The 57,671-nt window shown below is 70.7% G+C and carries 46 protein-coding genes; 17 read left to right on the forward strand and 29 right to left on the reverse strand.

Features of this window, described 5'->3' with window-relative positions:
- Positions 1 to 141: 141 nt before the first annotated feature.
- From ACIQI8_RS10550 to ACIQI8_RS10570, 5 genes are all read right to left on the reverse strand, one after another.
- Positions 142 to 981, reverse strand: coding sequence for a carbohydrate ABC transporter permease (locus tag ACIQI8_RS10550; protein WP_402347099.1), 840 nt, complete (start codon positions 979 to 981; stop codon positions 142 to 144).
- The gene (locus tag ACIQI8_RS10555; protein ID WP_402347101.1) at positions 978 to 2,339 is read right to left on the reverse strand and encodes an ABC transporter permease subunit; all 1,362 of its coding nucleotides are present in this window, start codon (positions 2,337 to 2,339) and stop codon (positions 978 to 980) included. The genes ACIQI8_RS10550 and ACIQI8_RS10555 overlap by 4 nt, the downstream gene beginning before the upstream one ends.
- A 5-nt stretch (positions 2,340 to 2,344) precedes the next feature.
- Positions 2,345 to 3,673 carry an ABC transporter substrate-binding protein gene (locus ACIQI8_RS10560; protein WP_402347103.1) on the reverse strand — a complete coding sequence of 443 codons (1,329 nt, stop codon included), beginning with the start codon at positions 3,671 to 3,673 and terminating at the stop codon, positions 2,345 to 2,347.
- Positions 3,674 to 3,719: 46 nt separating this feature from the next.
- Complete coding sequence (locus ACIQI8_RS10565; protein ID WP_402347105.1) at positions 3,720 to 5,345, reverse strand: alpha-amylase family glycosyl hydrolase; 1,626 nt, start codon at positions 5,343 to 5,345, stop codon at positions 3,720 to 3,722.
- A 166-nt stretch (positions 5,346 to 5,511) separates the two neighbouring features.
- Positions 5,512 to 6,783, reverse strand: a complete 1,272-nt coding sequence (locus ACIQI8_RS10570) for an ABC transporter substrate-binding protein (RefSeq protein ID WP_402347107.1) — start codon at positions 6,781 to 6,783, stop codon at positions 5,512 to 5,514.
- 121 nt (positions 6,784 to 6,904) lie between these two features.
- Between ACIQI8_RS10570 and ACIQI8_RS10575 the strand changes: the two genes are divergently transcribed.
- The 3 genes from ACIQI8_RS10575 to ACIQI8_RS10585 are packed head-to-tail and all read left to right on the forward strand — an operon-like array spanning position 6,905 to position 10,599.
- Positions 6,905 to 7,420 carry a PadR family transcriptional regulator gene (locus ACIQI8_RS10575; RefSeq protein ID WP_402347109.1) on the forward strand — a complete coding sequence of 172 codons (516 nt, stop codon included), beginning with the start codon at positions 6,905 to 6,907 and terminating at the stop codon, positions 7,418 to 7,420.
- Positions 7,417 to 8,166, forward strand: a complete 750-nt coding sequence (locus ACIQI8_RS10580) for an ABC transporter ATP-binding protein (protein ID WP_402347111.1) — start codon at positions 7,417 to 7,419, stop codon at positions 8,164 to 8,166. Before ACIQI8_RS10575 ends, ACIQI8_RS10580 begins: the two co-directional genes overlap by 4 nt.
- Positions 8,167 to 8,205: 39 nt before the next feature.
- Complete coding sequence (locus tag ACIQI8_RS10585; protein ID WP_402347113.1) at positions 8,206 to 10,599, forward strand: ABC transporter permease; 2,394 nt, start codon at positions 8,206 to 8,208, stop codon at positions 10,597 to 10,599.
- Positions 10,600 to 10,663: 64 nt separating this feature from the next.
- Here the strand turns inward: ACIQI8_RS10585 and pgi are convergent, their stop codons facing one another.
- The 14 genes from pgi to ACIQI8_RS10655 form a co-directional block, all read right to left on the reverse strand.
- Positions 10,664 to 12,319 (reverse strand): glucose-6-phosphate isomerase, encoded by a 1,656-nt coding sequence (gene pgi, locus ACIQI8_RS10590; protein ID WP_402347115.1) that lies wholly within the window; start codon positions 12,317 to 12,319, stop codon positions 10,664 to 10,666.
- Between the two features lie 56 nt (positions 12,320 to 12,375).
- A complete protein-coding gene (locus ACIQI8_RS10595) occupies positions 12,376 to 13,644 on the reverse strand; it encodes an MFS transporter (RefSeq protein WP_402347117.1) in 1,269 nt (422 codons plus the stop codon).
- 145 nt (positions 13,645 to 13,789) lie between these two features.
- Positions 13,790 to 14,125, reverse strand: coding sequence for an RNA polymerase-binding protein RbpA (locus ACIQI8_RS10600; RefSeq protein WP_003957010.1), 336 nt, complete (start codon positions 14,123 to 14,125; stop codon positions 13,790 to 13,792).
- A 210-nt stretch (positions 14,126 to 14,335) separates the two neighbouring features.
- Positions 14,336 to 14,572 (reverse strand): preprotein translocase subunit SecG, encoded by a 237-nt coding sequence (gene secG / locus ACIQI8_RS10605; RefSeq protein ID WP_401729562.1) that lies wholly within the window; start codon positions 14,570 to 14,572, stop codon positions 14,336 to 14,338.
- A gap of 93 nt (positions 14,573 to 14,665) precedes the next feature.
- Positions 14,666 to 15,421, reverse strand: coding sequence for a triose-phosphate isomerase (tpiA, locus tag ACIQI8_RS10610; protein ID WP_402350348.1), 756 nt, complete (start codon positions 15,419 to 15,421; stop codon positions 14,666 to 14,668).
- Between the two features lie 41 nt (positions 15,422 to 15,462).
- Positions 15,463 to 16,674: a phosphoglycerate kinase gene (locus tag ACIQI8_RS10615; protein WP_402347120.1), complete on the reverse strand. Its 1,212-nt coding sequence runs from the start codon at positions 16,672 to 16,674 to the stop codon at positions 15,463 to 15,465.
- A gap of 123 nt (positions 16,675 to 16,797) precedes the next feature.
- Positions 16,798 to 17,808 carry a type I glyceraldehyde-3-phosphate dehydrogenase gene (gene gap / locus ACIQI8_RS10620; RefSeq protein ID WP_124004450.1) on the reverse strand — a complete coding sequence of 337 codons (1,011 nt, stop codon included), beginning with the start codon at positions 17,806 to 17,808 and terminating at the stop codon, positions 16,798 to 16,800.
- A 239-nt stretch (positions 17,809 to 18,047) separates the two neighbouring features.
- Positions 18,048 to 21,002 carry a M14 family zinc carboxypeptidase gene (locus ACIQI8_RS10625; RefSeq protein WP_402347124.1) on the reverse strand — a complete coding sequence of 985 codons (2,955 nt, stop codon included), beginning with the start codon at positions 21,000 to 21,002 and terminating at the stop codon, positions 18,048 to 18,050.
- Between the two features lie 165 nt (positions 21,003 to 21,167).
- Positions 21,168 to 22,157, reverse strand: a complete 990-nt coding sequence (gene whiA, locus ACIQI8_RS10630; protein WP_020120074.1) for a DNA-binding protein WhiA — start codon at positions 22,155 to 22,157, stop codon at positions 21,168 to 21,170.
- Positions 22,148 to 23,215 (reverse strand): uridine diphosphate-N-acetylglucosamine-binding protein YvcK, encoded by a 1,068-nt coding sequence (gene yvcK / locus ACIQI8_RS10635; protein WP_402347127.1) that lies wholly within the window; start codon positions 23,213 to 23,215, stop codon positions 22,148 to 22,150. The genes whiA and yvcK overlap by 10 nt, the downstream gene beginning before the upstream one ends.
- Positions 23,212 to 24,180, reverse strand: a complete 969-nt coding sequence (gene rapZ, locus ACIQI8_RS10640; protein WP_402347130.1) for an RNase adapter RapZ — start codon at positions 24,178 to 24,180, stop codon at positions 23,212 to 23,214. Before rapZ ends, yvcK begins: the two co-directional genes overlap by 4 nt.
- Entirely contained in the window at positions 24,177 to 26,207 is a 2,031-nt protein-coding gene (uvrC, locus tag ACIQI8_RS10645) for an excinuclease ABC subunit UvrC (RefSeq protein WP_402347133.1), read from the reverse strand. The genes rapZ and uvrC overlap by 4 nt, the downstream gene beginning before the upstream one ends.
- Positions 26,208 to 26,270: 63 nt before the next feature.
- Complete coding sequence (locus ACIQI8_RS10650) at positions 26,271 to 26,945, reverse strand: response regulator (RefSeq protein WP_402347136.1); 675 nt, start codon at positions 26,943 to 26,945, stop codon at positions 26,271 to 26,273.
- Positions 26,946 to 27,466: 521 nt separating this feature from the next.
- Positions 27,467 to 30,172, reverse strand: coding sequence for a PAS domain S-box protein (locus tag ACIQI8_RS10655; RefSeq protein WP_402347139.1), 2,706 nt, complete (start codon positions 30,170 to 30,172; stop codon positions 27,467 to 27,469).
- A 460-nt stretch (positions 30,173 to 30,632) separates the two neighbouring features.
- Here ACIQI8_RS10655 and ACIQI8_RS10660 point away from each other — a divergent pair, with 460 nt between their 5' ends.
- The 4 genes from ACIQI8_RS10660 (at position 30,633) to ACIQI8_RS10675 (ending at position 34,344) form a co-directional block, all read left to right on the forward strand.
- Positions 30,633 to 31,007, forward strand: a complete 375-nt coding sequence (locus tag ACIQI8_RS10660; RefSeq protein WP_402347142.1) for a response regulator — start codon at positions 30,633 to 30,635, stop codon at positions 31,005 to 31,007.
- 213 nt (positions 31,008 to 31,220) lie between these two features.
- A complete protein-coding gene (locus ACIQI8_RS10665) occupies positions 31,221 to 32,177 on the forward strand; it encodes a hypothetical protein (RefSeq protein ID WP_402347145.1) in 957 nt (318 codons plus the stop codon).
- Positions 32,178 to 32,341: 164 nt separating this feature from the next.
- Entirely contained in the window at positions 32,342 to 33,436 is a 1,095-nt protein-coding gene (locus tag ACIQI8_RS10670; RefSeq protein WP_402347148.1) for a LacI family DNA-binding transcriptional regulator, read from the forward strand.
- Complete coding sequence (locus ACIQI8_RS10675; RefSeq protein ID WP_402347151.1) at positions 33,433 to 34,344, forward strand: carbohydrate kinase; 912 nt, start codon at positions 33,433 to 33,435, stop codon at positions 34,342 to 34,344. The genes ACIQI8_RS10670 and ACIQI8_RS10675 overlap by 4 nt, the downstream gene beginning before the upstream one ends.
- Positions 34,345 to 34,459: 115 nt before the next feature.
- Here the strand turns inward: ACIQI8_RS10675 and uvrA are convergent, their stop codons facing one another.
- The gene (gene uvrA, locus ACIQI8_RS10680) at positions 34,460 to 37,492 is read right to left on the reverse strand and encodes an excinuclease ABC subunit UvrA (RefSeq protein ID WP_402347154.1); all 3,033 of its coding nucleotides are present in this window, start codon (positions 37,490 to 37,492) and stop codon (positions 34,460 to 34,462) included.
- A 224-nt stretch (positions 37,493 to 37,716) separates the two neighbouring features.
- Here uvrA and ACIQI8_RS10685 point away from each other — a divergent pair, with 224 nt between their 5' ends.
- The 5 genes from ACIQI8_RS10685 to ACIQI8_RS10705 all read left to right on the forward strand — a co-directional run bounded on the left by ACIQI8_RS10685 (position 37,717) and on the right by ACIQI8_RS10705 (position 42,117).
- The gene (locus ACIQI8_RS10685) at positions 37,717 to 38,403 is read left to right on the forward strand and encodes a maleylpyruvate isomerase family mycothiol-dependent enzyme (protein ID WP_402347157.1); all 687 of its coding nucleotides are present in this window, start codon (positions 37,717 to 37,719) and stop codon (positions 38,401 to 38,403) included.
- Between the two features lie 90 nt (positions 38,404 to 38,493).
- Positions 38,494 to 39,150 carry an MBL fold metallo-hydrolase gene (locus ACIQI8_RS10690; protein ID WP_402347160.1) on the forward strand — a complete coding sequence of 219 codons (657 nt, stop codon included), beginning with the start codon at positions 38,494 to 38,496 and terminating at the stop codon, positions 39,148 to 39,150.
- A gap of 407 nt (positions 39,151 to 39,557) precedes the next feature.
- Positions 39,558 to 40,442: an ABC transporter substrate-binding protein gene (locus tag ACIQI8_RS10695; protein ID WP_402347162.1), complete on the forward strand. Its 885-nt coding sequence runs from the start codon at positions 39,558 to 39,560 to the stop codon at positions 40,440 to 40,442.
- Complete coding sequence (locus ACIQI8_RS10700; RefSeq protein ID WP_402347165.1) at positions 40,439 to 41,356, forward strand: amino acid ABC transporter permease; 918 nt, start codon at positions 40,439 to 40,441, stop codon at positions 41,354 to 41,356. The genes ACIQI8_RS10695 and ACIQI8_RS10700 overlap by 4 nt, the downstream gene beginning before the upstream one ends.
- On the forward strand, positions 41,353 to 42,117 hold the full coding sequence (locus ACIQI8_RS10705) for an amino acid ABC transporter ATP-binding protein (RefSeq protein ID WP_402347168.1): 765 nt from the start codon (positions 41,353 to 41,355) through the stop codon (positions 42,115 to 42,117). The genes ACIQI8_RS10700 and ACIQI8_RS10705 overlap by 4 nt, the downstream gene beginning before the upstream one ends.
- 62 nt (positions 42,118 to 42,179) lie before the next feature.
- On the opposite strand, the gene aroQ is transcribed toward ACIQI8_RS10705, so the two are convergent.
- Complete coding sequence (gene aroQ / locus ACIQI8_RS10710) at positions 42,180 to 42,653, reverse strand: type II 3-dehydroquinate dehydratase (RefSeq protein WP_402347170.1); 474 nt, start codon at positions 42,651 to 42,653, stop codon at positions 42,180 to 42,182.
- 84 nt (positions 42,654 to 42,737) lie between these two features.
- Here aroQ and ACIQI8_RS10715 point away from each other — a divergent pair, with 84 nt between their 5' ends.
- Positions 42,738 to 43,784: a S66 peptidase family protein gene (locus ACIQI8_RS10715; RefSeq protein WP_402347173.1), complete on the forward strand. Its 1,047-nt coding sequence runs from the start codon at positions 42,738 to 42,740 to the stop codon at positions 43,782 to 43,784.
- 93 nt (positions 43,785 to 43,877) lie between these two features.
- Entirely contained in the window at positions 43,878 to 45,149 is a 1,272-nt protein-coding gene (locus ACIQI8_RS10720) for an MFS transporter (RefSeq protein WP_402347176.1), read from the forward strand.
- Between the two features lie 30 nt (positions 45,150 to 45,179).
- Here ACIQI8_RS10720 and ACIQI8_RS10725 read toward each other — a convergent pair whose 3' ends face one another.
- From ACIQI8_RS10725 to ACIQI8_RS10755, 7 genes are all read right to left on the reverse strand, one after another.
- Positions 45,180 to 46,280 (reverse strand): calcium:proton antiporter, encoded by a 1,101-nt coding sequence (locus tag ACIQI8_RS10725; RefSeq protein ID WP_402347179.1) that lies wholly within the window; start codon positions 46,278 to 46,280, stop codon positions 45,180 to 45,182.
- Between the two features lie 144 nt (positions 46,281 to 46,424).
- Positions 46,425 to 46,739 carry a hypothetical protein gene (locus ACIQI8_RS10730; protein WP_402347182.1) on the reverse strand — a complete coding sequence of 105 codons (315 nt, stop codon included), beginning with the start codon at positions 46,737 to 46,739 and terminating at the stop codon, positions 46,425 to 46,427.
- 125 nt (positions 46,740 to 46,864) lie between these two features.
- Positions 46,865 to 47,866 (reverse strand): TerC/Alx family metal homeostasis membrane protein, encoded by a 1,002-nt coding sequence (locus ACIQI8_RS10735; RefSeq protein WP_402347185.1) that lies wholly within the window; start codon positions 47,864 to 47,866, stop codon positions 46,865 to 46,867.
- A gap of 223 nt (positions 47,867 to 48,089) precedes the next feature.
- Positions 48,090 to 50,117 carry a TerD family protein gene (locus ACIQI8_RS10740; RefSeq protein ID WP_402347187.1) on the reverse strand — a complete coding sequence of 676 codons (2,028 nt, stop codon included), beginning with the start codon at positions 50,115 to 50,117 and terminating at the stop codon, positions 48,090 to 48,092.
- A 76-nt stretch (positions 50,118 to 50,193) separates the two neighbouring features.
- The gene (locus ACIQI8_RS10745) at positions 50,194 to 50,772 is read right to left on the reverse strand and encodes a TerD family protein (RefSeq protein ID WP_402347190.1); all 579 of its coding nucleotides are present in this window, start codon (positions 50,770 to 50,772) and stop codon (positions 50,194 to 50,196) included.
- 149 nt (positions 50,773 to 50,921) lie between these two features.
- The gene (gene uvrB, locus ACIQI8_RS10750) at positions 50,922 to 53,060 is read right to left on the reverse strand and encodes an excinuclease ABC subunit UvrB (protein ID WP_402347193.1); all 2,139 of its coding nucleotides are present in this window, start codon (positions 53,058 to 53,060) and stop codon (positions 50,922 to 50,924) included.
- 40 nt (positions 53,061 to 53,100) lie between these two features.
- Positions 53,101 to 53,970, reverse strand: a complete 870-nt coding sequence (locus ACIQI8_RS10755) for an MHYT domain-containing protein (protein ID WP_402347196.1) — start codon at positions 53,968 to 53,970, stop codon at positions 53,101 to 53,103.
- 280 nt (positions 53,971 to 54,250) lie between these two features.
- Here ACIQI8_RS10755 and ACIQI8_RS10760 point away from each other — a divergent pair, with 280 nt between their 5' ends.
- The 3 genes from ACIQI8_RS10760 to fdhA all read left to right on the forward strand — a co-directional run bounded on the left by ACIQI8_RS10760 (position 54,251) and on the right by fdhA (position 57,144).
- Complete coding sequence (locus ACIQI8_RS10760; protein ID WP_402347199.1) at positions 54,251 to 55,126, forward strand: glycerophosphodiester phosphodiesterase; 876 nt, start codon at positions 54,251 to 54,253, stop codon at positions 55,124 to 55,126.
- Between the two features lie 83 nt (positions 55,127 to 55,209).
- The gene (locus ACIQI8_RS10765; RefSeq protein ID WP_402347202.1) at positions 55,210 to 55,764 is read left to right on the forward strand and encodes a methylated-DNA--[protein]-cysteine S-methyltransferase; all 555 of its coding nucleotides are present in this window, start codon (positions 55,210 to 55,212) and stop codon (positions 55,762 to 55,764) included.
- A gap of 153 nt (positions 55,765 to 55,917) precedes the next feature.
- Positions 55,918 to 57,144, forward strand: a complete 1,227-nt coding sequence (gene fdhA / locus ACIQI8_RS10770) for a formaldehyde dehydrogenase, glutathione-independent (RefSeq protein WP_402347205.1) — start codon at positions 55,918 to 55,920, stop codon at positions 57,142 to 57,144.
- Positions 57,145 to 57,226: 82 nt separating this feature from the next.
- Here the strand turns inward: fdhA and ACIQI8_RS10775 are convergent, their stop codons facing one another.
- The gene (locus ACIQI8_RS10775; protein WP_402347208.1) at positions 57,227 to 57,655 is read right to left on the reverse strand and encodes a VOC family protein; all 429 of its coding nucleotides are present in this window, start codon (positions 57,653 to 57,655) and stop codon (positions 57,227 to 57,229) included.
- Between the last annotated feature and the right edge of the window lie 16 nt (positions 57,656 to 57,671).

Below are 57,671 nucleotides of genomic sequence, written 5' to 3' on the forward strand. Positions count from 1 at the left end.
GGGGCCGGGGGGCGGGGGGGGGGGGGGGGGGCCCCGGCCCCCCCGGGGCGGGGGGGGGGGCCCCCGGGGGGGGGGGGGGGGGGGGTCCCCCCCCCCCCCCCCCCGCCCTGTTTCACTCTCTCAACTCAGCGTCCTGGCACGTCACTTCACCGAGCCGGCCATCACGCCCTGCACGAAGTGCCGCTGGAAGGCGAAGAACACCACCACGGGCACGATCAGCGACACGAACGCGCCCGGCGCGAGCACGTCGATGTTGCTGCCGAACTGCCGTATCTGCGACTGGAGTTCCACGGTCAGCGGCTGCGAGGAGGCATCCGCGAACAGCAGCGCCACCAGCATGTCGTTCCACACCCACAGGAACTGGAAGATGGCGAGGCTGGCGATCGCGGGCCGGCCCACCGGCAGCACGAGCCGGGTGAAGATCCGCCACTCGCTGCCGCCGTCCATCCGGGCGGCCTCCAGCATCTCCTTGGGCATCTCGGCGAAGTAGTTGCGCAGCAGGAACACCGCGAACGGCAGTCCGTACGCCACGTGGAACAGCACCACTCCGGGGATCGTGCCGAACAGCCCGAGCTCGCGGAAGAGTTTGGCGACCGGCAGCAGGCCGATCTGCACGGGCACCACCAACAGCGCGACCACGATCAGGAACACGGGCTCGCGGCCGGGGAAGTCCAGCCAGGCGAAGGCGTACGCGGCCAGCGCGGCGAGCACGACCACCAGGGTGGTCGCCGGAACCGAGATCAGCACGGTGTTCCAGAAGGCGCGGGTGATGCCCGCGTTCTCCAGCAGGGCCGAGTAGTTGTCGAGGGACAGCTGGCCGGGGCTGGTGAACGCGGTCCACCACCCGCTGCTGGACGAGTCCTTGGTGGAGCGCATCGAGGAGAGCAGCAGCCCGGCGAGGGGCGTGAGCCACACGAGCCCGATCACCACGAGGAAGACCTGCACCACCCCGTTGCCCAGGCCGCGCCTGATCGCGTTCATCCCTGACTCCTTCGGAAACGCCGGACGTTGAAGGCCATCGCCGGGATCACCAGCACCAGGAGCAGCACGCCCAGCGCGCTGCCGAGCCCCTGGTTGTTGCCGCCGCCGAAGGACACCAGCCACATCTGGGTGGCGAGGACGGCCGCGTCCTGCGCCACCGGCCCGGGCGCGATGAGGTACACGAGGTCGAAGACCTTCATCACGTTGATCACGAGGGTCACGAACACCACCGTGAGCACCGGCCCGAGCAGCGGCACCGTGATGAGCCGGAAGATCTGCCACTCGTTGGCGCCGTCCATCCGCGCGGCCTCCAGCGCGTCCCGGGGCAGGGCGGCGAGCCCCGCGCCGATCAGCACCATCGCGAACCCGGTCCAGATCCACAGGTAGGCCCCGATGATGGCGGGCGTGACGAGGGTCGGGCCGAGCCAGGAGACGCCTTCATAGGGCTGCGCGAAGTTCGAGCCCGGCAACCGGACCGCGTAGGAACCGGCGTCCAGGCCGGTGAAGCGGAAGGAGCCGTCGGAGGCGGTGCTCGTGCTCGCGACCGTCTTCCCGTCGCGCACCGCCTCGACCTTCATCCGCGGCAGCCCGCTCTCCTTCGGGTCGACGACACCCTGCTTGCCGCCGCCGCCGAGTGTGAAGTCGAGGTAGACCACGCCCCTCAGTTCACCGGCGGACGCCGTGCGGCCCGCCGCCCCGTACGCGGGCTCCGCGCCGCTCGGCAGGTCCTTCGGCGCGACGCCCACCAGGCCGAGGCTCACCGAGTCGCCCGGTGACACGCTCGCGGTCGTGCGGTACGAGCCGTCGGGCTCGGCAGAGAGGCCCTGGCCGGTGCGGGCGCGGGCGGTGGGGTACTCGGACGTGCCCTTGAAGGCGTCGTTCACGCCGACCACGGCCGCGTTCAGGACGCCCTTGTCGGGGTCGTCGTCGTAGGCGAGCCGGAAGATGATGCCGGCGGCGAGGAAGGACACGGCCATGGGCATGAACAGCAGCAGCTTGAAGGCGGTCGCCCAGCGCACCTTCTCCACCAGCACGGCGAGGATCAGCCCGAGCCCGGTCAGCAGGGTCGGCGCCACCACCACCCAGATCGCCGTGTTGCGTACGGCGGTGAGGGTGGCCGGGTCGCGGAACATCTCGGTGTAGTTGTCGCCGCCCACGAAAGTGCTGCCGGACGCGTCGAAGAAGCTGCGGCCGATGGAGAACAGCACGGGGTAGACGACGAGCGCGCCCAGCAGGAGGAGCGCGGGGAAGACGAAGAGCAGGCCGATGATCCAGGCCCGGCGCCGGGCGCGGCGGGCGCGCTCGGCGTGCGGGGTCGCGGGGGGCGGACTCGTCTCTTTCACCAGGGTCGCGGTCACGGCCGTCAGCCCTTGTAGGCCTTGGCCGCCGCGTTCTCCAGCTGCGCCGCGGTCCCCTTCGGGTCCGAGGGGTCGCGCAGGAAGTCCTGGAGCAGCTTCCACTCGCCGGCGCCCTTGGTGCCGCCGAAGGCCGCGGGCGCCTGGTCCGACATGTCGAAGCGGACCGAATCCCCGGCCGAGACAAGGGACTTGGCGGTCGCGCGGGTGACGTCGTCGCCGTAGGAGGCGAGGTCGAGCTTCTTGTTCGGGGACAGGAAGCCGCCCGCCTTCGCCCACACGGCCGCCGCCTCCGGGGTCGCGAGGTACTCCAGGAGCTTCATGCCGGCCTTGGCGTTCTTGCCGTCCTTGAGGACGACGGCCGCGTCGCCGCCGCTCACCACGGGGGCCGAGCCGCCGTCGACCGCGGGGAAGGGGAAGAAGTTCGCGTCGGTGCCGATGGTCTTGCCGAACTGGTCCTTGGCGACCCCGGCGACGAAGTCCCCCTCGTAGACCATCGCGGCCTGCGGCTCGGGGCCGAACACCTTCTCCACCGAGCCGGGGAAGTCGGTGTCGAGGGCCTCCTTCTGGCCGCCGGCGATCAGCTGCTTGTCCTTGAAGAGTGTGCCCAGGGTGGAGAGCGCCTTGACCACGGACGCGTCGGTCCACTTCAGCTTGTGGGTGGCGAGGGCGTCGTACTTGTCGGGTCCGGCCTGGGAGAGGTAGATGTTCTCGAACCAGTCGGTGAGGGTCCAGCCGTCCTGGCCGCCGATCGAGAAGGCGGCGAGACCGGAGTCGGAGACGGTGTGACCGGCCTTCAGCAGGTCGGCGTACGTGGTCGGCGGGGTGACGCCGGCCTGTTCGAGGGCGTCGGGGCTGTACCAGACCGTCGACTTGTGGGCGGCCTTGAAGTAGAGGCCGTAGAGGGTGCCGTCGACGCTGCCGTAGTTCTTCCACACGGGCGCGTAGTTGGCGTCCACTGACTGCCGGGTGGTCGTGGAGAGCGGCTTCAGCCAGCCCTGCTCGGCGAACTGCTGGAGCACGCCGACCTGCGGGACCATCACGACGTCGGGTGCGTTGCCGCCCTCTATCTTGCTGCCGACGACGGTGGAGACGTTGTCCCCGGTGGACGTGAACGTCGTCTTGGCGCCGGTCTTGGCGCTGAAGGCGTCCAGCACCTTCTGGAAGTTCTTCTGCTCGCTGCCGGACCAGACGCCGGCCACGGTGACCGTCTGGCCGGCCAGCGCCTTGTCGCCGCCACCGGCCGAGACCGGGTCACCGCTGCCGCAGGCGGTCGCGCCGAGCGCGAGGACCAGGGCGGTGCAGCCGGTGAGGAGGGTGGTACGTCGTCGCATCATCGTTGATGTCCCTTCGGGGGATGGACAGGTGACGGAGAGTCAGGGATCAGAGATCGTTGATCCACCAGGCGGCCGTCGCGCCGGGAAGAACCCCGGCCGGACAGGGACCGCTGGACAGCAGGGGGGTGCCGGAGACCGGCGCGGGCACGGGAGCCGTGCCGAAATTGACGGCGCAGACCAGGCCGTCCCCGCGGACGAAGCCGAGGACGCCGGGCGGGGTCTCCAGCCAGCTGAGCGAGCCCTCGCCCAACTGGGGCAGCCCCGACCGCAGTTGGAGGCCGTCGCGGTACAGGTGCCAGAAGGAGCGGGTGTCGGCGAGGGCGCGGTCGGTGGCGTACTCGGCGAAGTACTCGGGCTGCGGCAGCCAGGGCCGCGCGCCCTCCGCGCCGGACGTGAAGCCGAACGGCGAGGCCTGTCCCGACCACGGCAGCGGCACCCGGCAGCCGTCGCGAATCCGGGCCCGGCTGCCGGTGCGCCGGAAGATCGGGTCGGTGAGCACGTCGTCGGGCAGATCGACGACCTCCGGCAACCCCAACTCCTCGCCCTGGTAGATGTACGCGGCCCCGGGCAGCGCCATCATGAGCAGCGCGGCGGCCCTCGCGCGGGCCGCCCCCAGACCGCTGCCCTCGGTGGCCGGTTCGCCGTAGCGGGTGACCGTGCGGACCTGGTCGTGGTTGTTGAGGACCCAGGTGACCGTGGAGCCGGTGCCGGCGATGTCCTGCATGGCCTCGGTGATGACCTTGCGGAAGGCGTCGGCGTTCCAGGGCGCGCTCAACAGGTCGAAGAAGAAGGCCTGATGGAGTTCGTCGGAGCGGACGTACCGCGCGTGTTCGCGGGCCGTCGGGACGGAGACCTCGCCGACGAGAAGCCGTTCGTCGCCGTCCCGTGCCGTGTACTCCTCGCACACCGCGCGCCAGTGCCGCCAGACGTCGTGCACCTCGGGCTGGTTCCAGGCCAGCGGGTTGACCGAGTCGCGGGTGCGGGCGTCGGCCTCCGGGTCCGGGGAGTCGGGCAGGTCCGGGTGCTTGAAGAGTCCTGCGGCGACGTCGATGCGGAAGCCGTCGACGCCCCGGTCCAGCCAGAAGCGGAGCGTGCGGTCGAACTCGGCGGCGACCTCGGGGCTGCGCCAGTTCCAGTCCGGCTGCTCGGGCGTGAACATGTGCAGGTACCACTGGCCGGGCCGGCCGTCCGCCTCGGTGACCCGGCTCCAGGCCGGACCGCCGAACATGGCGTGCCAGTTGTTGGGCGGCTCGGCGCCGTCCGCGCCCCGGCCGTCGGCGAAGTGGAAGCGGGCCCGGGCCGCGCTGCCGGGTCCCGCGGCGAGCGCCTCCTGGAACCAGGGGTGCTCGTGGGAGCAGTGGTTGGGGACGATGTCGAGGAGCACCTTGACGCCGAGCCGCCGTGCGGCGCCCATCAGCAGGTCGAACTCGGCGAGGTCGCCGAAGAGCGGGTCCACGTCGCAGTAGTCGGCCACGTCGTAGCCGTGGTCGTGCTGCGGCGAGGGATAGAAGGGGCTCAGCCAAATGCCGTCGACACCGAGCTTCTTGAGGTACGGCAGCCCGGCCCTGACCCCGGCCAGATCGCCGACGCCGTCGCCGGTGCTGTCCAGGAAGCTACGGACGTACACCTGATAGATCACCGCGTCCCGCCACCAGCGGTACTTACTCAGCATGCATGCATGTTAAGTAGGCGTGTCGCGAGGGTGTCAACGAGTAGGCAGAGGTTACTGGGGAGTTGGTAAGGAAAATGGTGATTTAGTTGGCCACAGAGAAGCGAAAGGAGATCGCCACGTTACCTAACAAGTAACTATGACGAGCGTCGACCGACGACAGGGCTGCCTAGCGCCCCGGAATGGCGGCCAGCTCCTCCGCCAGTCGCTCCACCGCCGCCCTCGGCGTCACGTGTCCGGCCATCGCGTCCTGCACGACGGCCTGCACCGCCAGACTCACCTGGTCGTAACGGGGGCTCTTGGGGCGGGACTTGGCCGTCTGCAGGGCCTCGCGCAGGGTCGGCAGATACGGGAACCGCCGGATCAGCGCGGGGTCCGCGTACAGCGCGGCACGTACCGGCGGCAGCGCGCCGCGGGTGAGGACCTGGCGCTGGACGCGCTCGCCGGTGAGGTAGGCGATCAGGCGCGCGGCCGAACCGGGGTGCCGCGCATGGGTGTTGACGGCCAGGTTGGAGCCGCCGAGGACGCTGGCCCCCGGCCCGTCGGACCCGGGCAGCGGTACGGCGCCGATCTTCCCGGCGACCGGCGAGCCCTTGGCCGACGCGCCGACGTACGCGTAGGGCCAGTTCCGCAGGAAGAGCAGCCGGCCGTCCTGGAAGGCCTGCTTGGACTCCTCCTCCTTGTACGTCAGCGCCGCCTTCGGGATCCATCCCTCCCGCACCCCGCGGGCGAGGAACCCGATGCCCTCGCGGGCCGCCGCGGAGTCGATGGTGACCTTGGCGCCCTCTTCGCCGAGGATGCTCCCGCCCGCCGAGTAGACGGCCTCGGCCGCGTTCACGGTGAGCCCCTCGTAGGGCAGGAACTGGCCCGCGTAACCGTCGAGTCCGTACTTCGGCGCGATGGTCCTCGCGTCGTGCTCCAGCTCGGCCCAGGTGCGCGGCGGCGGGACGCCCTCCTTGGCGAGGACGTCCTTGCGGTAGAGGAGCAGGCCGGCGTTGGTGACGTACGGGACGGCGTACAGCCGCCCGTCGTAGGTCGCCGTGTCGCGGACCCCCTTGAGGAAGGTGTCCAGCGGGAACCGCTCGGGCGGCAGCGGACGGATCCAGCCCGCCTCGGCGAACTCCGCGGTCCAGCTGACGTCGATGTTGAGGACGTCGAACCGGCCGCGGTCGCCGTCGCGCAGGTCGCTGGCCATCTGCGCGTGGGTCTCGTCCGCGGAGTCCGGGAGTTCGACGAGCTCGACCCGCTCGCCGGGATGCGTGCGGTTCCAGCCGTCCAGGACCGGGCCGAGATAGCCGGTGAGGTCCCCGGCCGTGGCCAGGGTCAGCGGGCCGCGGTCGTCGCCGAGGCCCTCCTCGGCGTGCGCGCCCGAAGCGACGTACCCGCTCAGGACCACCACGAGGACGAGGAGGCCCCTACCGGCGGCACGCATCCACCGCATAGGTTCCTCCCTGTACAGCGGCGCCGGGCATCTTCGCCCTGGGTCCGAAGCCATGTATACCTGTTAGGTATGGGCGATACTAGGGCTTGGAGCACATCACACAGACAGGAGGACTGCCCACGTGCGCCTGCCCCTCCTGGCTCTCCTCGCGCGCGGCCCGGCCCACGGCTACGAGCTGAAGCAGGACCTTGAGCAACTGCTGGGGTCCGCGTACCCTCAGCCGAACGTCGGCCAGATCTACGTGACCCTCGGCCGCCTCGAGAAGCAGGGACTGATCGAGGGCGAGGACGTCGAGCAGTCCAGCCGGCCCAACAAGAAGGTCTACCACCTCACCGAATCCGGGCGGGAAGAGCTGCGCGTCTGGTTCGAGGAGCCCGAGGACGAGCCGCGGGTGCGGGACGAGTTCTTCATGAAGCTGGCGCTCGCTCCGCAGTCGGGTCTCGCCGACCAGATCGCTCTGATCAACAAACAGCGACGCCAGTACCTGACCGCCATGCGCGGCCTGTCGAAGCTGGCCGCAGCCGAGAACCGCGACAACCGCATCGCCCACCTGCTCATCGAGGGCGCGATGCTGCACCTTCAGGCCGACCTCGATTGGCTGGAGCGGTGCCAGGAAGAGCTGGAGGAGCTGGAGTGAGCGACGGTCCCGCTCCCGTGCTGCGCGCCGAGGGCCTGGTCAAGACGCACTACGGCGAGGGCGCCCCGGCGCATGCCGTGCGCGGGGTCGATCTGCGCGTCCGGCGGGGCGAGTTCGTGGCCGTCACCGGTCCCTCCGGCGCCGGCAAGTCGACGCTGCTGCATCTGCTGGGCGGACTCCAGCGGCCGGACGGCGGCAGCATCTGGCTGGACGGCGCGTGCGCGAACGCGTGGAGCGAGGCGCGCTGGGCCATGGAGCGCCGCAAGCGGATCGGGATCGTCTTCCAGTTCTTCAACCTGGTGTCGAATCTGTCGGTCGCCGACAACGTGGAGCTGCCCGCGCTGCTCGCCGGGACCGCGCCGAAGCAGGCGCGCGCCGGGCGGGAGGAGCTGCTGGCCGAGCTGGGCCTGGTGGGCAAGGAGCGGAGCATGCCGGGCGAGCTGTCCGGCGGCGAGCAGCAGCGGGTCGCGCTGGCCCGGGCCCTGGTCAACCACCCGCCCCTGCTGCTGGCCGACGAACCCGCGGGCAGCCTGGACAGCAAGGGCACCCGCGAGGTGATGCGGCTGCTGTCCCGCTTCCACCAGCGCGGCCAGACCATCGTGCTGGTCACCCATGACGCCCGGCTGGCCAGCGCCGCGGACCGGGTGATCAGCTTCTTCGACGGCCGGATAGCCGACGACGCGACGCTGGACGGCGTGCCCGCACCCGGCGCCGGCATCTCCGGCGTGCTGGAACTCAGGGACTGACATGCGGCCGTACGACGACCCCCGGAAGGGCTGAGCCGCATGCGGGCCACGCTGCGCTGGGCGCACTCCGATCTGCGCACGCACCGCGGTGAGGCGCTGTTCCTGGTGCTCTCCACCGCCGGGATCGTGGTGTCGCTGCTGCTGGCCACGGCCCTGTTCGGGTACGCCACCAACCCCTGGCAGCGGGTCTTCACACAGACGCACGGCGCGCATGTGTGGATCCACACGTCCGCATCCGCCCGCGCGGACCGCCTCGCCCGACTCGACGGAGTCGGCTCCGTCGCCGGCCCCTACGCCACCGAGTCCGCCACACTCGCCTCCCGCGGCGCCCGCGCCTTGGTCGAACTGCGCGCGACGCCCGAGCGGTTGCCGAGCGTCGGCCGCCCCCTGATCGTCTCCGGTGACTGGCTGGACCCGGCGACACCCGACGGCGTGGTCCTGGAGAGCCACCTCGCCCGCGCCCTGCTCGCCGAGCCCGGGGACACCCTCACCCTGCCGGGCACCGCGCGGAAGGTGACCGTGCTGGGCGTGGCCGACAGCGCCGAGTCGCGCTACAGCCCGGGCGACCAGCCGGGCCTCGTGTGGACCTTGCCGCCCGCCGTGCGCGACCCCAACGGCCAGGTCATAGGACTGCGCCTGACCGATCCCGGTGACACGGACTACGTCGTCCCGCGCGCCGTCAAGGCCCTGGGCGGCGCCGACGCGATCGGTGAGGTCGACACCTGGCAGCAGGCGCGCGCCGAGGCGCAGGGCGACAACCGGCTGCTCGGCCAGGTGCTGGCCCTGTTCGGACTGGGCGCCCTGGTCGCCGCGGGCCTCGCGGTGCACGGCGCGATCGCCACCCGCATCCGCGGCCACCTGCGGGACATCTCGGTCCTGAAGGCGATCGGTTTCACGCCGGGCCAGGTCGTCCGCGTCTTCCTCCTCCAGCACATCGCCTACGCCCTTCTCGGGGCCGTGGCCGCGGCGACACTGACCCAGTCGCTGGGCAACCGGATCCCGGGCCGTCTCGGCGACGCGATCGGCGTCTGGCAGGGCCTGCCCGGCCATACTCCGGCCCTCTTCGCCGTCCCGGCCGGCGCGGTCCTGTTCATCGCCGCGACCACGGGCCTGGCAGCCTGGCGAGCGGGCCGGGTGCCGCCGGTACCGGTACCGATCCCGTCGGTACGAGGGATGAGGACGCTGTCGACCAGGACGGGACGGGCGTCCGCATCGGAGCGCACGCGGCACGCGCACCCCCAACCGCAGGCACGCCTGCCCCGCCGCACCGACCGATCCAGCGGCCGGCTCTCCGCCGTGGCGCGGCGGGCGATCGCCCTGCGGGTGCCGCCCGCGTTCGTGCTGGGATGGCACACCGCGTTCGCCCGTCGGCTGCGGTCGCTCGCCACCGTGGCCCGGCTGGCGCTGCCCCTGCTGCTGATCGTCGTGGCGATGAGCGCGTGGACCACCATCGACCGTTTCCACAGCAGGCCCGAGCAGATAGGTCTCCCGGCCGCACTCACCGTCCGCGCGGACGCGGGCCTGAGCGACCGGGACACCCGGGCCCTGCTGGCCGGGGACGAAGAGGTCGCCGACGCCTACCCGGGCGTCAAGATGGCCGCCCTCGTGCCCAACCAGTCCGTCACGATCGCCCTGCGCGGCCTCGGCACCCGCGCGGACCCCTACCCCTACGCCCTGGCCGAGGGGCGCCGCGCACAGTTCAGCCACGAGGCCGTGGCCGGTCAGGGCCTGCTGTCGCTGCTGAACGCGCGGATCGGCGACTGGGTGCGGATCACCGTCGGCAGCCGGCCGCAGATCCTGCACATCGTGGGCCGCAGCATCGAACCGGAGAACGCCGGCCGGGTCGTCACCACCTCGCTCGACACCCTCCGCGAGATCGACCCCCGCCTGACGCCCACCCTCTACCAACTCCGGCTGCGCCCCGGCGCCGACCCGAGGGAGGTCGCCGACCGGCTGACCGACGCCGGGCACGGCCACCTCGACGTGCACGCCGTGACCAACCCGGCCGACGGGCTCTCGCCGCTGCGCGGAGTGGTGCTCGGCCTGATCCTCGTGCTCGCCCTGATCGGCCTCATCGAACTGCTCACCGCGATCGGCGGGACCGTACGCGAGGGCGAACGGGACCTGCTGGCGCTCAAGGCCATCGGTCTGTCCCCGCGCCAGATCACCGCCGTCACCATGACGGCCACCGGCTGCACCGCTCTGGTCGCCGCCCTCGTCGGGACCGCCCTCGGCACACCGCTCGCGCACTGGCTGATCAACGCCCAGGGCCGGTCGAGCGGCATCGGCGCGGGGATCGCCCAGGGACCGTCGCCGGTCGTGCTGGTGCTGTTCGACGCGGCGGCGGTCCTGGGCGCGGCCGGCCTCGCCGCACTGCCGGCGGCCCGCGCGGCACGGCGAAGGCTGGCGGACACGCTGAGCGCGGTGGCCTGAGCGCGGAGGACTGAGGACGGTGGAGTGAGGGCGGCGGTGTGAGGGCCGGGGCCTCAGCTCACCGTCACCGACGGCCGCGCAGCTCCCGGTACTTGGCCACCAGGGCCTTGGTCGACTCGTCCAGTCCCTCGACCGCCGCGCCCTCCGTCAGCGCCGGCTCCACCCGCTTGGCGAGGACCTTGCCCAGTTCGACGCCCCACTGGTCGAAGGAGTCGATGTTCCACACCGCGCCCTGCACGAACACCTTGTGCTCGTAGAGGGCGATCAGCTGACCGAGCACCGACGGGGTCAGCTCGCGGGCGAGAATCGTCGTCGTCGGGTGGTCGCCCTTGAACGTCTTGTGTGGCACCAGCTCCTCGGGCACCCCCTCCGCGCGCACCTCGTCCGGCGTCTTGCCGAAGGCCAATGCCTGCGTCTGGGCGAAGAAGTTGGCCATCAACAGGTCGTGCTGCGCCTTGAGCCCCTCGTTCAGCCCGGCCACCGGCTCGGCGAATCCGATGAAGTCCGCCGGGATCAACTTCGTTCCCTGGTGGATGAGTTGGTAGTAAGCGTGCTGCCCGTTCGTCCCCGGCGTGCCCCACACCACGGGCCCGGTCTGCCAGTCGACCTCCTGCCCGTCCCGGCCCACGTACTTGCCGTTGGACTCCATGTCCAACTGCTGCAGATACGCGGTGAACTTGGAGAGGTAGTGGCTGTACGGCAGCACCGCGTGCGACTGGGCGTCGTGGAAATTGCCGTACCAGATACCCAACAGGCCAAGGAGCAAAGGCACGTTGGACTCGGCGGGCGCGGTCCTGAAGTGCTCGTCGACGATCCGGAAGCCGTCGAGCATCTCCCGGAAGCGGTCCGGGCCGATGGCGAGCATCAACGAGAGCCCGATGGCCGAGTCGTAGGAGTACCGTCCGCCGACCCAGTCCCAGAACTCGAACATGTTCGCCGTGTCGATGCCGAACTCCGCGACCTTCCCGGCGTTCGTCGACAGCGCCACGAAGTGCTGGGCGACGGCTTCCTGACCGGCCTTCAGCTCGGTGAGCAGCCAGTCGCGCGCCGAGGTGGCGTTGGTGATCGTCTCGATCGTGGTGAAGGTCTTGGAGGCGACGATGAACAGCGTCTGGGCCGGGTCGAGGTCGCGGATCGCCTCGTGCAGGTCGGCGCCGTCCACGTTCGACACGAAGCGGACCGTGAGATCGCGGTCGGTGAAGGCGCGCAGCACCTCGTACGCCATCGCGGGGCCGAGGTCGGAGCCGCCGATGCCGATGTTGACGACGTTCCTGATGCGCTTGCCGGTGTGGCCGGTCCATTCGCCGCAGCGGACCCGGTGCGCGAAGTCGCTCATCCTGTCGAGGACGGCGTGCACGGCCGGCACGACGTTCTCCCCGTCCACCTCGATCACCGCGTCGCGCGGGGCGCGCAGCGCGGTGTGCAGGACCGCCCGGTCCTCGGTGACGTTGATCTTCTCGCCGCGGAACATGGCGTCGCGCAGCCCGAACACGTCGGTGGCGGCGGCCAGTTCGCGCAGCAGCCGCAGGGTCTCGTCGGTGACGAGGTGCTTGGAGTGGTCGACGTACAGGTCACCGACCTGGAGTGTGTATCCGGCGCCGCGGCCCGGGTCGGCGGCGAACAGCTCCCGCAGCCCCAACTCCCCCCATTCCTCGCGGTGCTTGACCAGCGCGGTCCACTCGGGCGTCCGGTTGAGCCTCGTACGGCCGTGTGCGTTCATATCGGACTTCAGCCTTCTTTCGTACCTCGCCCCGCTGCCGGTCCCAACCTAGGGGATCAGCGCGTGACATGAGCTGTCGTGGCGTCCTCGTGCGACGCACCCACCAGTACGTCCGCCCTGCCGGTGGGTATCAGCGCGAGGACCGACAGGACGAAGAAGGCGGCGGTGAGCAGCGCGGGCGTGTTCGGTCCCCAGACGGTGGCGACGGCGCCGCCGAGCAGGGCGCCCAGTGGGGCGCCGGCGACGGCCAGGGTGCGGAAGGCGGAGCTGACGCGGCCCAACAGCTCGGTGGGAGTGCGCTGTTGCATCGACGTCGTCGTGTTGACGTTCCACACCATGCCCATGAACCCGAACACGGCCAGTGCCCCCGCGAGGGCCGTCAGGCTCCGCACACTGCCCATGACGACGAGCGCGCCGATCTGCACGACGCCGGCGAGGAGCACGGCCCGGGTCGGCCCGAGCCGGGCGGTGATCCACCGGTTCGCCACTCCCCCGGCCAGGCCGCCGACCGTGTACGCGGTGGTCGCGGCCGCGTAGCCGGCGGTTCCTGCGTCGAGCCAGCCGGTCACCAGGATCACCAGGGTGGCGATCAGGGCGCCCATGCCGATGTTGCACAGGGCCGTCGCCACGCACAGTCCGCGCAGGGGGCGGTCGCGCCACAGGGTGCGCAGTCCGTCCGCGATCTCCCGGCGCAGGGTGCTGCCCGCCGGTCTCGGCGCTCGGTCGGGCGCCGCGATCCGCAGCGAGGCGACCAGCGCGGCGGCCGCCAGGAAGGTCCCGGCGTCGGCCACGAAGGGCACGGCGGCCCCCGCGACGAGCAGCAGCGGCACCACGGGCGCCCCCAGCAGACCGCCCGCGATCCGCTGTCCGGTCATCAGTCTGGCGTTGGCACTGCCCAGCTCCGCGCGGTCCACCAGGGTGGGCAGCAGCGCCGTCGAGGCGTTGTCGAAGAGGGTCTGGAGGGTGGTCAGTACGAAGGCGAGGGCGATGAGCAGCGCGATCGACGCGTGACCGAGCGCGACGGCTCCGGCGAAGGCGGCGACGAGCAGTCCCCGTACCGCGTCCACCGTCCACATCGCGCGGCGCTGGTCGACCCGGTCCGCGACCGCGCCGCCGAGCAGACCGAAGACGATCCAGGGCAGATAGCCGCAGGCGGTCACGGAGGCGATGAGCAGGGGCCGGTCGGTCAGCGAGGCGGCGAGCAGGGGCAGCGCCGAGCCCCGCAGCGCGTCTCCGAAGCGGGAGACCACGGCGGCCGTCCACAGCCGTCCGAATCCCCCGCGCCATGCGGGCGCGCGCACGTCCCCCGTCTCGACCGTCGACACCGCTCCCCCTCACGATTCACGTCCGCATCAAGCGGTACACGAACCGTAGAGGTCAGCACTGACAACCGGTCCGGAGCCGACCGGTCTTCGGGGGCCGAAACAGGTCCGACCCGACACCCCTCGGTGCCCGGCCGGTTCCCAACTCCTAGATCTCGCCCCGCAGTTTGGCGAGCGCCTCGGCGAGGATCGCCTCGCCGTCCGCGTCACTGCGCCGCTCCCGTACGTACGCGAGGTGCGTCTTGTAGGGCTCGGTGCGCGGCGGGTCCGGCGGGTTGTCCCGGTCCTGTCCGGCGGGGAAGCCGCAGCGCGGGCAGTCCCAGGTGTCGGGAACCTGCGCGTCGCTGGCGAAGCTGGGCTGCGTCTCATGCCCGTTGGAGCACCAGAAGGAGATGCGCAGACGCGGCGCGGACTCGCCGCGCTCGGCCTCGCCCATCGGCCCCGCCCCGACCCGGCTTCCTCGGATCGCGTTGCCACTTGCCACGGTCGTAACTCCCTGCGTGATGGTGCCGCGAAGCGAGTCGGCGTTTCGCTTCGTTGCGAGCGCCTCAGTCTACGTAAGGCCCAACGCGCGTCCAGTGATTGGAGTTACAGCCCCCACACCTAGACGCAAGCCCCATGATAGGCCGCGCTCAGCTGCGCGTACCGAACATGGGGCCTTACGTGCGGAATGCGTGCGGAATGAGCGCCCGGCTCAGTTGTTCGTCTTCATCAGGATGCCGAGGACGATGATGCACGCGAACCAGGCGAGACCGATGACCAGGGTGATCCGGTCCAGGTTGCGCTCGGCGACCGAGGAGCCGCCGACGGACGACTGCATGCCGCCACCGAACATGTCGGAGAGGCCGCCGCCCTTCCCCTTGTGCATCAGCACCAGCAGCATCATCAGCAGGCTGAAGACGATCAGGGCGATCGAGAACCCCAAAACCACGGCTGGACCAACTCTCTCGGATTCGGATGAACGACGGGGGCACAGCCAGGCTGTGCCCCCGCAAGGGTACGACGGATCGCCGCCAGGGCCTACCTACTGGTCCCGGAAGCGCACGATCTTGACGAACTCGTCGGCGTCCAGGGAGGCACCGCCGACCAGGGCGCCGTCGACGTCGGGCTGGGCCATGATCTCGGCCACGTTGCCCGCCTTGACGGAGCCGCCGTATTGGATGCGGACCTGGTCGGCCAGCTCCTGCGTGTACAGCTCGGCGAGCTTGCCGCGGATGGCCTCGCAGACCTCCTGGGCGTCCTCGGAGCCGCAGACCTTGCCGGTGCCGATGGCCCAGACCGGCTCGTAGGCGATCACGATCGACTCGGCCTGCTCGGCCGTGACGTCCTTGAGGCCGCCCTCGACCTGGCCGAGCGTGTGCGCGACGTGGTTGCCCGCCTCGCGGACGTCCAGCTCCTCGCCGACGCACAGGATCGGGGTCAGACCGTGCTTGTAGGCGGCCTTGACCTTGGCGTTGACGATCTCGTCGGTCTCGGCGTGGTACTGCCGGCGCTCGGAGTGGCCGACGGCCACGTACGTGCACTTCAGCTTGGCCAGCATCGAGCCGGAGATCTCGCCGGTGTAGGCGCCGGAGTCGTGCGCCGAGAGGTCCTGGGCGCCGTACTTGATCTTGAGCTTGTCGCCGTCCACCAGGGTCTGCACGGAGCGCAGGTCGGTGAAGGGCGGCAGCACGGCGACCTCGACGGCCTCGTAGTCCTTGTCGGCCAGCGCGAAGGCGAGCTTCTGGACGTGCGCGATGGCTTCGAGGTGGTTGAGGTTCATCTTCCAGTTGCCCGCCATGATCGGCGTGCGTCCGGAAGAAACAGATGGAGCCATTGCGGTCAGTCCTCCAGTGCGGCGAGACCGGGGAGCGTCTTGCCCTCGAGGTATTCGAGGGAGGCACCGCCACCGGTCGAGATGTGTCCGAATGCCTTCTCGTCGAAGCCCAGGATGCGGACGGCCGCGGCGGAGTCGCCACCGCCGACGACCGTGAAGGCCGGGGAGTCGACGAGGGCCTGGGCGACCGCCTTGGTGCCCTCGGCGAAATCGGGGTGCTCGAAGACGCCCATCGGGCCGTTCCAGAAAACGGTGGCCGCGTCGGTGAACTTCGAGGCGTACAGGGCACCGGTCTCGGGACCGATGTCCAGGCCCATTTGGTCGGCCGGGATCGCGTCCGCGGCGACGGTGGCCGGGTCGGCCGGAGCCTTCGTCTTCAGGTCGGGGAACTGGGCCGCGACCACGACGTCCACGGGGACGAGCAGTTCGACGCCGTTCTTCTCGGCGCGCTCGACGTACTCGGTGACGGCGGGCAGCTGGTCGTCCTGGACCAGGGAGGCGCCGATCTCGTAGCCCTTGGCCTTGAGGAAGGTGAAGGCCATGCCGCCGCCGATGAGCAGCCGGTCGGCCTTGCCGAGCAGCTCGTCGATGACGGCGAGCTTGTCGGAGACCTTGGAGCCGCCGAGGGCGACGACGTAGGGCCGCTTGACGTCCTCGGTGAGCTTCTTCAGGACGTCGACCTCGGTGGCGATGAGGTAGCCGGCGTAGTGCGGCAGCCGGGCCGGGAGGTCGAAGACGGAGGCGTGCTTGCGGTGCACCGCGCCGAAGCCGTCACCGACGTACACGTCGGCGAGGGCGGCGAGTTGGTCCGCGAACTCGCCGCGCTCGGTGTCGTCCTTGGACGTCTCGCCGGCGTTGAAGCGCAGGTTCTCGATGACCGCGACCTGGCCGGGCTCCAGGCCGCGCACCGCGTCGTGGGCGGCGGGGCCGGTGGTGTCCTGGGCGAACGCGACGGGGGCGCCGAGCAGTTCGGCCAGGCGCTCGGCGGGCTGCAGCAGGGAGAACGCGGGGTCCGGGGCGCCCTTGGGGCGGCCCAGGTGGGAGGCGACGATCACCTTGGCGCCCGCCTCGACGAGGGCCTTGATGGTGGGCAGGACGGCGCGGATGCGGCCGTCGTCGGTGATGAGGCCGCCGGCCAGCGGGACGTTGAGGTCGGCGCGGACGAAGACCCGCTTGCCGTCCACGCCTTCGGAGAGAAGTTCGTCGATGGTCTTCATGGGAGAAGGCTCCTGAGGAGGGCTCTGGATCGGACGAGGGCTGAACACGCGCGTGAGGGCTCGGGCGGCGCGGCCGTGCGCTGCCCGAGCCCTGCACTCACATCGAGGTGCCTGCTTCGGCGATCAGAGCTGCTCGCCGACGAAGACCGTGAGGTCGACGAGGCGGTTGGAGTAGCCCCACTCGTTGTCGTACCAGCCGAGGATCTTCACCGTGTTGCCCTCCTGGACCATGGTCAGGGAGGAGTCGAAGGTGCAGGAGGCCGGGTCGCCGACGATGTCCGAGGAGACGATCTCGTCCTCGGTGTAGGCGAGGTAGCCCTTCAGGTCGCCGTCCTCGGAGGCCTTCTTGAACGCGGCGTTGACCTCGTCCTTGGTGACCTCGCGCTGCAGGGTCACGACCAGGTCGGTGGCGGAGCCGGTCGGGACCGGGACGCGCATCGCGATGCCGTCGAGCTTGCCCTTGAGCTGGGGCAGGACCAGCGCGGTGGCCTTGGCGGCACCCGTGGTGGTCGGGATGATGTTCTCGGCGGCGGCGCGCGCGCGGCGCAGGTCCTTGTGCGGGAAGTCCAGGATGCGCTGGTCGTTGGTGTACGCGTGCACCGTCGTCATCAGGCCCTTGACGATGCCGAAGTTCTCGTCGAGCACCTTCGCCATCGGCGCCACACAGTTGGTGGTGCAGGACGCGTTGGAGATGACGTGGTGGTTGGCCGCGTCGTACTTGTCCTGGTTGACGCCCATCACGATGGTGATGTCCTCGTCCTTGGCCGGAGCCGAGATGAGGACCTTCTTGGCGCCGCCGGCGATGTGCTTGGCGGCGTCGTCCTTCTTGGTGAAGATGCCGGTCGACTCGATGACGATGTCGACGCCCAGCTCGCCCCACGGGATGTCCGAGGGGTTGCGCTCGGACAGCACCTTGATGGTGTGACCGTCGACGGTGATCGTGTCGGCGGTGTGCGACACCTCGGCCTTGAGGCGGCCCAGGATGGTGTCGTACTTCAGCAGGTGCGCGGTGGTCGCGGTGTCACCCAGGTCGTTGACAGCCACGATCTCGATGTCCGCACCCTGCTCCAGGAGCGCGCGGAAGTAGTTACGTCCGATACGACCGAAGCCGTTGATGCCTACGCGGATCGTCACGAACCGATCTCCTCGTTGGTACGCCGACTATGCGGTGCCGGCGAGCTGTTTTGGGATGTCCCCGACCACCCACGACCCTACCTCCCTGCGGCCCCCGTGGTGACATCGAGATGCCCCATACACGGGCAGGCGGTCCGTACCCGCCAGTAGGGGTACGGACCGCCCGGGCCGTCAGACCGGATCACTCGTTTTGACTACGGTCTGCTAGTCATGGTTGACCAGGGAGTTCACCCGGAAAGTCACCCTTCCAGGGCGGCGAGGGCCTTCTTGACGAGGGCGTTGCGGTCGGCCGCCGCGGTGACGTGCTCCAGGCCGAAGCCCAGCAGCACGGTCCGGTCGGTGGTGACCCCGCCGTACGTCTTGAACAGGGTGCCGGTGCGCGCCCAGTCCTTGAGGACGCCCGGGCTGCCCGCGGGCGGTCCGGAGGCGCTCCAGGCGCCCAGCGACGTCTCGAAGCCCTCGGTCTGGGTGGCGGCGCCGCCCACGACCAGCGAGGCGTCGTCGGCCAGCACGCCGTGACCGCCGCTGCCGGGGTCGGTGACGTAGCTGATCGAGACCTCGATCTTCTTGCCCGCGTAGGCGCTCAGGTCGAAGTTGACCTGCTGCCAGCCGGTGGAGGCGCCGGTGAGGGCGTTCCAGGTGCCGGAAGTGCCGGTGTTGGTGCAGGAGCCCGCGGCCAGTGTCAGGTAGTGCCTCAGCCAGGGGTGCTCGCCGATGTAGAAGCCGGCGCCGCACTCGGCCGGGACGGTGGTCCTGGTGGCGCCGCCCTTCTCGGGGAGCGTGGTCCAGTCCTCGGCCCCGACCGTGTGCACCTCGACGATGGCGTTGTCGTAGCCGGGCTCGGTGTCCCACAACAGCTGGGTGCGCAGGGCCGGTTGGTCGGCCGCGGTCACCGCGCCCAGGTCGATGGTGCGGGTGAGGCGCTTGTACGCGTCGTCGGTGTGCACGGCCGCGGCCATGTACGAACCGGCGTACGGGCCGTACGGGTTGACGGTTCCGGCGAACTGGCCCGCGCCCGCGCTGGCGAACTGCGGGTAGGTGGCCGGGGACAACTCCTCGGAGGTGACGCCGTAGGTGCCCGCCCGGTCGAGCGGGTTGCCGGCGGCGGCGCCGAGGGCTCCGCTGAACCCGCCGAGCTTGCCGGAGCCCGTGAAGCCGGTGGCCCCGGGGGTGGACGTACGCGAGTAGGCGCCCAGGTAGTACTGGCTGAAGTCGTTCGACAGGGTGCCGTCGCCCAGGTTGACGTTGCCGCCGGCCTGTTCGCCCGCCTCGATCAGCTTGCCGCCCTCGTTGAGGAAGGCGCGCAGCTGGAGCTGGGTGGCGATGCCGGGGGTGCTCGCGCCCGTGTAGTGCACGACGGTGGCGAAGTGGTCCAGCACGCCGAGCGCGTCGGGCGCGCCCTGGGTGGCGACGTCCCACACCAGCGCCTTGCGGCCGTTGGCCTTCAGCGCGTCGACGTAGGTCTGCGCCTGCGTGGCCGCGGTGCCCTCCTCGGCGACGACCAGGGTGTCGGCCTTGGCGCGCTGGGCGACGGTGTAGGTGAAGTGCTCGCTGGAGACCTTCTTGCCGGCCTTGGTCTCGCCGGTGAACCACACCTCGACCTTGTCGCCCGGGACGCCGTCCTTGACCTTGGCCCGGTACTCGTCGAAGTGCAGGTTGTCCTCACCGCCGTAGGTCTCGCCGCCCTTCCAGGCCTTGAGCGCCATGTCGAGCGTACGGCCGCCGTTGACGCGGTACTTGAGCTCCTTGTCGCGCACGGCCTTGCGGACGACGACGGAGACTTCCTGGTCGGCGCCGCGCGAGTACGAGGTGGTGAACTTCGCCGGGGTGAAGTCGGCGGCGCTCAGGCCGACCGAGGAGGACGGCGTGTCCGGGTGCTTGGCGGTCTCGGCGACCGACAGTGCGAACGGGACGTTCTTGGCGAACTCGTCCTGGATCAGCTTCTCGTCGTCCGGGAAGTTGAACCCGGACTGGCAGTCGGCCGCGTTCCACTGGTCGTTCGGGTCGATGTTCGAGGCGGTCTGGCAGGTGGACATCTCGGGGGTGAACATCGACATGCCGTTGACGTTGCCCGCGTGTCCGTCGGCCTCGCCGTTGGTGGTGTACAGCTCCGAGGAGACCTGCGGGTGGTAGCCGGGGATCGCGGAGTTCTCCGGGGTGCCGGCCAGCGCCTTGTAGATCACGTCGTCGGGTGTGGGGGTGGCCACCTGCCATCCGACGCCGTAGAGGAGGAGTTCGGCCGCGGAGTGGTAGTTGATGCCGTACGAGAAGCCGATCCGCTTCTCGAAGGCGTCGAGCGCCTTGGTCTCGGGCTCGGACGCGGGGCTCGCGCCGCGGTAGGTCTCACTGGTGGGGTTGGGGGACGAACCCTCGTCGTCGTAGCCCCACTTGTAGGCGAAGTTGCGGTTGAGGTCGACGCCGTCGCCGGTGGAGATGACGCCGTCGCCGTTGACGTCCCGCAGGTTCTTGCGCCACAGGCGGTTGGCGGCGTCCTTGAAGGTGTAGTCGTAACCGTCGGGGTTGGCCGAGAGCACGAACCACAGCTCGGTGGAGTCGACGATCTTCTTGACGCGCTTGTCGGTCTTGTAGTTGTCCAGGTAGTAGTGCATCAGGCGCCGGGTCATCTCCGGCGTGATCCACTCGCGCGCGTGCTGGTTGGACATGTAGAGGACGGACGGCTTGGCACCGTCCTTGGACTTCTTCGCGCCCTTGGTCAGTTTGAGCGCGAGGATGTCCTGGCCGTTGACCGTCTTGCCGATGGAGACGACCTTGGTGAGGCCGGGGTTGTCCTGACCGGCCTTGACGATCTCCTCCTTGAGGCCGCCGGCGCCGCTGTACGGGCGGAACACGCCCTCGGCGGCCGCGTCGACGCGCTTTTCCGCCTTGGCCGACAGTGTGTGCTCGGTGAGATCGACGCCCTGCCCTTCCAGCTTCCGTGCCTGCTGGTCGGTGAGGTAGACCTCGACGGGCGCCTTGCCCTTGTCGGGCACCGCCTCGCCGAGTTCGTGGCTGTCCTGGCCGGCGGCCAGCAGCAGGGGTACCTGCTGCTTGGTGACGTCGGCGCGGAAGACCTTGACCTCGTTCGGGTCGGACGTGGCCGGGCTTCCGCTCTGGGCCTGGGCGACGGGCGCGAGACTCGCACCGCCGATCAGAAGCGCTCCGGCAGCGAGGATCGCTCTCGCTCTGGGTCTCATGAACCCCCCTAGCAATCTTTCGTCACGGTGACGAACGGTTGCCAGGCTCATGCCAGTTCACAGCCGAGTCAAGGGGGCCTCAAAGACTGGTGAAGCAGAACACCCGAACGCCGGTGCCGATCACCCAAATGGCCATCGGCACCGGCGTGTTGCGCTTGCGGCGAGTCAGCCGACCAGGTTGTCGGCCATCTCCTCCGTGATGCTGGACTCCGTGCCCGGGATGCCGAGGTCGGAGGCGCGCTTGTCGGCCATCGCGAGCAGCCTGCGGATCCGGCCCGCCACCGCGTCCTTGGTCAGCGGCGGGTCGGCGAGCGCGCCCAGCTCCTCAAGGGAGGCCTGCTTGTGGTCCATGCGCAGCCGGCCCGCGGCGGCGAGGTGCTCGGGGACGTCGTCCGCGAGGATCTCCAGGGCGCGCTGGACGCGGGCGCCGGCGGCGACGGCGGCCCGGGCGGAGCGGCGCAGGTTGGCGTCGTCGAAGTTGGCGAGACGGTTCGCCGTGGCCCGCACCTCGCGGCGCATCCGGCGCTCCTCCCAGGCCAGCACCGACTCGTGCGCGCCGAGCCGGGTGAGCAGGGCGCCGATCGCGTCGCCGTCGCGGACGACCACCCGGTCCACACCGCGCACCTCACGGGCCTTCGCGGCGATCGACAGCCGGCGGGCGGCGCCGACCAGGGCGAGCGCGGCCTCGGGTCCCGGGCAGGTCACCTCCAGGGAGGAGGAGCGGCCGGGCTCGGTGAGCGAGCCGTGCGCCAGGAAGGCGCCGCGCCAGGCGGCCTCCGCGTCGCAGGTGGCCCCCGAGACCACCTGCGGGGGCAGGCCGCGGATCGGCCGGCCGCGGCCGTCCACCAGGCCGGTCTGGCGGGCCAGCTGGTCCCCGCCGGCGACCACGCGCACCACGTACCGCGAGCCGCGGCGCAGTCCGCCGGGTGCCATCACGATCAGCTCGGAGCTGTGCCCGAAGATCTCCAGGATGTCCCGCTTCAGGCGCCTGGCCGCCATCGCGGTGTCCAGCTCCGCCTCGATCACGATGCGCCCGCTGACCAGGTGAAGGCCGCCGGCGAACCGCAGAATCGCGGAGACCTCCGCCTTTCTGCAGCAGGTCCGGGTGACGGGGAGCCGGGAGATCTCATCCTTCACCGCTGCCGTCATCGCCATGGGCCGATCCTTCCATGCATCCGAAAAATACGGTCGTACGCGGCGGCCAGCAGCTCCGGGTCGTGCCTCGGAGTTCCGTCGCTCCGGGCCACGGGGGCCAGCTCGACCGCGGCTCCGAGCCGCTTGGCGGCCTCGGTGAGCACATCGCGATCGGGCACGGCGGCCTCGTCGGCCAGCACCACGTCCAGGGCGAGTTTAGGGGCGTGTCGTCCCAAAACCTCCAAATGACGCTGCGGGGAGAAGCCGTCGGTTTCTCCGGGCTGCGGCGCGAGGTTCAGCGGGAGGACCCGGCGGGCCTTCGTCTGGGTGAGCGCGTCGAGCAGTTCCGGCACCAGCAGGTGCGGGATGACCGAGGAGAACCAGGAGCCGGGGCCGAGCACCACCCAGTCGGCGTCGAGGACCGCCTCGACGGCCTCGGGGACGGCCGGCGGGTCGTTCGGCACGAGGTGCACGGACTGCACCTCGCCGGTGGTGAGCGCCACGGTCGCCTGGCCGCGGACCGTGTCGACGTCGTCGGGCCGGTCCGGGTCGTGGCCCTTGACCAGGGCCTGCAGCTCCAGGGGCACGGCGGACATGGGCAGCACGCGCCCGTGCGCGCCCAGCAGCTTGCCGACCAGGTCGAGTGCCTGGACGTGGTCGCCGAGTTGCTCCCACAGGGCCACGATCAGCAGGTTGCCCACGGCGTGTTCGTGCAGGTCGCCCTTGGACTGGAAGCGGTGCTGGATGACCCGGGCCCAGGTCTGTCCCCAGTCGTCGTCACCGCACAGCGCGGCCAGCGCCTTGCGCAGGTCGCCGGGCGGCAACACGCCCAGCTCGTCCCGGAGCCGGCCGCTCGAGCCGCCGTCGTCGGCCACCGTGACGACGGCGGTGAGGTCGCCGGTGATCCGGCGCAGTGCGGCGAGCGAGGCGGACAGGCCCATGCCGCCACCCAGAGCGACGACCTTGGGCTGGGCGCCCCGGCGGCGCGGCTTGCCGCCGCGGGCCTCGACGGGCCGGGTCGTGCGCCCCTCGGGCACCGTCCTGCGCAGCATGCCCAGCCGCGGACTACGTCCTGTCATTCCCGTCCCATGTCCCGGTGCACGACCACCGTCTCCACGCCCTCGGCCACCAGGCGCGCGGCGAGCTTCTCCGCGGTGGCGACCGAGCGGTGCTTGCCGCCGGTGCAGCCGATCGCGATGGTCACGTACCGCTTGCCCTCGCGGCGGTAGCCGGCCGCGATGAGCCGCAGCAGTTCGGCGTAGCGGTCGAGGAACTCCTTGGCGCCGGGCTGGTTGAAGACGTACGCCGAGACCTCCTCGTTGAGGCCGTTGAAGGGTCGCAGCTCCGGGATCCAGTGCGGGTTGGGCAGAAAGCGCATGTCGGCGACCAGGTCGGCGTCGACCGGGAGGCCGTACTTGAAGCCGAAGGACATGACGGTGGCCCGCAGCTCGGGCTCCTCCTCGCCGGCGAACTGGGCGTCCATCTTGGCGCGCAGCTCGTGCACGTTGAGGCTGGAGGTGTCGATCACCAGGTCGGCGTCACCACGCAGTTCGCGCAGCAGCTCGCGCTCGGCGGCGATGCCGTCGACGATGCGGCCGTCGCCCTGGAGGGGGTGGGGGCGGCGCACCGACTCGAAGCGGCGGACCAGGGCGTCGTCGGAGGACTCCAGGAAGACGATCCGGCGGGTGACGCCCCGGCTGTCGAGGTCGGCGAGGGATTCGCGCAGGTTGTCGAAGAAGCGGCGGCCGCGGACGTCGACGACGACCGCGATGCGTGCCACGTTGCCCTGCGAGCGGGCGCCGAGCTCCACCATGGTGGGGATCAGCGCGGGTGGCAGGTTGTCCACGACGAACCAGCCGAGGTCCTCCAGACACTTCGCGGCCGTGGACCGTCCTGCCCCGGACATGCCGGAGATGATCACCAGCTCGGGGATGGCCGCGTCCGCGGGCGCGGTCGTCTCGCCGGTCGTGCCCGTACTCACCTGTGCTCCGTCTCCGCCTTGGTCCTGTTGCGCGGTGTGCTCATCGTTCTTGTTCACCTTCATGTCTCCTGCCCCCGTCGTTCGTCCGGGGCGCCCGTCGTCACGGGCTGCCCGCCGGAACCCAGCGTGCTCGGTTCCTCTTCCATGATCTCTCCAGTCGCCGTGTTCACAGCGGGTGCGGCCGGGGCCGCCTGGGCGAGTGCCACGGCGATCGTCTCGGCCGTCTTGCGGCCTATGCCGGGCACCTCGCAGATCTGGTCGATGGTGGCGGATCGAAGTTTCTTCAGCGAACCGAAATGCTTAAGAAGAGCCTGCTTGCGTGCGTCTCCGAGACCGGGCACCTCGTCCAGAGGGCTGGAACGGAAGCGCTTGGCCCGTTTGCTGCGCTGGTAGGTGATCGCGAAGCGGTGTGCCTCATCACGGACGCGTTGCAGCAGGTAGAGGCCCTCGCTGCTGCGGGGCAGGACCACCGGGTCGTCGTCGTCCGGCAGCCAGACCTCCTCCAGGCGCTTGGCGAGACCGCACACCGCGACGTCGTCGATGCCGAGCTCGTCCAGCGCCTTCTTGGCGGCCGCGACCTGCGGCTGGCCGCCGTCGACGACGACGAGCTGGGGCGGATAGGCGAACCGCTTGGGGCGCCCGTCCTCCTCGGTGAACGTGTCCTCGCCGTCCGCCCATTCCCCGGTCTTCTCCTTGTCGGCGAGGTAGCGCCGGAAGCGGCGGGTGATCACCTCGTGCATGGAGCGGACGTCGTCCTGGCCCTCGAAGCCCTTGATCTGGAAGCGGCGGTACTCGCTCTTGCGTTGCAGGCCGTCCTCGAAGACGACCATGGAGGCCACCACGTCGTCGCCCTGGAGGTGCGAGATGTCGTAGCACTCGATCCGCAGCGGGGCGCTGACCAGGTCGAGGGCCTCGGCGATCTCCTCCAGGGCGCGCGAGCGTGTGGTGAGGTCGGAGGCGCGCTTGGTCTTGTGCAGGGCGAGCGCCTGCTGGGCGTTGCGCTCCACGGTCTCCATCAGGGCCTTCTTGTCGCCGCGCTGCGGGATGCGCAGGGACACGATCGACCCGCGGCGCTCGGTGAGCCACTCCTGGACGGGCCCGACCGGTTCCGGCAGGGCCGGCACGAGCACCTCCTTGGGGACCGAGTCGCCCTTCTCCTCGCCGTAGAGCTGCTGGAGGGCGTGCTCGACGAGGCCGGCGGTGGTGACCTCCTCGACCTTGTCGGTGACCCAGCCGCGCTGGCCGCGCACGCGTCCGCCGCGCACGTGGAAGATCTGGACGGCCGCCTCCAACTCGTCCTCGGCGACCGCGATCAGGTCGGCGTCGGTCGCGTCCGCCAGGACGACCGCGCTCTTCTCCATGGCCTTCTTCAGCGCCCCGATGTCGTCGCGCAGGCGGGCCGCCCGCTCGTACTCCATCTCCTCGGCCGCCGCCTCCATCTGCTTCTCCAGGCGGCGCAGATACGTGCCCGTGCGGCCGGCCATGAAGTCGCAGAACTCCTCGGCCAGTTCGCGGTGCTCCTCCTCGGAGACGCGGCCGACGCAGGGGGCGGAGCACTTGCCGATGTAGCCGAGCAGACAGGGGCGGCCGGTGCGGGTGGCGTTCTTGAAGACGCCGGCGGAGCAGGTGCGGACGGGGAAGACGCGCAGCAGGAGGTCGACGGTGTCGCGGATCGCCCACGCGTGTCCGTACGGTCCGAAGTAACGGACGCCCTTGCGCTTGTGACCGCGCATCACCTGCACGCGCGGGAACTCCTCGTTCATCGTCACCGCGAGGTACGGATAGCTCTTGTCGTCGCGGTACTTGACGTTGAACCGCGGGTCGTACTCCTTGATCCAGGAGTACTCCAGCTGGAGGGCCTCGACCTCGGTGGACACCACCGTCCACTCCACGGACGCGGCCGTGGTGACCATCGTCCGGGTGCGCGGGTGCAGGTTCGCCAGGTCCTGGAAGTAGTTCGCCAGGCGCTGGCGCAGGCTCTTCGCCTTTCCGACGTAGATCACCCGGCGGTGCTCGTCACGGAACCTGTACACCCCCGGAGAGTCCGGGATCTCACCCGGCCTGGGGCGGTAGCTGGAGGGATCGGCCATGTCTCACACCCTACTGGCGCGGACTGACACAGCGACGAGCCTGTGGACAACCCCCGGGCAGTCCTAGCGGGATTCCAGGAAGGTGAGAACGGCCAGGACGCGGCGGTGGTCGTCGGTGTCCTCCTGGAGGGCGAGCTTGCCCAGAATGCTGCGGACGTGTTTCTCGACGGTGCCCTCGGTGACCCACAGCCGGCGGCCGATGCCGGCGTTGGAGCGGCCCTCGGCCATCAGCGCGAGCACCTCGTGCTCGCGGGCGCTGAGGTGCGAGAGCGGATCGTCGCGGCGCCGGGCGGAGAACAGCTCCTGCACGAGGGACGGGTCGACCACCGAGCCGCCCCGGCTGATCCGTTCCAGGGCCTCGATGAACTCGTCGACGACGGTGACACGGCTCTTGAGCAGATACCCGACCCTCTGGCCGCTCCCCAGCAGCTCCAGGGCGTCCTCCACCTCGGCGAACGCCGACAGGAGGAGGATGCCGGTGTCGGGGTGGCGCTCCCGGATCGTGCGGGCCGCCTTCAGGCCCTCGACGGAGTGGTCGGGCGGCATCCTGATGTCGACGATCGCCAGATCGGGGCGCTCGGCGGCGACCAGTTCAAGGAGCCGGACCGCGTCACCCGCCTGGCCCACCACTTCGTGGCCGACCCGTTCGCACAGGCTGGCCAGTCCCTCTCTGAGCAGCACGTCGTCGTCGGCGAGGACGACCCGTTTCCGCGCGGGCCGTTGCGATGCGGCGTCCATGGTTCCGGCTCCCCGCTCCCCTTGCCCGACCGATTGCCCGACCGATGCGGTGCGCTCAACAGCCTGCCCGACCGCCGGAGTTCCGGCTAGCGGGAAGCGGGATTGGCGGCCTGCCATGACGACACGGGGCTCTTCGCGAGCGATTCTCGTAGCAGTGCGGACTGACGGGGACCGGCCGGTTCGGGCGCACTGCTGAGCCGGCGGGTCGTGGATCGAAGGGCTGCGGGAGATGCGGCGGACGCGGATCGAGAAACGACGGTGGTCGGTCCGCGTCCGCCGTTGCCCGCCCCACACGCACGCGTGGAGCGACCTCCTGGACCCAACGGACCCTGACCCGGTGCGCGCCCAGCGGCCGGAGAGGCACCCACCGGCCGCACGGCCGGAAGAGCAGGCGGCCTCGACCGCCTGTCCCCAGAGCCGGACGGACGCCGCTCCGTCCGAAGGACCGCCCGGACGTACGCACGTCACCGCGTCGAAGGCTCCCCCGGCCTCGACGACTCCCCCCGCGTACGGCCGGGCGGTCACGCGTGCGTGGCAGGACCGTCGAGCGGCAGTCGTACGTTCATGGTGGTGCCCTTCCCCGGGGGGCTGCTGACGTCGAGCGTGCCGCCGATCGCCTCGACCCGGTCGACGAGCCCGATCAACCCGGAACCGCGGCCGAGTGCGGCGCCGCCCACGCCGTCGTCACGGATGGTCAGCTCCAGGACGTCGGCCCGGATCTCCGCAGCGACCTCCACCGCACTCGCGTGCGCGTGCTTGGCCGCGTTGGTCAGGCACTCGGAGGTGACGTAGTAAGCGGCCACCTCCAACTGCTCCGCGAGCCGCTGCGCGGGCAGCCGGAGGTCGAGTTCGACCGGCACGGCGGAGCGGCGGGCCAGGGAGCGCAGGGCGGGGCCGAGGCCGCCCTGCGACAGGATCGCGGGGTGGATGCCGCGGGCCACCTGGAGCAGGTCCTGGAAGGCGTCGTCGAGGCCCTTGCCCACGTGGGCGATCTGCCGGGCGAGTTCGGACGACCGGTCGGTGATCATGGACTCGGCCAGCCGCAGTTCCAGTTGGAGGGCGACGAGCCGCTGCTGGACGCCGTCGTGCAGATCGCGCTCGATGCGGCGCCGGGAGGCGTCCCCCGCGGCGACCACACGCGCGCGTGAGGCCGCCAACTGGGCGCGGCTGTCGGACTTGGCGACGGCGGTGGCGATCAGCTCGGCGAAATCGTTCAGCTGCGACCCGGTCCCGTCGGGCAGCGGTTCCAGCAGCGAGGACGCGACGACGACGCCCCACAGCCGGCCGTCCACGTCGATCGGCGCCCCCACCGAGTTGCCCACGCGCGCGGCGGCCCTGGTGCGGGCCACTTCGTGCGCCGTCGCCTCTCTCTCGGCGCTCCCGTCCCCGGCGGCCGCCGTGCGGGCGGGCGAGGCGCCGAGGACCGTGAGGGTGCCGTCGGACTCGTAGCGCAGCACGGCCGCGCCGCTGACGTTCAGCAGGTCTCCCACCTCGTCGGCAACGGTCCCGAACACGTATTCCGGCGACTCGCCGTGCGCCACGCGCGTGGCGACCCGGCGCAGTGCGCTCTGTTCGCGCGCGCTGCGCCTGCTCTCGGTGACGTCGCGTGCGGCGGCGTAGAGGAGGCCCTCCTCGGGGACCGCCCTGGCGCTCCACTGCAGCCAGCACTCCGTGCCGTCCTCGCGCAGGCAGCGGTTCTCGAACTCGGCGATTTCGACGCCGCCGGCCAGCCGGTCGAGGGCGAGCCGGGTGGCGTGCCGGTCCTCGCGGTGGACGAACTCGATGGACGGCTTGGCCAGCAGTTCCTCGCCCGAGTAGCCGAGGGTGCGTTCGAAGGCCGGGTTGACGCGCTTGAAGTAGCCGTCGACTCCCGTGATGCACAGCAGGTCGGGCGAGAGGTTGAAGATGCCCTCCAGTTCCCGTTCGGCCTTCCCGCGCCGGCCGTGCGTCGCCGCGAAGGACGCCATGGTGCCGTTCATGCCGACGAGGAGTTGAGCCCAGGTGCCGTCGAAGGAGAGGACGTCGGCGCGGTGTTCGAGCCGGTTGTCGTCGATCGCCGTGTTCATGGACCGGATCTCGGCGGCCAACTTCTCGGTGGTGACCCGCAGTTCGCGGAAGGTGTCGGCGACGTCGCCGAGTTCGTCGCGCCCGACGTAGTGGATGTCGTACGACAGGTCGCCGGACGACAGGGCCCGCGCGCCGGCCGCGACCTCGCCCAGCGGCCGGGTGATCGAGCGTCGCAGGGTCAGCGCGAGGACGGTGACGAAGGCCAGGACGGCGAGGGAGACGGCGAGGTCGCGCACCGAGCGGACGCGGGCGCCGCGCAGGTCGTCCGCGGACGTGTCGGCGAGTTCGCGCGCGGTCAGGTCCTGGATGCCGCGCAGCGAGTCGATCCGCGCCGTGGAATCGGCCAGCCACAGGGAGTACGACGGCCAGGCGGCGGCCTTCGGGGCGGGCGCGGCGAGCAGGTCGCGCACCTTGCGCACGGCCCGCCCCGGGGCATCGAACTGGGTGCTGTACAAGTCGGCCCGCAGCCGGTCGGAGGTGTTCTGCCGGAACTCCCGCAGCTGAGCCTCCTCCACGGCGGGCCAGCCTCCTGTGGCCGTGGGGCGCCGGTCGGGCGGCGAGTCGAGCAGGACGGCGATCTCGGCCTGCTCCCGTTCCGCGGCCTCGACGGCTCCCAGGATCGCGTTGTGGGCGTCGGCCGCCCGGCCCGACGCCCGGGTGGGGCGCCCCGCCTCCAACGCGCCGACGGTGTCGAGGAGTTCGTCCTCGACGCCCTGGTACTCCTGCGCGAGCGCGTGGGCGGTGAGCGAGCCGGTGCCCGTCTGCACCCGGACCGCGTGCAGTCGGCGGCCGACGGCGTCCAGCCGGCCCGCGACATCGCCCTCCGGCCAGGAGACGGCCCGGTCGGCGGCCCGTGTCAGGGCCCGGCCGGTGGCCCGCTCGGCCGCGGACCGCGCGGCCGTCGTCCCCCGCGCGGGGCGCAACCGGGCCTCCACGGCGGCGATCCGCTCCTGCGCGACGGCGTCGCAGACCGCGGTGGTCGCGAACGACACCTCGGTCGCCGTGTGGAACCGCCCCAGCGTCCGCGCCTCCCCCCACTGCGCGACCCCGCTGAACGCGGTGAACGCCAACAGACCCGTCACCGGCAGCAGCACGAGAAGCATCAGCTTGCGGCCGACCCGGAGACGGGCGAGGAAAGGGACCCGTCCGTGCCCGAGCACGCGGTCACCTCGGTCTCTCGGTCCCGCAGGTTCTGAGCGGCGCATGGTCGGACCTCAGCGGCCGGTCGGCGGGTAGTACTGGTGATCGGCCAGATCCTTGCGGCCCTCACATGTCGTGTCCCCGTGCGCCCGGTCGGACTTGTGGTCGTCGCTCCCACCGCCACAACCGGCCGGCAGCAAGACGTCCGCCAACAGCCCCGAACCCTGGGCGCGGCGGCTCCGACGGACTCCCGCACAGCTCGGCGACGCCTTCATCGCGCACCCCCACTCGACCGGACACCGCGGCCACCCCAGGGCGCGTCCATGCTACCGGCCGTGACGCGACGCTGCGCTGGGTAAACGTGAACCCACTTGTCCGGCACAGGACTTCAGCGCATTCCAGGTGACCGGTAACCCGGCTCGCGAAGTTCTTCCGGCTAGCCGGAAAGCGCGATCAGCATCCGATTGGCACGCTGTCTGCATGTCCATGCGCTGTCTCCTCGTAGATGACAGCATCCGATTTCTGGAGGCCGCGCGCACGCTCCTGGAGCGCGACGGAATACCCGTCGTGGGCATGGCCTCGACGGGTGCCGAGGCTCTCGCGCGGGCCGCGGAGCTGGTTCCCGACATCGTCCTGGTGGATCTCGACCTCGACGGCGAGAGCGGGCTCGACGTCGCGGCGGACCTCTCCCGCAGCGTCTCCGCCGTGATCATCCTGATCTCCACACATGCCCTGGAGGACTTCCAGGAGCTCGTGGCGGCCAGTTCGGCCCGCGGCTTCCTGCACAAATCCCGCCTGTCCGCGCAGGCCATCCGGGAAGTACTGGACAACGACGGGACGCAGGGACCGACTTGAGACCACCGATCGCGTCTCGGCCAGGAGTGTGCGGCGGTTGAGCCTCAGGTGTTGTCGGGACTTGGTCAACACGCTTCAATGCGGGGGAACTCGGGGCCTCGAACGACGGCGTACGGATGTGAAGACGTGCCCCGACGCCGTCGGCACGGCCCCGACCACCCGCGTGAACCGGTCTGACCAGCCGAAGTGAGCTTTCACAGAAAGGCCCTCTGCATGCCGCACGCCACACAGCACGCGGACGTCGCCGCCCTCGCCACCGCGGAACTGGACTCCGCCCTGCGAGGCGGCCCCTTCCACGTCGCGCTGCGCGCAGCGATCGCCGCCCGCGGACTGCCGCTGCAGCGGGTCCAGCACCATCTGTCGCGCTACGGGGTCAAGGTCGGCGTCACGAGCCTGAGTTACTGGCAGCAGGGCGCCCGGCGCCCGCAGCGACCCGAGTCGATGCGCGCGGTACGGGCCCTGGAGGAGATACTCCAGCTGCCCGAGGAGTCCCTGATCCGACTGCTCGCCGAGCCGGACGAGCCCACCTGCGAGCAGCGCCCCGCGGCCCGCACCTACCGCTCCCTGGTGGCGGCCTCGGGAGTCCTGGACCGGCTGCTGGCCGAGCTGAACCTGCCGCCGGACGGCGGGCTGCACACCCTGGGCCACCACGAGCGGGTACGGATAGGCGCGCACCGCGAGCTGGCGGGGCGCGAGTCGCACCACATCGTGCGCGCCCACAAGAACGGCGTCGACCGCTTCGTGGCCGTCCACCACGGCGACCCGGGGTGCGTGCCGGAACGGATGCGGGTGCACGCGCTGGAGAACTGCCGCACGGGACGCGTGCGCGTGCATCACGACACCGGTGTGCTCGTGGCCGAGCTGCTCTTCGACACCCGACTGAGAGCCGGCGACACCTTCCTCTTCCGCTACGGCGTCGACGACGGCACGGGCGGTGTGTGCCGCGAGTTCGTGCGCGGGTTCGGTCCCGCCGGCGGCCAGTACGCGCTCCAGGTGTGCTTCGACGAGCAGGTGCTGCCGACCCGCTGCCACCGCTTCGCCCAGCACTCCGCGGCGGCCCCGCGCAGCGGCCGTCAGGAACTGCACCTCAGCGGCCTGCATCACTCGGTCCACCTCGTCGAACCGCGGGTGCGGACGGGGATCGTGGGGATCGGGTGGGACTGGGAGTAGTCCGGCGCGGGCACCGAGCAGTTCCAGGGCCGGCGGGAAGCCTGCGGATCGCCCTGAACACTCGCGGCTAGCGTAAACGCTTACGTAAGCGTTTACGCGGGCCGCCGGATGAGATACGTTCCCGCCCGGAGGGCCTGTGCGAGCGGCCCGGAAGGGGGAACACGTTGGCGACCATGGTGGACGTCGCGAAGAACGCGGGAGTGTCGGTGGCCACCGTCTCCCATGTACTCAACGACACCCGGCCCGTACTCCCCCACACCCGCCAAGCCGTCCTGGACGCCATAGACCGGCTCGGCTACACCCCGAACACCCTGGCCCGTTCCCTGGTGACCGCCCGCACCCAGTCCATCGGGCTCGCGGTGTCGGCGATCAGCAACCCGTACTTCACGGAGATCCTCCAGGGCGTCGAGGCCGCCGCCCTGGAGCACGGCTACAGCCTCCTGATCGCCGATCCGCACGACGACCCCGCGCACGAGCGCCAGGTCGTCCAACTCCTGCACGAGCGGCGGGTGGACGGCATGATCGTCGCGCCCTCGCCGGATCCGCGTGAACTCCTCGCGTATCTCGGGCGCCACGAGGTGCCAGCCGTGTTCCTCGACCGGTTGATCGGCGTCGGGGCGGGGGGCGGTCAGGGGGACGGCACCCCGCCGGAGGGCGCGCACTCGGCCGCCGTACCCCGCCACGACCAGATCTGCGCCGAGAGCGCCGAACCGACCACCCGTCTGGTGACCCACCTCGCCGACCTGGGCCACCGCAGGATCGCCTTGATCGCCGGTCTGCCCGGACTCAGCACCACCCGCGAGCGCATCGCCGGCTACCGGCACGGGCTCGCCGCCGCGGGGCTCCCGTACGACGAACGCCTCTTGGTGCACGGTGACTCCGAGGCGGCCGGTGCCGAACGCGCCACCGACGCGCTGCTGTCCCTCGCCGTGCCACCCACCGCGCTGGTCACCGCCAACAACGCGATGACGATCGGCACGCTGCGTGCGCTGCGCGAGCGCGGGCTGTCCGTGCCCGAGGACATCGCCCTGTGCTGCTTCGACGACTTCGCCTGGGCGGACCTGTTCACACCCCGGCTCACCGCGATCGCCCAGCCCAGCAAGGAGATCGGCGCGCAGGCGGTCCGGCTGCTCCTGGACCGTGTGGCAGCCCCCGACCGGCCCGCCCGGACAGTGCGGCTCGCTTGCACCTTCGTCCATCGCACGTCGTGCGGCTGCCCCGAGCGGCCCACTCCGCCCGAGAAAGGAACCGACTCGTGATCGTCGTCGCCGGTGAGGCCCTGATCGACCTGGTACCGCAGGGCACGGGTGCCCTCGCGGGCCTGCAGCCGGCGCTCGGCGGCGGCCCGTACAACACGGCCGTCGCCCTCGGCCGCCTCGGCTCCCCCACGGCCTTCTGCTCCCGCACCTCGCGGGACGCCTTCGGCGATGCGCTGCTCGACGGGCTCCGCAAGGCCGACGTCGACGTGTCGGCCGTGCAGCGGGGCGCGGAGCCGACCACGCTCGCGGTCGCCACGATCGACGCGCACGGTTCGGCCGCCTACTCCTTCTATGTCGAAGGCACCGCCGACCGGCTGTTCGCCGCTCCCCCGGCGCTCCCCACCGGGACCCGGGCCGTGTCCTTCGGCACCTGTTCGCTCGTCCTGGAACCGGGGGCGACCGCCTACGAGTCCCTAATGCGCACGGCGGCGGCGCAGGGCGTCTTCACGGCGCTCGACCCCAATATCCGGGCCGGGCTCATCCCCGACGCGGACGCCTACCGGGCCCGGTTCCGCGGCTGGCTGCCCTCGGTGTCGTTGCTCAAGCTCTCCGAGGAGGACGCCGAGTGGCTTGGCGGCAGCCCGCGCGAGTGGCTGGCGGCGGGCCCGGGGGCCGTCGTGATCACGCGGGGTGGCGCCGGGCTCACCGCGTTCACCAAGGACGGCGCCGAGTACTCCGTACCGGGCGCGAAGGTCGAGGTCGTGGACACGATCGGCGCCGGCGACACGGTGAATGCGGCGCTGTTGCACGGCCTCACGGTCCTGGACGCGGTCTCCGCGGAGGGGATCGCGGCCCTGGACGGCGACGGCTGGACCCGATTGCTCGACTTCGCGGCCCGCGCGGCGGCGATCACCTGCTCACGGGCGGGGGCGGAGCCGCCGTACGCGCGTGAGGTGGGCGAGATCTAGCGCGCGAGGTCGGGGGCCGGCGGTACGCGGCGCGGGAGAACACACGGCGCCCCGCGGGGAGTTACCCGCGGGGCGCCGCCACCGCATGTGTTGCCGTACGTGACTCCGTACGTGTTCAGGCCTTGCGGGCCCGCGTGGTCTTCTTCGCGGGTGCCGCCTTCTTCGTGGTGCCGGTCGCCTTCTTCGCGGCGGCGGTGGCCGTCGTCCTGGCCGTCGCCGTCTTCTTGGCCGGCGCCTTCGCCGCGACCGCCTTCTTGGCGGCCGTCTTGCGGGGAGCCTTCACCGGGGCCGCCGCGTCGCTGATGCGGTCGGCGTCGAGGATCTCCCGGAGGAACTTGCCGGTGTGGCTGGCCGGGACGCCCGCGACCTCCTCGGGTGTGCCTTCCGCGACCACGAGGCCGCCGCCCGCGCCACCCTCGGGGCCCATGTCGACGACCCAGTCGGCGGTCTTGATGACGTCGAGGTTGTGCTCGATGACGATGACCGTGTTGCCCTTGTCGACCAGGCCGGACAGGACCGTCAGCAGCTTGCTGATGTCCTCGAAGTGCAGCCCGGTGGTCGGCTCGTCCAGGACGTAGACCGTGCGACCGGTGGAACGGCGCTGGAGCTCGCTGGCGAGCTTTACGCGCTGCGCCTCGCCGCCGGACAGCGTGGTCGCGGACTGACCGAGCCGGACATAACCGAGGCCGACGTCCTTGAGGGTCTTGAGGTGCCGGGCGATCGCGGGGACGGCCTCGAAGAAGTCCGTGGCCTCCTCGATCGGCATGTTCAGGATGTCGGCGATGGACTTGCCCTTGTAGTGGACCTCCAGGGTCTCCCGGTTGTACCGGGCACCGTGGCAGACCTCGCACGGGACGTAGACGTCCGGGAGGAAGTTCATCTCGATCTTGATCGTGCCGTCGCCCGCGCAGTTCTCGCAGCGGCCGCCCTTGACGTTGAAGGAGAAGCGGCCGGGCAGATAGCCCCGCACCTTCGCCTCGGTCGTCTCGGCGAACAGCTTGCGGACGTGGTCGAAGACACCGGTGTACGTCGCCGGGTTGGACCGCGGGGTGCGGCCGATCGGCGACTGGTCGACGTGCACGACCTTGTCGACGAGGTCGTCGCCCTCCACGCGCGTGTGCCGCCCCGGCACGTTCCTCGCGCCGTTCAGCTCGCGCGCCAGGTGCGTGTACAGGATGTCGTTGACCAGCGTCGACTTGCCGGACCCCGACACACCCGTGACGGCCGTGAAGACGCCCAGCGGGAAGGAGACGTCGATGTCCTGGAGGTTGTTCTCCCGGGCGCCGTGCACGGTGAGCCGGCGGGAGGGGTCCAGCGGGCGGCGCACGTCCGGCAGCGGGATGGCCTTCTTGCCGGACAGGTACTGCCCGGTCATGGACTCGGCGTTGTCGAGCAGTTCCTTGAGGGAACCGCTGTGCACGACCTTGCCGCCGTGCTCACCGGCGCCGGGGCCGATGTCGACGATCCAGTCGGCGACCTTGATGGTGTCCTCGTCGTGCTCGACGACGATGAGCGTGTTGCCCATGTCGCGCAGCCGTACCAGGGTCTCGATCAGCCGGTGGTTGTCCCGCTGGTGCAGGCCGATCGACGGCTCGTCGAGGACGTAGAGGACGCCGACGAGACCGGAGCCGATCTGGGTGGCCAGGCGGATGCGCTGGGCCTCGCCGCCGGAGAGCGTGCCGGCCGCGCGGTTGAGGGAGAGGTAGTCCAGGCCGACGTCGACCAGGAAGCGCAGCCGCTCGTTGACCTCCTTCAGGACGCGCTCGGCGATCTTCTTGTCGCGGTCGTTGAGCTTCAGCTCGCCCAGGAAGTCGGCGCAGTCGCTGATGGACATGCCGGAGACCTCGGCGATCGACTTCCCCATGACCGTGACGGCGAGGACGATCGGCTTCAGGCGCGTGCCGTGACAGGTCGGGCAGGGCACCTCGCGCATGTAGCCCTCGAAGCGCTCACGGCTGGCGTCGCTCTCGGACTCGCTGTGCCGCCGCTTGACGAACGGCACGGCGCCCTCGAAGGGCGTGGTGTACACCCGCTCGCGGCCGTACCGGTTGCGGTAGCGCACCTCGATCTGCGTCTTGTGGCCGTAGAGCAGGGCCTTCCTGGCGCGCTGCGGCAGACCGGCGAAGGGGATGTCGGTCCGGAAGCCCAGCGCGTCCGCGAGGGCGCCGACCAGCCGGCCGAAGTAGTCCTTGGTGTGCCCGTGCGACCAGGGGTGGATGGCGCCCTCGTCGAGGGACTTGTCCTCGTCCGGGACGATCAGCTCCGGGTCGACCTCCATGCGCGTACCGATGCCGGAGCAGTCGGGGCAGGCGCCGAAGGGCGAGTTGAAGGAGAAGGAACGGGGCTCCAGCTCCTCGAAGGACAGGTCGTCGTAGGAGCAGTACAGGTGCTCCGAGAACATGCGCTCGCGCTCGGGGTCGTCCTCGGGGAGGTCGACGAAGTCGAGCACGACCATGCCGCCGGACAGACCGAGCGCGGTCTCGACGGAGTCGGTGAGGCGGCGCTTGGCGGAGTCCTTCACCGTGAGGCGGTCGATGACCACCTCGATGGTGTGCTTCTCCTGCTTCTTCAGCGTGGGCGGGCTGGAGAGCTGGACGGTCTCGCCGTCCACGCGCGCGCGGCTGTAGCCCTTGGTCTGCAGGTCGGCGAAGAGGTCGACGAACTCGCCCTTGCGCTCGCGCACCAGCGGGGACAGCACCTGGAAGCGGCTGCCCTCGGGCAGCTCCAGGACGCGGTCGACGATGGCCTGCGGCGACTGGCGCGAGATCGGGCGGCCGCACTCGGGACAGTGCGGCTTGCCGATGCGCGCGAAGAGCAGGCGCAGGTAGTCGTAGACCTCGGTGATGGTGCCGACCGTGGAGCGCGGGTTGCGCGAGGTCGACTTCTGGTCGATGGAGACCGCCGGGGACAGACCCTCGATGAAGTCGACGTCCGGCTTGTCCATCTGGCCGAGGAACTGACGGGCGTACGAGGAGAGCGATTCCACGTAGCGCCGCTGGCCCTCGGCGAAGATCGTGTCGAAGGCCAGGGAGGACTTGCCCGACCCGGACAGGCCCGTGAAGACGATGAGCGAGTCGCGTGGCAGGTCGAGCGAGACGTTCTTCAGGTTGTGCTCGCGCGCGCCACGGACGATGAGACGGTCGGCCACGCCGGTCCGCACCTTTCTTGAGAAGAAGTGACAGGGGCGAGGCCCCCGTCCTTCTTCAGACTAGGGGGAGCCACTGACAACGCCGGTCGGATTCCGAGTTGCTCAACAATCCCCGACCATCCAGCATGCCCGACGCCGCACCCGACCATATAGCACGTGCATTCGATTTACGGCACAGCTTCACCACCTTCACCCAAAGGAGTGGCGCGGCTAGTGTCAGCAGCATGATTGATCACGCTCATGACCTGGCATCTGTACGTGACGCGACCGACCGGCTGCTCACCGCAGCCGCCAAACTGGACAACGTTTCGACGGCCGAGCCGTCACGGCTTCCGGGCTGGACACGCGGCCACGTCCTCGCCCATCTCGCCCGCAACGCGGACGCGCTCGTGAACGTCCTGGAGGGCCGCCCCATGTACGTCGACGGGGAGGCCCGCGACGCCGACATCGAGCGGGACGCGCCCCGCCCCCTCGACGTCCAGCTCGCCGACCTGCGCGACAGCGCGGCCCGCTTCCAGGAGACGGGCGCCGCACCCGCCGACTGGTCGCGCACGGTGGAGCTGCGCAACGGCGTGACCGACTCCGCGGCGCGGGTGCCGTTCCGGCGCTGGATCGAGGTGGAGCTGCACCACGTGGACCTCGGTATCGGCTACGAGCTGGAGGATCTGCCGGCCGAGTTCACCGAGCGGGAGACCGACTTCCTCGCCGAGCGGTTCGCCGGGCACCCCGACGTACCGCCGACGCGGCTGACGGACGGCACGCACGCGTGGAGCACGGGCCGCGCGGCGGACGCCCCCGCGATCACCGTCACGGGTCCGCCCGCCGACCTCCTCGGCTGGCTCGCGGGCCGCCGCGACGGCTCGGGCCTGACGGTCGAGGGCGGGGCACTGCCGGGGCTTCCGCCGCTGTAGACCGGGGCTTCCGCCTCCGTGAGCCGAGGCCTCCTCCTCCGCAAGAGGTGCACGATTCCCGGGCCGCCCGCCCGCTATAGGCTGACCGCCATGACGTACAGCGGACAGGTCACGGTCGGCGGCCCGGCGGACGTGCACGAGCTCCCGGACCTGATGATCACCAAGATCGCGGTCGGCCCGATGGACAACAACGCCTATCTGCTGCGCTGCCGGGCCACGGACGAGCAGCTGCTGATCGACGCGGCCAACGACGCGGACACCCTGCTCGGCACGATCGGCGAGGACGGCATCACCTCCGTCGTCACCACCCACCAGCACGGCGACCACTGGCAGGCCCTCGCCCGGGTCGTCGAGGCCACCGGCGCCCGCACCTACGCGGGCCGCGCCGACGCCGTCGGCATCCCGGTGCCGACCGACGTCCTCGTCGACGACGGCGACACGATCCGGGTGGGACGCGTGGAACTCACCGCGCGCCACCTGGTCGGACACACGCCGGGCTCGATCGCCCTCGTCTACGACGACCCGCACGGGCATCCCCATGTGTTCACCGGCGACTGCCTGTTCCCGGGCGGCGTCGGCAACACCCGCAAGGACCCGAAGGCGTTCGCCAGCCTGATCCACGACGTCGAGACGAAGATCTTCGGCACGCTCCCCGACGAGACCTGGGTCTACCCGGGCCACGGCAACGACACGACGCTCGGCACGGAACGCCCGCATCTGCCGGAGTGGCACGCGCGCGGGTGGTGAGACGGGCGGGTGGTGAAACGGGCGGGTGATCAACACGGGCCGGGCGCAAGGCAGATGAGCACGCGCCCGGCGTGAACCATCACCCTCACGCCCCACCCCCGCGCCCCCAACGCGCCCCGTGTGAACGCTTCACACGCGCCGACCCCATGCGCACGCTCGCGACCCACCTCGTTGCGTAGTCAACTGGTAACAGCCCCGCACAGGATGACGGCTCCTGAGCGGTACGGGCCGCCGGTCCATCGATCCCCGCCCTCGGCCGGCGGCCCGGCGGCTGCCCACGGACTCCCGGGGGGGGCGAAGACCGGGGAGCGGGGGACGTTCACAAAACCGCAACACCGCTTCCCACTATGCGGACATTTACGGTCGTGACCTCGACAAACGGGACGTCCGGCTGTCACTCTCCCGCCATGCATCTTGCCCCTCGCGCACTCCACCGTGCCGTCGCCGCCGCCACCATCGCCCTGCTCGCCACCGCCGTCGGCTGCGCGCCGCAGCCGGAGGACAAGGCGAGCGACAACGCCTCGACGTCGACCGGTACGGCCTGCGCCAAGGGCAAGTTGGCCACCAAGACCTCCGGCAAGCTGACGATCGCCACCGACGAGCCCGCGTACGAGCCGTGGTTCAAGGACGACAAGCCCGCCAACGGCGAGGGCTTCGAGTCGGCCGTCGCATACGCCGTCGCGAAGCAGCTCGGCTACGACAAGAGCGCCGTGACCTGGCAGAGCGTGCCCTTCAACAAGGCGTTCGCGCCCGGTGAGAAGACCTTCGACTTCGACATCAACCAGGTGTCCATCAGCGACGAGCGCAAGAAGGCCGTCGACTTCTCCTCCGGCTACTACGACGTGCGCCAGGCCGTCATCGCGCTCAAGGGCAGCAAGGCGGCGAAGGCGACCAGCATCGCGGACCTCAAGGGCCTCAAGCTGGGCGCCCAGGTCGGCACCACCAGCCTCGACTACATCACCGACGTGGTGAAGCCGACGCAGCAGGAGGCCGTCTACGCCAAGAACGACCAGGCCAAGTCCGCGCTGAAGAACGGCCAGGTGGACGCCATAGTCGTCGACCTGCCGACCGCCTTCTACATCACCGCGGCCGAGGTCACGAACGCCAAGATCGTCGGGCAGTTCGAGAACCAGGGCGGTACGCCGGAGCAGTTCGGGCTCGTGCTCGACAAGGGCAGCGCGCTCACCTCGTGCGTGACGGACGCCGTGGACGCGCTGCGCACGGACGGCACGCTGGCGAAGATCGAGAAGCAGTGGCTCTCCGACGCCGTCGACGCCCCGGTCCTCAAGTGACGGTCACCAAGGACGAGTCCGGCCGGGAGGGCGCGGACGGCGACGCTGACATGCCCGCCGGGGGCGACGGCTACGTCCCCTCGCAGCGGCGGATCGAGCGCGAGCGCCACAAGCGCGCGCGTACCCGCCGCGCGACGGCGATCGCCGCGCTCTCCACCCTCGTCACGGGCGTCGTCCTCTACCTGGTCGTCGTCAACGCGCCCGGCTGGCCGCGCACCAAGGAGACGTTCTTCAACGGGCAGTACGCGCGCGAGGCGTTCCCCAAGGTCCTCGAAGGGCTGTGGCTGAACGTCCGTCTGCTGCTGATCTGTGGTGTGGCGGTGCTGATCCTCGGCATGCTGATCGCCATCGCGCGCACGCTGCGCGGCCCGGTCTTCTTCCCGCTGCGCGTCCTTGCCGCCGCGTACACCGACTTCTTCCGCGGACTTCCGCTGATCATCAACCTGATGATCGTCGTCCTGGGTGTCCCGGCGCTGCGCCTCCAGGGCGTGACCGTCGACCCGGTGTGGCTCGGCGGCACGGCGCTCACGCTGACGTACTCGGCGTACGTGGCCGAGGTGTTCCGCGCCGGCATCGAGTCCGTGCACCCCTCGCAGCGCGCGGCGGCCCGCTCGCTGGGTCTCACCAACCGGCAGGCACTGCGCCACGTCGTGCTGCCGCAGGCCGTGCGCCGTCAGGTGCCGCCGCTGCTCAACGACCTGGTGTCGCTGCAGAAGGACACCGGGCTCGTCTCGATCGGCGGCGCGATCGACGCCGTACGGGCCGCGGACATCATCGTGGGCCGCAGCCTCAACTACACGCCGTACATCGTCGCCGGCCTGGTCTTCGTGGCGCTGACCATCCCGATGACGCGCTTCACGGACTGGGTGACGGCCCGGATGGACCGCCGGCGGGCCCAGGGAGGATCGATATGAGCGACGCGCCCGCGCACGCCTCCGTGCTGCGCATGGAGTCCGTGCGCAAGACCTTCGGCGGCACGGTCGTGCTGCGGGACGTCGACCTGGAGGTCGCCCCGCACACGGTGACCGCGCTGATCGGGGCCTCCGGTTCCGGCAAGTCGACGCTGCTGCGGTGCGCGAACCTGCTTGAGGACATCGACGACGGCGCGATCTGGCTGGACGGCGAGGAGATCACCGACCCGCGCGCGGACCAGGACGCGGTACGGCGCCGTATCGGCGTGGTCTTCCAGGCGTACAACCTCTTCCCGCACATGACCGTGCTGGAGAACATCACGCTCGCCCCGCGGCGCGTCCACGGGGTGTCCCGCGCCGAGGCCGAGGAGCGGGCCAGGGAGTTGCTGGAGCGGCTCGGGCTCGGCGGCAGGGCGGGCGAGTACCCGGACCGGCTCAGCGGCGGCCAGCAGCAGCGCGTGGCGATCGTGCGGGCCCTCGCCGTGCGGCCCCGCCTGTTGCTGCTCGACGAGATCACCGCAGCCCTCGACCCGGAGCTGGTCGGCGAGGTCCTCGCGGTCGTCCGCGACCTCAAGGCGGACGGCATGACGATGGTGCTGGCCACACACGAGATGGGCTTCGCGCGGGACGTCGCCGACCAGGTTTGTTTTCTGGACGGAGGGGTCGTCCTGGAGCGCGGCAGCGCCGAACAGATCTTCGGCGACCCGCAGGAGGAGCGCACACGGCAGTTCCTGCGGCGGATCGTGGAGGCGGGCCGGCTGTAAGGGGCGCGCGCCATGGGCATCGGTGCTTACGGCGGGACGTGCGGCCGTACGCCTCCGGGCGTCTACGCCTCCGCCTGCGCCGGTCCCGCCAGCGCCGCCACCCGCTCCACTCCGAACACATACCCCTGCACCCCGCACCCCGCGATGACCCCGTCGGCGCGCAGCGAGACGTAGGAGTGGTGCCGGAAGGACTCGCGCTGGTGGATGTTGGAGATGTGCACCTCCAGTACCGGCAGGCCGTCACAGGTGTTGAGCGCGTCCAGGATCGCGACGGACGTGTGCGAGTAGGCGCCGGGGTTGATGACGATCCCGCAGTGGTTCAGCCGGGCCTCGTGGATCCAGTCGACCAGCTCGCCCTCGTGGTTGGACTGACGGAAGTCCACCGTGCCGCCGTGCGCGGCCGCCGCCTTGACGCACAGGGCCTCGACGTCGGCCAGGGTGTCGCGGCCGTAGATCTCCGGCTGGCGCTGGCCGAGGAGGTTGAGGTTGGGCCCGTTGAGAATCATGATCGGGGCGTTGGCCAGGGTGCGGGGCACGGTTCCTCCGGTCCGGTGAAGTCGGCTGCTGGGACCCGGTTTATCACGATGCGACGCGCGCGGGTCCGCCCGTACCCTCCCGCCATGACGACGATCTCGTACCCGCCCAAGCCCTCGCCCGGCGACCGCATAGCCGTCGTCTCGCCCTCGTCGGGCCTGCCCGGGATCCTGCCGCTCCCCCACGAACTGGGCCTGGAGCGGCTGCGCGAGGAGTACGGCCTTGAGCCGGTCGAGTATCCGACGACCCGGAAGATGGGCTCGACGCCCCAGGAGCGCGCCGACGACCTCCACGCCGCGTTCGCCGATCCGACCGTCAAGGCGGTCATGGCGTCGATCGGCGGCGACGACCAGATCACCGTACTTCCGCTGCTGGACCGGGAGTTGATCCGGGCGAACCCGAAGCCGTTCTTCGGTTACAGCGACAACACCAACCTGCTCGCGTTCCTGCGCACCACCGGGATCGTCGGCTTTCACGGGGCGGCGGTGATGACCGAACTGGGCCGGCCGGGCGCCCTGCACCCGCAGACCGCCGGCTCCCTGCGCGCCGCGCTGTTCACCTCGGGCGCGTACGAACTGCGGCCCGCCGAGCGCTGGAACGACGTCAACCGCGACTGGGCCGATCCCACGACCTTCGACGCGGAACCGCAGACCCGCCCCGGCACCGGCTGGACCTGGGAGAACGCCGACCGGGTGGTCGAGGGACGCAGTTGGGGCGGCTGTCTGGAGATCATCGGCTGGCTGCTCATGGCCGACCGCGAGATCGCGCACGACCAGAGCGCGTACGACGGTGACGTGCTGTTCCTGGAGACCTCGGAGGAACTGCCCAGCGCCGACGAGGTGTTCCGCACCCTGCGCAATATGGGCGAGCGCGGGTTGCTGCGACGGTTCTCCGCCCTCCTGATGGGCCGCCCCAAGACCTGGTCCTTCGCCCGCCCCAACAGCCCGGAGGAAGGCGCCCGTTACGCCGCCGGACAGCGCGAGGCGGTGCTGCGGGCCATGCGTGCGTACGCCCCCGACGCCACGATCGTCTTCGACGTGGACCTCGGCCACACCGACCCCCAACTCGTCATCCCCTACGGCGGTCTCGTCCGCGTCGACGGCCCCGCCCGGCGCATCACCGTCACGTACTGACACCCACCGCGCGCCCTCGCGCCCCCGTAACCCGCGATCACCGTGGGTAGTTGACGCGGCATGCACGATGTACGCACCGTAAGGGCCCCTTCCATGCTGCGGCTGGCGGCCGCCTCGCTCGCCGGGACCGCCATCGAGTTCTACGACTTCTTCGTCTACGGGACCGCCGCCGCGCTGGTCCTGGGGCCGCTGTTCTTCCCGACGTTCTCGCCGCTGGCGGGGACGCTGGCCGCCTTCGGGACGTTCGGCGTCGGCTTCGTCGCCCGGCCGCTCGGGTCGGTGCTGTTCGGGCACATCGGGGACCGACGCGGGCGCCGGCCGGTCCTGGTCGCCTCGCTGCTGCTGACCGGCGGCGCGACGGTCGCGGTCGGCTGCGTACCGACGTACGACACGATCGGGGTGGCCGCGCCGGTGCTGCTCCTGGTGCTGCGGTTCGTGCAGGGGCTCGGGCTCGGCGGGGAGTGGGGCGGGGCCGTGCTGCTGACCGCCGAGCACGCGCCGGCCGAGCGGCGGGCGCTGTGGTCGAGCTTCCCGCAGATCGGGCCCGCCCTGGGCTTCCTGCTCGCCAACGGTGTGGTGCTGGCCCTGTCGACGGCGCTGTCCGACGCGCAGTTCGCCCAGTGGGGCTGGCGCGTGCCGTTCTGGATCGCGGGGGTGCTGGCCGCGGTCGGGCTGTGGCTGCGGTCCTCGCTCGTCGAGAGCCCCGGCTTCCTCGAGATCGGCGACCACGCGCGCGTGCCGCTCGTGGAGGTCGCGCGCGACCACTGGCGCCTGGTCCTGCTGACGGCCGGGGCACTCGCCGTCGGCTACGCGATCTTCTACACCGTCACGACGTGGTCGCTGGCGTACGGGACGGAGCGGCTCGGGGTGAGCCGTACCGTCATGCTGACCTGCATCATGGCCGCGGTGGTGGTGAAGGGTTCGCTCACCCCGGTGGCCGCGCTGCTCGGCGACCGCTACGGGCGCCGGACCCTGTGCCTGGCCGGGTGCACGGCCGCCGCGGTGTGGATGTTCCCGATGGTCGCGCTCCTCGCGACCGGGCAGCCGCTGCTGATGTTCGCCGGCTTCCTGGGCGCGCTGCTCGCGTTCGTCACGATGTTCGGGGTGATCGCCGCGTACCTGCCCGAGCTGTACGAGCCTCGGGTGCGCTGCACGGGAGCCGCCGTCGGCTACAACCTGGGCGGTGTGCTCGGGGGCGCGCTCACGCCGATCGCGGCGACGGCGCTGGCCGAACAGGGCGGGCGGGTGCCGTGGGGCGTGGGCGCGTATCTGACCGGAATTGCCCTGCTGAGCCTCGGATGCTTCGCGCTGCTGCCCGAGACGCGGCCGGTGCCGAAGCTCGTGGCCGAACCAGTCATGGAGTGACCAGAAAAGTCACGGGCTGATCGGAAGCGGTCATGGATTGATCGCCAGCTCCAAGTAGGCCGCAAACAGCACCAGATGGACCCCGCCCTGCAGCGGTGTGGCGCGGCCCGGCACGACGGTCAGCGAGCTCACCACCACGGTCAGGGCGAGCAGCACCATGTGGGTGGAGCCGAGGCCGAGGACGAGCGGGCCAGACAGCCAGATCGACGCGAGGGCGACGGCGGGGATGGTCAGGCCGATGCTGGCCATGGCCGAGCCGAGCGCCAGGTTCAGGCTGGTCTGCACACGGTCGCGGCGAGCGGAGCGGAGTGCGGCGATGGTCTCGGGGAGCAGCACCAGCAGGGCGATGATCACGCCGACGACGGCGTGGTGCAGTCCGGCCTTCTCCACGCCCGATTCGATGGTCGGCGACACGCCCTTGGCCAGGCCGACGACACCGATCAGGGCGAGGCCGAGCAGGCCCAGGCTGATGCGCGCGGTGCGGGCGGAGGGGGCGTCGGCGTGGTCGTCGCCGGTGATCACCTCGCCCTGGCGGGTGATGGGGAGGAAGTAGTCGCGGTGCCGCACGGTCTGGGTCGCCACGAACAGGCCGTACAGGATCAGCGAGGAGACAGCCGCGAAAGTGAGCTGGACACCGGAGAACTCCGGGCCGGGCTTGCTGGTGGTGAAGGTCGGCAGCACCAGGCTGAGGGTGGCCAGGGTGGCGACGGTCGCGAGGGCGGCGCCGGTGCCCTCGGGGTTGAAGACCGCGAGGCCGTGGCGCAGGGAGGCGACGAGGAGGCAGACCCCGACGATGCCGTTGCAGGTGATCATGACAGCCGCGAAGACCGTGTCCCGGGCCAGGGTCGAGCTCTTGCCGCCGCCGTCCGCCATCAGGGTGACGATCAGGGCGACCTCGATGATCGTGACGGCGACGGCGAGCACGAGGGAACCGAAGGGCTCGCCGACCCGGTGGGCGACGACCTCGGCGTGGTGCACGGCGGCGAGTACGGCTCCGGCGAGGACGATCGTCACCAGCGCGACGACCGCCCCGGGCAGGTCGCGTCCCCAGGTGAAGGCGAGCAGGACGACCGCGAGCACCGGCACGAGGACGGTCCACCGCGTGGTGAGCGACCTGAGCCCAGTGATCATGCAGCGATCGTCGCAGAGGCGTTCGGGCCCCGCACTCCGGCGGTGTGGGGCCCACACTCCGGCGGTACGGAGCCCGAACTCCGGCCGTGCGGGGCCGGAACGCCTCACCTGGGCCCGGAGCGCCTCACTCGAACCCCGCGCGCGTCACTTGAGTTCGGTCATCTCCTCGACGTCGCAGTCGATGAAGGACGGCGGCCTCGTACACAGCGCGGCCATCTGCTGCGCGAACCTGGTCGTCTCGGGGTCGTCGCTGTTGGCCATGGCTTCCTCGTGGGAGTTGAACTCGATCACCACGAGGTAGCGGCCCGGCTGATTGCGGTCCTTGAGCACGAGACGGTGCGTGGGACCGCCGGGGCGGTCCGCGAGCCGCTGGTCGGTCTCCTCGGCCAGCTTGCGCATCTCCTCGATGCGGTCGGTCTCGAAGTCGACGATCTGCACGAACTTCGTCGGTGCGTCCACGATGCCTCCACCCGGTGGTGCGTCCCCGGGCGGGAACGCTCACGACTCAACGAAGCACCGGGAGTGCCCCTCGGCAATTCGCCGAGGGGCACTCCCGGTGGTGGTTGTTCCTACGTCCGTCGTGGTCAGGTCTGGATGCGATCCTTCGGAGCGCTTTCGCTCGCCTCCTGCGCCGCCTCGGCCGCCGCCTGCTTCTTGGAGGCCATGAGGCTGGTGATCGTGGTGACGATCAGGACACCGCAGATCACGCCGAGGGAGACCGGGATGGAGATGTCCGGGACGTGCACGCCGGACTCGTGCAGGGCGTGCAGCACCAGCTTGACGCCGATGAAGCCGAGGATGACCGACAGGCCGTAGCTGAGGTGGACCAGCTTCCTGAGCAGACCGCCGATGAGGAAGTACAGCTGCCTCAGGCCCATCAGGGCGAACGCGTTGGCCGTGAACACGATGTACGGGTCCTGGGTCAGGCCGAAGATCGCGGGGATCGAGTCGAGCGCGAACAGGACGTCCGTGGTGCCGATCGCGAGCATCACGACCAGCATCGGGGTCATCACCCGCTTGCCGTTCTCCTGGATCCACAGTTTGGTGCCGTGGTAGCGGTCGGCGACACCGAAGCGGCGCTCGGCGGCCTTGAGCAGCTTGTTCTCCTCGAACTCCTCGTCCTCCTCGTCGGCCCGGGCCTCCTGGATGAGCTTCCAGGCGGTCCAGATGAGGAAGGCGCCGAAGAGGTAGAAGACCCACGCGAAGCTGGCGAGGATGGCCGCGCCGGCCGCGATGAAGATGGCCCGCAGGACCAGGGCTATGAGGACGCCGACGAGCAGCACCCGCTGCTGGTACTGCGAGGGCACCGAGAATTTCGCCATGATCAGGACGAAGACGAAGAGGTTGTCGACGCTCAGCGACTTCTCGGTGATGAAGCCGGCGAAGAACTCGCCGGAGGGCTGGCCACCGCTGAAGACCAGCAGGCCGAGGCCGAAGAGTCCGGCGAGGGCGATCCAGACGACCGTCCAGATCCCCGCTTCCTTGATCGAGACGTCATGCGGCTTGCGGCCGATGAAGAAGTCGATGGCGATGAGGGCGGCTAGGCCCACGACGGTCAGGACCCAAAGGGTCGGCGAAACATCCACTGCGCCTCCGGCAGTACGTAACGGCAAATGTCAGCGTCGTCGCTGCCGGAGGTCTCTTCCACCCACGTGTGGGCCGACGCCCCGGGATCTGGCCTGATCCGTATTGACGGGTACGCCGCAAGTGTCAGGGAGTACTCCCCTCCGTAGGAAGAACAGTACCCCAATCACCAAGAAAAGGTAAAGCGATTGGCAAAAGAAAGGCAAAAGAGCTGGTCAGAGGCTTTCACCGTAGCCTGGTCCGGGCCTCGGCAACCCTGGCGAGCACCTGCTGGAGCACCTGACTGCCGGGCGGGACAAGCGCCGGCTCGTACGTCCAGGCGTGCCCGACCCAGGGGTCGGCGAGATGGTCGTCGGGTATCGGGGTGAGTCGCAGCAGCGAACGCCACAGCGGGTCGAGCAAAGGCCCGTACGCGGCGGCCTCCTCCCGGTCCGCGACCATCATCAGGTGGACGCCCACGGCCGGGCCCTCGTCGGCGAGGTAGCGCAGCTGGGTCACGGCCCGGTCGTCGAAGCCGTGCGGGAAGTCGTGGACGATCAGCAGCTGCTCCGCCGTGTCCAGGCCGGGCGGCAGGGCGTCGGCCATGCCGCCGCGCACCGCCATCTGCACCAGGTCGACGCGCTGGGTGAGCCGGGCCAGGACGTCGGCCACCCCGGCGGCGCCCGGGGCGGGCGGGGTCGCAAGCACGCCCGACTGCACCAGCGGCGCGAACGCCTGCCCGCCGGAGCCGGCCGGATCGATGACGTGCACGCCGAACTCGCCCGCCGGATAGACCGCGAGCAGCCGGGCCGCCAGCGCCACCGCCGTGTCCAGCGCGAGGCGGCGCAGGTCGTGGGAGTCGGCGAACGAGTCGTCCGGCAGTCCGGCCTGGCCGCTGTCGATCCACAGACCGCGCTCCAGCGGCAGCCGGACCAGCATCGGAATGCGCAGCAACTCGCTCTCGGGCAGGTGGAGATCGCCCAGGCGCAGGGCCATGGGGATCTCCATCGGCACCCGGTAGCCGTGCCACACGGGGTTGTCCCAGCGGGCGAAGGCCGGCGGCAGCGCGGGCTCCACGACATCGGCCTCGGCCGCGAGCTGGCCGAGGTCCCGGTCCAGGGAGGCCCTGGCCTGGTCCACCAGCTGCGCGTGCTTGGCACGGGCCGCCTCGCGCGCCGCGTCACCCTGTCCACCGATCCGGCTGCGCGGGTCGGACAGGGCCTGGTCGAGCTCCTTCTCCATACGGGACTCGGCGAAGTCGACGGCACTGCGGTACGCGGCCGTGGTGCGGGCAAGGTCCTCGAACATGCCCCAGATCTGGTTGTAGAGCCGCTCGTCCATAGACCAGCCGTTCGCGTCGCCCGCGACGGGCTGCGCGGGCTGCCCGGGCCGGGAGGGCGGTGCGGTCGGCGGCGGCGAGGGCGGAGCGCCGGTCTGGCGCCGCGGGTGGCTGTAGTCGACCGGGCCACCGGCCGTGGGGGCGGCGGGCTGGGTGACGGTCGAGGGATCCGCGGGCGCGGGCCCCGCGGGGTACCCGGGCTGCGCACCCGAAGCCGCGTACGGCGAGGTGGCGTGCGGGGGTACGGGACCGGGGGCGCCCTGGGGCGCGGAGCCGGCCTGGGGTGCGGGACCGGACTGGTCCGGGCCGGGCGCCGGGGCGGCCGTCTGGCGCGTACGGTCGCCGTCCGCCGTGCGCTGCGGAGGCGCCTGCACCGAGCGGGCCAGGCCCTGCGCCACCGCGTCGTTGATACCGCTCGCGAGCCGGTGGGCCTCGGGCAGGCCCTGGTCGGTGAGGAGTTCGGCGAGTCCGCCGGCGTAGCCCTGGCCGACGGCGCGCACCTTCCAGGCGCCCTGCCGGCGGTAGAGCTCCAGGGCGACGACGGCCGACTCGGTGTCCAGACCGGTGATGGTGTAGCTGGCGACCTCGGTGCCGTCCAGGCCGGTGACCGCGATGAAGGGGGCGGCGACCGCGCCGAACCGGACCGGGCCGCCGACCCCGACGGGCAGCGCGAGCAGCACACAGACACGGTGCACCGCCTCCGGCACGGCGCCCAGGTCCACCGCGAGGCGATGGCCGGCCGCCGCCTGCTTGGAGACCTCCAGGCCCGGCAGGGTGGGTGCGCCCGGGTGGGCCACCCACTCCACGCCGTGCACCTTGCCGTTCTCGTCGCCCAGAGTGGCCGAGGCCACGATGGGCGCGCCGGCCGAGACCCGGATCTCGAGTCGGGCCTGGGAGAGCGGGTGGTTCTGTCCCCGCACCAGCTCGGCCGTCATCGCCTTAGTCCCCCTGTGTCGCTGGTGTTGCGCTGGTCCGTCGTGTCGTGTGCCGCTCGCTCGGTCGCCGGTCCGTCTACAGGTGCGGCAGGATCGACGGCATCAGGTCCTGGAAGGTACGGCCGTTGGCCGGGGTGCCGATGGCCGTCAGCGTCCAACCGGGGCCGGCGCGGTGCACCTTGGCCATGATCTGGGCCGTGTACTGGCCGCCGCCGGCCAGCGTGTAGCGGGCCAGCTCCTGGCCGTTGGTCTCGTCGACCAGGCGGCAGAACGCGTTCTGCACCTCCTGGAAGGTCTGGCCCGTGAAGGAGTTCACGGTGAAGACGATCTGGTCGATGTGGACCGGGACGCGCGAGAGGTCGACGAGGATCGCCTCGTCGTCGCCGCCCTGACCGACACCGCCCACCAGGTTGTCGCCGGTGTGGCGCACCGAGCCGTCGTCGCTCACCAGGTGGCGGAAGAAGACGACGTCGACGGGCTGCTTGTCCGCGAACAGGACGGCGGAGGCGTCGAGGTCGATCTCCCGGGTGCGGGAGCCGAACAGGCCGCGCCGGGGAGCCGCCTGCCAGCCGAGACCCATGCGGACCGCGGTCAGGCTGCCGCCGTCGTTCTTCTGCAGACTGATGGCCTGACCCTTGGTCATGTTGACGGTCACGTGCCGATTCCCCTCTCGAACTGTCCCCTGTTGCCGCGGCGTCCGCGGTTGTCAGAACCCTACGCACGGCAACTGACAGTGCCGTACCCCGGTCCGCACTTTGTGTCGGTCTTGCAACACAGCGCGTTCGCATCCGGGATACGGCGTGGTCAGGCCAGCCCTGCCTCACGCATCTGCCGCAGTTCCTTCTTCATCTCCGACACCTCGTCGCGCAGCCGGGCCGCGATCTCGAACTGGAGGTCCGCGGCGGCGGCGCGCATCCGAGCCGTCATCTCCTCGATCTGGCCCGCGAGTTCGGCCGCGGGACGGTCGGTGGGCACCGTCTCCTTGGCCTTGCCCCTGGCGGCCTTGCCTGCGCCGGCCGCCTTGCCGCCGAGGGAGGGCACGGGCGCCTTGGCGCCCTTGCCGTCCTTCCCCTTGCGGTAGCCGGAGCCGAGCAGCTGCTCGGTGTCGACGTCCTCGCGGGCGATCTGCGCCACGATGTCGTTGATCTTCTTGCGCAGCGGCTGGGGGTCCAGGCCCCGCTCCTCGTTGTACGCGACCTGCTTCTCCCGGCGGCGGTTGGTCTCCTCGATGGCCTTCTCCATCGCCGGGGTGATCTTGTCGGCGTACATGTGGACCTCGCCCGACACGTTGCGAGCCGCGCGGCCGATGGTCTGGATGAGGGAGGTACCGGAGCGCAGGAAGCCCTCCTTGTCCGCGTCGAGGATCGCCACCAGGGACACCTCGGGCAGGTCGAGGCCCTCACGCAGGAGGTTGATGCCGACCAGCACGTCGAACTCGCCGGAGCGCAGCTCGCGCAGCAGCTCGACGCGGCGCAGGGTGTCGACGTCGCTGTGCAGGTAGCGGACCTGGATGCCGAGCTCCAGGAAGTAGTCCGTCAGGTCCTCGGCCATCTTCTTGGTCAGCGTGGTGACCAGGACGCGCTCGTCCTTCTCGACGCGGCCCCGGATCTCGTGCACCAGGTCGTCGATCTGGCCCTCGGTGGGCTTGACGACGACCTGGGGGTCGATCAGGCCGGTGGGGCGGATGATCTGCTCGACCACGCCGTCCGCGCGCGAGAGCTCGTACTTGCCCGGGGTCGCCGACAGATAGACCGTCTGTCCGATGCGCTCCTGGAACTCCTCCCACTTCAGCGGGCGGTTGTCCAGCGCGGAGGGCAGGCGGAAGCCGTGGTCGACGAGGGTGCGCTTGCGGGAGGCGTCGCCCTCGTACATGGCACCGATCTGCGGGACCGTGTTGTGCGACTCGTCGATGACGAGCAGGAAGTCGTCCGGGAAGTAGTCGATCAGGGTGTTGGGCGGGGAGCCGGGCTCACGGCCGTCGAAGTGCATCGAGTAGTTCTCGACGCCGGAGCAGGAGCCGATCTGGCGGAGCATCTCCAGGTCGTAGGTCGTGCGCATGCGCAGGCGCTGGGCCTCCAGAAGCTTGCCTTGCTTCTCCAGCTCGGTCAGCCGCTCCCCGAGCTCCTTCTCGATGTCGTTGGCGGCCCGCTCCAGGCGCTCGGGGCCTGCGATGTAGTGGGAGGCCGGGAACACGTAGAGGTGCTCGTCGTCGCTGATGATCTCGCCGGTGAGCGGGTGGAGCGTGGACAGGGCCTCGATCTCGTCGCCGAACATCTCGATGCGGACGGCCAGTTCCTCGTAGACCGGGAAGATCTCGATGGTGTCGCCGCGGACGCGGAAGGTGCCTCGGGTGAAGGCCAGGTCGTTGCGCGTGTACTGGATGTCCACGAAACGGCGCAGCAGCTGGTCGCGGTCGATCTCGTCGCCGACCTTGAGGGGGACCATGCGGTCCACGTACTCCTGCGGAGTACCGAGGCCGTAGATGCAGGAGACCGAGGCGACCACGACGACGTCGCGGCGGGTGAGCAGCGAGTTGGTCGCGGAGTGGCGCAGCCGCTCCACCTCCTCGTTGATCGAGGAGTCCTTTTCGATATAGGTGTCCGACTGGGGGACGTAGGCCTCGGGCTGGTAGTAGTCGTAGTACGAGACGAAGTACTCGACGGCGTTGTTCGGCAGCAGCTCGCGGAACTCGTTGGCCAGCTGGGCGGCCAGGGTCTTGTTCGGCGCCATCACGAGGGTGGGGCGCTGGAGCTTCTCGATCATCCACGCGGTGGTGGCGGACTTGCCGGTGCCGGTCGCGCCGAGCAGGACGACGTCCCTCTCGCCGGCCTCCACGCGCTTGGCCAGCTCGGCGATGGCCGCCGGCTGGTCACCGCTGGGCTGGTAGGAGCTGACGACCTCGAAGGGCGCCACCGTGCGTTCGATGTTGGAAACGGGCCGCATGACACCAACCGTACGACCCGCCACTGACAACGCGGTCGGATCAGCGGTTCTGCGGGGTGCGTGAGCCGCGCTCGCTCATGTGGCGGCGGATGCGCGGCGACGAGTGGTGACCCCGGTGGTGGATGTCGGGGTGGGGGTGGGCCGGCACGCCCGGCTTGTGCTCGACGGGGGTCCGGTCGGGTTTGGCGACCATCAGCGGGTCGAACAGCACGACCACGCCGGCCAGCAGCAGGAAGGCCAGCGGACCGACCAGCATGAGGGCGAGCAGGCCCGTGGTCGAGTCGCCGGTGGTGGGGTCACCCGTGCTGTGCAGGTGGACGCTGAGGGCGGCCATGCCCATGTAGTGCATGCCGGTGACGGCGAGCCCCATGACGAGACTGGCGCCCACGCTCCACAGGATGCCCTTGACCTGTCCGGCCGCCCAGAGCGCGGCGGTGGCGGCGGCCATCGCGACGACGACCGAGGCGGCGACGGTGAGGGTGTTGTACCGGAGGGTTCCGTCCAGGCGCATGCCGGCCATGCCCAGGTAGTGCATGGAGGCGATGCCCAGACCGGTGATGGTGCCGCCGGTGAACAGGGCCGCTCCGGACGCGCCCTTGTAGCCGACTATGAAGATCCCGACGCCCACCATGAAGACGGCGACGGCGAGGCTGGCGAACGTCATCGGCTTGTCGTAGTGGATCGGCGCCTGTTCGACCGTGAAGCCCATCATGGCGACGAAGTGCATGGTCCATATGCCGGAGCCGATGGCCGCCGAGCCGAGGGCGAGCCAGCCGGGGCGCCAGGAGCCCTGGACGCTCATGGATCTGGTGGTGCAGCGAAGGCCCAGAGCCCCGCCCAGGCAGGCCATGAGATAGGCCACCAGCGGTGTGACGAGTCCGTACCTGAAACCGTCGACCGTGCCTTGCATGCGCGGCTGTCCTTCCCGCCCTCTTGGTGTCGCTGAGTCCCCGAAATGCGCCCCCTCCCAGGACCGCCCGAGCGGCCAGGGTTGACGCAGAGAGTATGACCCCCACCGGAATGGTCGAACGATTTTCCGGCAAAGAAACACGCCCTTGCCCCAGTTGTGCGGCCCTGGTGAGCGGGCTTGGACAACTCCGTTCAATGTGTGGTCATTGTGCATCGCACCGCTCATCACCCTCTGCTGTCACAGTTGATCCGTCCGTGATCTCCCGACGCGAGGAGTACGCATGTACGCGCGCGTAGTCGCCGCTTTCGCCGCCGCGCTCCTGGGGGCCACCGCCCTGCTGCTGCCCACCTCCGACGCCCGGGCGCGCGTTGTCGGCGAGCCGCCCTCGGTCGTCGCCCACCGCGGTGCCTCCGCCCTGGCGCCGGAGAACACCCTGGCCGCCGTCGACGCCGCGGCCGGGCTGGGCGTCGACTGGGTCGAGAACGACGTCCAGCGCACGAAGGACGGCGCACTCGTCGTGATCCACGACGACAGCCTGCGGCGCACGACCGACGTGGAGGAGGTCTTCCCCGGCCGCTCTCCGTGGAAGGTGAAGGACTTCACCGCGGCGGAGATCGCCCGCCTGGACGCGGGGAGCTGGTTCGCCCCCCGTTTCGCAGGGGTGCGCGTGCCCACCCTCGATGAGTACATGCGCAGGGTGGAGGACAACGGCCAGAACCTGCTCCTGGAGATCAAGAATCCGGAGCTGTACCCCGGGATCGAGCAGCAGATTCTGAAGCTCCTCGGCAACGAGGGCCGGCTCGATCGGCCGTATCCGGACGGCCGGCTGATCGTGCAGAGCTTCAGCGCGGACAGCCTCAGGCTCGTCCACGACCTCGCCCCCGGCGTCGGCACGGCCTTCCTCGGGACGCCTCCGGTGGCGGACCTTCCCGAGTACGCGGCCTTCACCGACGGGATCAACCCCTCGTACGCCTCGATCTCGACCGACTACGTCTCCGCCGCCCACGCGCTCACCGGGCCGCACGGCAGACCGCTCGCGGTCCTCGCCTGGACCGTCGACGACGCGGCGACCGCCCTGCGAGTGACCGGCTACGGCGTCGACGGCGTCATCAGCAACAAGCCGGACGTGGTCCGGGCGGCCCTGCGCGAGCGGTGAGTCCGGTCCGGCCCCGGGGAGCCGGCACCGGCCCGGCGTCCGCTCCCCGGGCGTTGTCAGTGGCGGGTCGTACGGTGGGGCGCATGGACAGCCATGGGCAGTACGAGCAGCAGGTCGTGTGGGCGGTGGTCGACTCCGGGATCGGGCCGCTGCTGCTGGCCGCGACCCGGGAGGGCCTGGTCAACGTGGTCTTCCACGCCACGGACGCGGTGCGGGACCATGCGCTCGGTCGACTCGCGTCGCGGCTCGGCAGCGAGCCCGTGGAGGATCCGGACTCCCCGCTGCTGGCCGAGGCGATAGCCCAGTTCGAGGCGTACTTCGCGGGCGAGCGGCACGACTTCGAGCTGCCGTTGGACTGGTCGCTGATCTCCGGCTTCAACCGCCAGGTGCTGCGCGAGCTGGCGGCCGGCGTCAAGTTCGGTCACGTCGTCGGCTACGGGGATCTGGCCCGGCGGGTGGGGCAGCCGGGCGCGGCCCAGGCGGTGGGCACGGCGATGGGCTCCAACCCACTGCCCATCGTCGTGCCCTGTCACCGGGTCGTGGAGAGCGACGGCGGCATCGGGGGCTTCGGGGGCGGCCTGGAGACCAAGCGGCAACTGCTCGCACTGGAGGGCGTCCTGCCCCAGCCGCTGTTCTGAGACCGCCGGGACCGCCGTCCGGACCGCTGTTTTGAGAAGGGTGCGGGACAGACCGCGCGAGGGGTGGTCGGAAGCCGGGGGCGGTAGCAGACTCCGCCGTGCGTACAGCCACGGGCATCCGCGAACTCGGAGCCGAAGGGACGGCGATCACGCATGAGCGGAAACAGGGCAGTCGCATATCTCAAGCCGGGTGCGGTGGAGGTCAGGACCATCGACTACCCGACGCTTGAACTCCAGGACGGGCCCGGGGTCGCACCGGACAACGTCGGCCGCAAATGCCGGCACGGAGTGATCCTCAAGGTGCTCGCCAGCAACATCTGCGGAAGCGACCAGCACATGGTGCGCGGGCGGACGACCGCGCCCGAAGGGCTGGTCCTCGGACACGAGATCACCGGAGAGGTCGTCGAACGGGGTCCGGACGTCGAGTTCATCGACGTCGGCGACATCGTCTCCGTACCGTTCAACATCGCCTGCGGCCGCTGCCGCAACTGCAAGGAGGGCAAGACAGGCATCTGCCTGAACGTCAACCCGGCCCGCCCCGGGGCGGCTTACGGGTATGTCGACATGGGCGGCTGGGTCGGCGGCCAGGCCGAGTACGCCATGGTCCCGTACGCGGACTTCAACCTGCTGAGGTTCCCGGACCGGGACGAGGCGCGCGAGAAGCTGCTCGACCTCACCATGCTGTCGGACATCTTCCCGACCGGTTTCCACGGTGTGGTGTCCTCGGGCGCCGGCGTCGGCTCGACGGTGTACGTCGCCGGGGCCGGCCCGGTGGGTCTGGCGGCGGCCGCGTCGGCGCAGCTCCTGGGCGCCGCCGTCGTCATCGTCGGCGACCTCAACGCCGAACGCCTCGCCCAGGCGCGGAGTTTCGGCTGTGAGACCGTCGATGTCGCGCAGGGCAACATCGAGGAGCAGATCGCGCAGATCCTCGGGGAGCCCGAGGTGGACGCCGCGGTCGACGCGGTCGGCTTCGAGGCACGGGCCCACGGTCCGGACGCTCCGGAGGCACCGGCGACGGTGCTGAACTCGCTGATGGGCATCACGCGCGCGGGCGGTGCGCTGGGCATCCCCGGGCTGTACGTCACCGATGACCCCGGCGGGGTCGACGAGGACGCGAAGTCCGGGACGCTGAAGGTGCGGCTCGGCCTCGGCTGGGCCAAGAGCCACCGGTTCACCACCGGTCAGTGCCCGGTGATGAAGTACAACCGGAGCCTGATGCAGGCCATCCGGCACGGGCGCGTGCACATCGCCAAGGCGGTCAACGCGACCGTCGTCGGCCTGGACGACGCACCGCGCGGCTACGCCGAGTTCGACCAGGGCGCCAGCCGCAAGTACGTGCTCGATCCGCACGGGGCGCTGCGGGGCGTACGGCCCGTCTGAGGCCGTGAAAAGGAAGGGTGCCCACGCGCGCGTGGGCACCCTTTTCAGTGGCGCTGCCTGAGGCTGTTGTCCGTGGCCGCCGCTAGTCGTAGTGCCGGGCTTCGAAGACGTTCCCGTCCGGGTCGCGGAAGTAGAAGCTGCGGGTGGCGTTGCCGCGGGCGCCGAAGGAGTCGTAGGAGATCTTCGAGACGGGGACGGCGCGTTCCTCCAGGCGGTCGCGGAGGGTGTCGAAGTGCTCGGCGGGCAGGGCCAGGCAGACGTGGTTGACGGGGTGGCCCGAGCTGTCGGCGGCGCCGGGGAGCATCTTCATCCGCTCCGCCATGGAGTGGGGCATGAGGTCGATGATGGTCTCGTCGTTCAGTCGTACGGAGGGGAACGGGATGCTGCCCTCCGTGAACTCGGTGAGCCGCACGGGGCGCAGGCCGACCGCCTTGTCGTAGAAGTCGGCCGAGGCCACCGGGTCGGTCACCCACAGGACCACGTGGTCGAGACGTGTCGTGTTGTCCGTCATGCCCCTCAGGCTGGTG

This window comes from Streptomyces sp. NPDC092369, from assembly GCF_044755245.1.
Classification (GTDB): Bacteria; Actinomycetota; Actinomycetes; order Streptomycetales; family Streptomycetaceae; genus Streptomyces.

Excerpts from the sequence above, each read along its gene's own strand:
- ACIQI8_RS10560 (WP_402347103.1), bottom strand. The coding sequence starts at position 3,673 with ATGATGCGACGACGTACCACCCTCCTCACCGGCTGCACCGCCCTGGTC.
- ACIQI8_RS10585 (WP_402347113.1), top strand. The coding sequence starts at position 8,206 with ATGCGGGCCACGCTGCGCTGGGCGCACTCCGATCTGCGCACGCACCGC.
- ACIQI8_RS10695 (WP_402347162.1), top strand. The coding sequence starts at position 39,558 with ATGCATCTTGCCCCTCGCGCACTCCACCGTGCCGTCGCCGCCGCCACC.
- rapZ (WP_402347130.1), bottom strand. The coding sequence starts at position 24,180 with ATGAAGGTGAACAAGAACGATGAGCACACCGCGCAACAGGACCAAGGC.
- tpiA (WP_402350348.1), bottom strand. The coding sequence starts at position 15,421 with ATGGCGGGCAACTGGAAGATGAACCTCAACCACCTCGAAGCCATCGCG.
- ACIQI8_RS10565 (WP_402347105.1), bottom strand. The coding sequence starts at position 5,345 with ATGCTGAGTAAGTACCGCTGGTGGCGGGACGCGGTGATCTATCAGGTG.
- ACIQI8_RS10775 (WP_402347208.1), bottom strand. The coding sequence starts at position 57,655 with ATGACGGACAACACGACACGTCTCGACCACGTGGTCCTGTGGGTGACC.
- ACIQI8_RS10715 (WP_402347173.1), top strand. The coding sequence starts at position 42,738 with ATGACGACGATCTCGTACCCGCCCAAGCCCTCGCCCGGCGACCGCATA.
- fdhA (WP_402347205.1), top strand. The coding sequence starts at position 55,918 with ATGAGCGGAAACAGGGCAGTCGCATATCTCAAGCCGGGTGCGGTGGAG.
- yvcK (WP_402347127.1), bottom strand. The coding sequence starts at position 23,215 with ATGACAGGACGTAGTCCGCGGCTGGGCATGCTGCGCAGGACGGTGCCC.
- ACIQI8_RS10725 (WP_402347179.1), bottom strand. The coding sequence starts at position 46,280 with ATGATCACTGGGCTCAGGTCGCTCACCACGCGGTGGACCGTCCTCGTG.
- pgi (WP_402347115.1), bottom strand. The coding sequence starts at position 12,319 with ATGAACGCACACGGCCGTACGAGGCTCAACCGGACGCCCGAGTGGACC.
- ACIQI8_RS10740 (WP_402347187.1), bottom strand. The coding sequence starts at position 50,117 with ATGACGGCCGAGCTGGTGCGGGGACAGAACCACCCGCTCTCCCAGGCC.
- ACIQI8_RS10625 (WP_402347124.1), bottom strand. The coding sequence starts at position 21,002 with ATGAGACCCAGAGCGAGAGCGATCCTCGCTGCCGGAGCGCTTCTGATC.
- ACIQI8_RS10665 (WP_402347145.1), top strand. The coding sequence starts at position 31,221 with ATGCCGCACGCCACACAGCACGCGGACGTCGCCGCCCTCGCCACCGCG.
- ACIQI8_RS10760 (WP_402347199.1), top strand. The coding sequence starts at position 54,251 with ATGTACGCGCGCGTAGTCGCCGCTTTCGCCGCCGCGCTCCTGGGGGCC.
- ACIQI8_RS10690 (WP_402347160.1), top strand. The coding sequence starts at position 38,494 with ATGACGTACAGCGGACAGGTCACGGTCGGCGGCCCGGCGGACGTGCAC.
- ACIQI8_RS10660 (WP_402347142.1), top strand. The coding sequence starts at position 30,633 with ATGTCCATGCGCTGTCTCCTCGTAGATGACAGCATCCGATTTCTGGAG.
- ACIQI8_RS10650 (WP_402347136.1), bottom strand. The coding sequence starts at position 26,945 with ATGGACGCCGCATCGCAACGGCCCGCGCGGAAACGGGTCGTCCTCGCC.
- whiA (WP_020120074.1), bottom strand. The coding sequence starts at position 22,157 with ATGGCGATGACGGCAGCGGTGAAGGATGAGATCTCCCGGCTCCCCGTC.
- uvrB (WP_402347193.1), bottom strand. The coding sequence starts at position 53,060 with ATGCGGCCCGTTTCCAACATCGAACGCACGGTGGCGCCCTTCGAGGTC.
- ACIQI8_RS10685 (WP_402347157.1), top strand. The coding sequence starts at position 37,717 with ATGATTGATCACGCTCATGACCTGGCATCTGTACGTGACGCGACCGAC.
- ACIQI8_RS10720 (WP_402347176.1), top strand. The coding sequence starts at position 43,878 with ATGCTGCGGCTGGCGGCCGCCTCGCTCGCCGGGACCGCCATCGAGTTC.
- ACIQI8_RS10570 (WP_402347107.1), bottom strand. The coding sequence starts at position 6,783 with ATGCGGTGGATGCGTGCCGCCGGTAGGGGCCTCCTCGTCCTCGTGGTG.
- ACIQI8_RS10615 (WP_402347120.1), bottom strand. The coding sequence starts at position 16,674 with ATGAAGACCATCGACGAACTTCTCTCCGAAGGCGTGGACGGCAAGCGG.
- ACIQI8_RS10705 (WP_402347168.1), top strand. The coding sequence starts at position 41,353 with ATGAGCGACGCGCCCGCGCACGCCTCCGTGCTGCGCATGGAGTCCGTG.
- uvrC (WP_402347133.1), bottom strand. The coding sequence starts at position 26,207 with ATGGCCGATCCCTCCAGCTACCGCCCCAGGCCGGGTGAGATCCCGGAC.
- ACIQI8_RS10755 (WP_402347196.1), bottom strand. The coding sequence starts at position 53,970 with ATGCAAGGCACGGTCGACGGTTTCAGGTACGGACTCGTCACACCGCTG.
- ACIQI8_RS10550 (WP_402347099.1), bottom strand. The coding sequence starts at position 981 with ATGAACGCGATCAGGCGCGGCCTGGGCAACGGGGTGGTGCAGGTCTTC.
- ACIQI8_RS10765 (WP_402347202.1), top strand. The coding sequence starts at position 55,210 with ATGGACAGCCATGGGCAGTACGAGCAGCAGGTCGTGTGGGCGGTGGTC.